We start from the raw sequence: 56,608 nt of genomic DNA, 5'->3' as shown, positions 1-56,608 counted from the left end.
GTGCCGTCGTCGGCGACCCACCCTCCGAGCGTTCCGGGCGCGGCGAGGTGCAGGACGAGCTGCCAGGCCTTGTCGGGCCCGCCGTTGGGACGGTTCGCCTGTTCCAGCAGTTCGGCCAGCTCGGGATGGGTCAGCCGGTGGGAGAGGGCCTGCGTGGTGAAGTCGGCCTGTCCGTCGCGGCCGATGTCCCGCAGGGTGGAGACGACACCGGACCGTTCGGCACGCAGATCGACGGCGTCCTCGCCGCCCGGGTGGTGGAACGCGCCGATCAGGTGGACGGGACGTCCGGCCTGTTCCCTGATCTTCCCCGGGGAGAGCCGCGCGGCCGTGCGGTCGCCGGCCGTCGTCGGTTCGATGACCAGCGTCAGCCCCCGGTCGACGAGGGAGCCCTTGTCGTCCGCGGCCAGGCACAGCGGGTAGCGGGCGATCTCCCACTCGGGCTCGTCGGCGCGCAGGACCAGCCGGGCCACTCCGGAACCGTTCGAGGGCGCCTCGGCGAGGACGTTCCACAGCTTCTCGCCGAGGACCGTCCCGCGCAGCCAGTTGCCGCGCCGGGTGACGGTCTTGCGGGCTGTCGGACGGTCGGCGTGGTCGTCACGGACGAAGCCGTACGGGTCGTACAGGAAGCGGTGGTCGCTCACGCTCGCCTTGAGGTCGACGGCGTGGGTGAAGGCGTCGCCGTGGCCGCCGGGCGGCCGGCACCGCCAGGTCCAACGCGGCACCCCGCATTCGTCGACGACGAAGTGCTCCACGGTTATTAAGACGCAATCGTCCCCCGTCACGGCTCGGTCCCCCCTGCCGCCTGCAATCGGAAATCGGGCGCTGGCCCGTGGGCAGAAGAGTAGGGCCGGCGGAAGGGCCCACCCACCTTTTGAACAGAACGCGCGGGAACCGTCCGCCAAACGGTCAATCAGCGCTATGAGTTCGCACCCAGATTTCCAAGTCCTGTCGTCGGGCCGCCGCTCGGCCGGCGGCCAGAAGCATCCCCGGATTGCCCGCCGCGATCTCGAAGGCTTCATGGGCGAGTTCGTCGTCCGCGTCGAGGAGGGCGACCAGACGGGGCGTCGCGACGGTCAGCAGCGGTTGCAGTCGCGCCGGCGTCAGCGGGCCCAGCGGCACGCGTGTCAGGGCCGGTGCGCAGCCGGGGAGTTCGGTGCGGGAGGTGAGGAGGAGTCTCGGTGTGTCCGCCGCCGCGGCGAGGGCGTCGAGCAGCTCGCGCCAGCGGGGGTCACGGCGCAGCATACGGTCGACGCGGTCGATCACGAGGAGGAGGTCGGACCGGCCGGAGAGGCCGGCGACGACCGCCTCGACCGGTGCGGGCCAGTCACGTTCACGCGCGGCGGCCAGTGCGTTCTCGCAGGCGGGCAGGCGGTAGGCCAGGTGTGTGAGGAAGGCGTCGACGGAGCGGGCGTCCGGGGTCGGGGTCGGGGCCGGGGCCGGGGCCGGGTCGTCGATCGGTGGGGCCCAGTCGGGGCGTGGGTGCCACAGGACGGGAGAGATCTCCTGCTGATGCCGATGGGCGAGGACGGCCGCGCAGGACGTCGTGCCGATCAGCTCCTCCCCGTGGAGCACGGCCCCGGGGACCGCGCTGCCCGGTGCCGTCGCGGCGCGTACGGCACGCATCGCCTCCTCGCGGTCGACGAACGGCCGGGGCGGATCCGGAAGCGGACCGCCCATGGCCGCCAGGGGCAGGGCGACCGGCTCGAATGGTGAACTCCCTTGACCGATCCTCAGATACGGGGCGGTGGTTCCGAAGAGCACCGGTGTGCAGGCCGACAGCAGCGGCATCTGCCGTTCGGCCAGGCCGGGGTCGCGGGTCGCGGTGCGCAGCGCGTGCCGCAGCGCCTCGGGCAGCGGCCATCCTTTCCCCAACAGCCCTTGATACAGCGCGGCGTCGAAGCAGGCGGCGAAGTCGTTCCCCACCGGGAACCTCATCGCCACCACCGCGCAGCCGAGTTGGTCAGCCAGCGTTGCGGCGAGGGACGTCAGCGGGCGGTCGGCATGCGCCGAGGGGTCTTCCCCGCCCGACCAACAGGCCGTCAGGCAAAGCAGCTTGAGCCTTCCGCGGGCGGCGGCCAGCAGCCGCCCGATCTCCGCCGCGCCGACGAACGACGCGGAGGCCGCGGCGCTCCCCCGCTCCGGTTCGCCCGCGGTCCGTTCAGGCGGCTCGTCCCGCTCCAGCAGAAGACCGCCCGGCAGGCCGTGGCACACGATGTGGATCACGTCCCAGTCGCCGCCCTCCCCCATCGCCTCGTTCAGCGCCGTCGGCCCGGCGCCGAACTGGACGGTGCTGAGGTGGGCGGGGACCTCCCTGTCGGCGGTGCCGGCCAGGACGGCCGCGCGCAGCGCCTCGCGGTGGGTGCTCAGGTTCAGGGGCAGCGTCCCCCGGGCGAGGCTGAACAGCGCCAGAACGCGCACCTGTTCACCGGTGGTCGCCCGTGCGGTGACCGGCGGGGCCGGGTGCAGGGACGGGCGGACGCCCCGGACGAGGGTGGTGCGGTGCAGGGCGAGCGGCTTGTCCCGCACCTGGCCGGGGCCATCGCCCCGAACCATGGCGAGTTCCCAGGGCAGTGCCTCGAACTCGGCCAGCTCGGGCGGCAGTCGCATGGCCACCGCGCCCGTGTCCGCCAACGCCTCGGTGAGCGGGCCGAGACCCATCTCGCCCAGCCACGCGCCGACCCGGCGCAGCTCGTCCTCGACGAGATCCACCGCGCCCGGGTGCCGCTCACGCAACCGCCGGATGCGAAGCGGCAGTTCGTAGAGGTCCGCCATGGTCCGCCGGTCGCCCGGACTCCGGTCCAGTCGTACGGTCTTCGTGAGTACGCGCGCCTCGCCGGGCCGCTCCAGCGTCCAGGTCCACGCCACGGGCCGGCCACGCTGTTCGTCATACCAGAACTGGCCGTGGCGTACCGACAACACCGCCAATTGGTCCACCGTATTGGCTCCTTGCCATAGCGTCGAGACATCCACCACTCCACTCCACACGAATACGGGATTCTCGAGGGTTCCGTGCGATCGGGGGCTGTGATGAGCAAACACCGGCAATACGTGCGCGAATTGCGCAAGGCTTTCGGTTTCCAGCCGACCTGGTTCCCCGACAGCGAGGTGCGACTGGGGGACGTCGGAGTCTTCAGACGCGGCCAGTTCGAGCGGAAGGCGTCCCTGGAGGAGTGGGGGATCTCGTGGAGGTCGCGCGTGCGCCCCGGCGCCAGCCCGCTCTACGAGCACCGGTCCGAGGGCGCCGTCGACGTCTCCTCGGCCGTCTCGGCGGCGGGCGGCGCGCCGGCCGTCACCGCGGGCGGGGGCATCGACGTCCGGTTCACCAAGGCGGACGCGGTGCTCTTCCGCGCCGCCGACTGCTGGTCGGAGGAGATCGAGGACATCGGCGCGGTCGAGGCGGAGATGAAGGCGCGCCACCGGGACAAGAAGTGGCCGCGCCGGCACGCCGTGGTCACCGAGGTGGTGCACGCCGGGTGGACGACGGTGCTGATCTCCGACTCCCGCACCGACAGCGCCCGGCTGCGGGCCACGGCGGACGCGTCCGCGCTCGGCTGGGACGCCCTGACGGCCAAGGCCCGGCTGGAATGGGCCGGCGGGTCCGGAGTCAGCACCCGGTTCCTGTCGCGGGGCGAGCTGACGCCGCTGTACCGGGCGCGAGGCGTGCTGCGACGCCCCTTCGCCGGCCCGGTCATCCGCTTCATGGACGAGCCGGGACCGGCGGACGCGGCGCAGCCGGGCGAGGCCTACGTGGACGACGTGGACAGCGAGAGCTTCCACCTCGATGAGGAGGACGAGACCTGAGCGCGAGCCGGAGCGGGCTCGCGAAGAGGTTGAGCGGGCGCGCGAAAGCGGTCGGTCAAGCCGTCGGCCCGTCCGGCGGACCGGGGTTCGGCCCGGCTCAAGGTTCGGCCCGGCTCAAGGATCGGCCCGGCTCAAGGATCGGCCCGGCTCAAGGATCGGCCCGGCTCAGGGTTCCGCCCGGTTCAGCTCCTCGTCGAGGGCGAGGGCGGCCCCGATCAGCGCCAGATGCGTGAACGCCTGCGGGAAATTGCCGAGTTGTTCGCCCGTGGGTCCGATCTCCTCGGCGAAGAGGCCGACATGGTTGGCGTAGGTGAGCATCTTGTCGAACGCGTAGCGGGCCATGTCCACGCGCCCGGAGCGGGCGAGCGCGTGCACGTAGAGGAAACTGCACAGGGAGAAGGTGCCCTCGCTGCCGCGCAGTCCGTCGGGCGAGGCGGCCGGGTCGTAGCGGTAGACGAGGCTGTCGGAGACCAGCTCCGCCTCCATGGCGTCCAGGGTGGAAAGCCAGCGCGGATCGCTCGGGGTGACGAAGCCGACCGCCGGCATGAGCAGCAGCGAGGCGTCCAGGACCTCGCTGCCGTAGTGCTGGACGAACGCGCCGCGCTCGGCGTTCCAGCCGCGGTCCATCACCTGGTGGAGGACGGCGTCGCGGGCCGCGGTCCAGCCGGCGAGGTCGGCGGGGCGGGCGAAGTCGCGGGCGAGGCGGATGCCGTGTTGGAACGCCGTCCAGCACATCAGCCGGCTGTAGGTGAAGTCCTGCCGGCCGCCCCGGGTCTCCCAGATGCCCTCGTCGGGGCGGTCCCAGTGCCGGGTCAGCCAGTCCAGCAGCCCTGACAGGGCCAGCCAACCGTCGTAGCCGGCCATGTGGGCGAGGTCCTGGCTGCTGGTGAGGGCGTGGACGGCCTCGCCGTAGATGTCGAGCTGGAGTTGGCCGGCGGCGTCGTTGCCGATGCGGACGGGCGCCGAGCCCCGGTAGCCCTCCAGGTGGGCGAGGGTCTCCTCGGCGAGGTGGGGGTCGCCGTCGACCCGGTACATGATCTGGAGGGGTTCGCCGGTGACGGTGCGCCCCGCTTGGAGGCGTTCGCCCAGCCAGCGGCGGAAGGCGTGCGCCTCGTCGGTGAAGCCGAGGCCCAGCAGGGCCTGCATGGACAGGGAGGCGTCCCGCACCCAGGTGTAGCGGTAGTCCCAGTTGCGTTCGCCGCCGAGTTGTTCCGGAAGTCCGGTGGTCGCCGCGGCGACGGGCGCGCCGGTGGGAGCGTAGGTGAGGAGCTTGAGCGTGATGGCGGAGCGGTGGACCATGTCCTGCCAGCGGCCTCGATAGCGGCTGCGGCGGATCCAGCGGTACCAGTGGGCGCGGGTCGAGTCGAAGTCGTCCCGCAGGCTGTCGGCCGTCGGCGCGGGAGGCGGTTCCGCTCCGGCCGCGCAGACGGTCAGGACCACGGCCGCGCGCTCGTCGTGACCCAGCTCGACGGTCGCCGTGACGTCCGTGCCGTGTGTGCCGTCGCGTTGCAGGGTGAACGGCCCGGCGGCCTGGAGGAACGCCTCGGTGCCGGGGCCGCGGAAGTGCGCGGTGTCCGGGCGCAGGTCGAGGCGGTGGTCGGCGCGGGCGTAGTCGAACCGGGGACGGCAGCTGAGCGTGAAGCGGACCCGGCCGCGGGTCACGCGCATGATGCGGACGAGCCGGTGCCGGTCCGTGGCGGTCTCCGGCCGGTCCAGCGGCATGAAGTCGACGACCTCGCCGACCCCGCCGGGGGTGAGGAAGCGGGTGACGAGGACGGCGGTGTCGGCCAGGTACAGCTGGCGGGTGGTGACGTCGTCCCCGTCGACGGTGAGGGCGAAGTGGCCGCCGCGGTCGTGGTCCAGCAGCGCGGCGAAGAGGCTGGGCGAGTCGAACCGCGGGGCGCAGAACCAGTCGACCACGCCGTCGGAGGAGACCAGGGCCGCCGTCTGGAGGTCGCCGACCAGCCCGTGGTCCCCGATGGGGGGATAGCGTCGTCGCATCATGATCCCTTCGGGCCGGGCCGGAGGGCACGGGCGGGCCCGCCGGGCGCGCACCGACCTGCTCCGACCCTCCGGCCGCCCCGCACGGTCCACCACAGGGGTTACGCCGAGCGCGTGACGCGCGCCCGTGTGCCAGCGGGCCGCCGGTCGTCAGACGTCAGGGGGCAGGGGGCAGACGTCAGACGTCAGACGTCAGGGGGCAGGGAGCAGACGTCAGTCGTCGGGGATGCCGGCGCCGCTGAGGGCCGGGACCGTCCGCTCCGGGCGGGCGAGGGAGCGGGCCGCCAGGCGGAACTGGCCGAGTTTGTCGACGATGGTCTGGCCGACGGGGGTGTGGCCCCAGACGCTGATGCCCTGGTGGGTGCTGGGCTCCCAGGTGGCCTCGTCGACGACGAGGGGGTTCCAGCCGACCTCCCACTCGAAGCCGGACGGGGTGCGCGCGTAATAGGAGAGCTCCCTGTCGTTGGTGTGCTGGCCGACGGAGAGAGCCATGTCGAAGCCGAGTTCGTGCACGCGCTGGTAGCTGCGGGCCAGGTCGTCGAGGCCGGCGGCCTGGATGTTGAGGTGCTGGACGCGGGTGCGGACCGGGTCGACGGGCAGGCCGCGGACGGCGGCGATGGCGATGGAGTGGTGGCGTTCGTTGACGCGCAGGAAGCGGATCTTGAGCTTGACGCCGCTGATGGTCTCGTCGATGCAGTCGGTGAGCCGGGCGTCGAACACGGTGTCGAAGTAGCCGCGCGTCAGGGTCGGCTTGGCGGAGGTGATGGCGATGTGGCCCATGCCGGAGTCGCCGGTGACCCAGCCGGACGCGAGCATCCGCAGCGGCTCCGGGGAGGTGACGGGCGTGGTGTAGATCTCCTGGACGATGCCCTTGGGGCCGGGGAAGCGCAGCAGGCGTTCGACGCCGCGCGCCTCGGCCTCTTCGGCGGTGCCCTCGGCGACGGGCACGCCGTGGGCGCGGACCCGGGCCTCGATCCGCTCGAACGTGGCGTGGTCGTCGAGATGCCAGCCGGTGGCGACGACGTCCTCGGCGGGCCCGCGCCGCAGCAGGAAACGGCACTCCTGGTCGTCGAGGCGGAACCGCGTCAGGTCCGGGTCGAGGTCGTCGTGGTGCATGCCGATCGCCTCGGCCCCGAACCGCCGCCAGTCGGCGAAGCGCCGCGTCTCGATGACTATGTAGCCGAGGTGGACGGCGCCGAAGACGGACGGGGCGTCAGGGCCCCGGTAGATGTTCATCGGCGGCCCGCCAGGAAGTCGGCGCACAGGCGGTTGAACAGCTCGGCGCGTTCGAACTGCACCCAGTGGCCGGTGTTGGCGACCTGGTAGAGGTCGCAGTCGGGCATGCGCTCGGCGAGCATCCGGCCGCCCTCGGGCCGGTTGACCTTGTCGGCCGCGCCCCACAGCACGAGCGTCGGCACCGGCAGCCGGGACAGTCGGGCGTCGCGGGTGAAGTCCATCTTCCACAGCGTGCGCAGCGCGTTCCTGCCGGACGGGCGGCGCAGCGGCGGGGCCGCGACGACCTCCGGGTCGATGCTCGCCTCGTAGCGCGCGTCGATCACCGAGTCCGGGACGTCGGCGGCGTTGAAGACGAGGTGGGTACGGATGAACTTCTCCAGCTTGGCGCGCGAAGGGCCGTCCCCGGAGTAGTAGTCGAGCAGGCTGGTGAGGCCGCGGGTGGGCAGGGAGCGGGTGGTGCCGACGCCGCCGGGGCCCATCAGCACCATCCGGTCGACTCGGTCGGGGGTGTCGAGCGCCAGCCGCAGGGCGCAGGCGCCGCCGTAGGAGTTGCCGACCAAGTGGGCTCTGTGCAGGCCGAGTTCGTCGAGCAGTCGGCGGACGGCGTCGGCGAGGAAGCCGAAGGGGTCGGCGCCGTCGACGCCCTTGGTGCTGCGGCCGTAGCCGGGCAGGTCGGGGACGATGACCCGGTGGTCCTTCGCCAAAGCGCCGATGTTACGGGCGTAGTTGGAGACTCCGGAAGCGCCGGGGCCGCCGCCGTGGAGCAGCAGCACGGGTGGGCCGTCGCCCGTCTCCGCGACGAAGATCTTCGTGCCGGCGACGTCGAGCAGGGACTCCCGCATCGGCGGCGGTGCGGCGTGCGTGGTCATGGCGTTCCTTCGCTGACGGTCGGGGCGGTGGAGAGGGCGGTGGTCGCGGGCGTGGTGGTGGACGTGGGCGTGGTGGTGGACGTGGACGTGCCGGTGGGCTTGGGCGCGAACTCGGCCGGTGGCGGCGGGAGTTGCGCGCCGCGGGGTGCGGCGGCGTAGACGTAGGCGTCGGGGCGCAGGGCGAGCGTGGTCGCGCGGTGTTCGGCCAGCCAGGCGAGCAGCACGCCGTCGCGGTCGACGACCGCGCCCTTCGCCGGGGCCGAGCCCGCCGGCAGGACGCTCAGCGAGGGGACGCCGGTGCGGTCCCAGGCGGCTTGCGGGGTCGGCGGTCCGCCGTGCAGGAGGAGCCAGCGCCCGCCGAGGACGTCGTCCAGGCGGACCCGGTCGCCGTCGGGTCCGGTGACCCAGGGCTGGGGGACCTGACGCCCGGAGGCCTTGGCGCGCGGGCGGGCCTGGAGGCCGTCGGCGTAGTGGGCGACGGGGATCCACTGGGAGTCCTGCAACCAGCCGCCGAAGCGCGGGGCGCGGTGCAGGACCGGCAGGACGGAGTCGCGGACGCGGGTGACCGCGCGCCGCCGTTCGGTGATGATCCGCCCGACGAACACCGCGCGCCGGGTCACCTCTTTGACGTGCGGTTTCCGCTCCGCCTCATAGCTGTCCAGCACCGATTCGGGCAGTTCGCCGCGCAGCACCGCGTCCAGCTTCCAGCACAGGTTGGCCGCGTCCCGCACCCCGGCGGCCATGCCCTGGCCGATCCAGGGCGGCATGGCGTGCGCGGCGTCCCCGGCGAGGAAGACCCGCCCGACACGGAAGCGGGCGGCGAAACGGACGTGGTGGCTGTAGACGGTGGCGCGCAGGATCCTGATCTGGTGCCGGCCGATCCCGTACCCGGCCACCATCGCGTGGATCGCCTCGTCGGTGGTCAGCCGGCTCTCGTCGTCCCCGGCCAGGACCGGGAACTCCCACCGGTGGTGCCCGAGCGGGGTCGGGCAGTCCACGGCGGGCCGCGCGGGGTCGCAGCGGAAGCGCAGCCGGTCGTGGTCGGGCCACGGCTGGAGCATCTCCGTGTCGACGACCACCCAGCGGTCCACGTACGTCCGGCCCTCGTAGCCCACGTTGAGCTGGGCGCGGGTGAGGCTGGAGCCGCCGTCGGCCGCGATGACGTAGCTCGCGCGCAGGCGTCGCACCGAGTCGTCGTCGGCGCCCACGACCGTCAGCTCCACGCCGTGCTCGTCCTGGCGCAGGCGCAGGCACTCGTGGCGCAGCAGCACCTCCACGTTCGGGTAGCGGTCGACGCCCTCGCGCAGGACCTGCTCCAGCGCGGGCTGGTAGATGAACATCTGCGGGGGATGGCCGTGGCCGCGCGAGGTGGGGTGTGCGCTGAGGAAGGTGCGGCCCCGGGCGTCGACGAAGTCCAGCGGCCGTTCGGCGAGCATGTCCCGCTTCAGCCGGTCGGCCAGGCCGACGCGCTGCCAGATCCGTACGACCTCCTCGTCCGTGGAGATCGCCCGCGCCCGGGAGAACACCTCGCCGTCGCGCTCCAGCACGACGACCTTGAGGCCCGCCGCGCCCAGCAGGTTCGCCGCGGTCACGCCCGTGGGCCCGTACCCGATGACCGCCACGTCGTACGCGTCGCCCCCACCGCTCCCTCCACCCCTCCCTCCTGGGCTCTCCTCGGCACTGACGTCGGCACTGATCGCACTCACCAGGCCACCTCGCTGTCGTTCCATCGACTCTTGTTGTAGTGATTACTACAATTGGAATGTTCGCTACGCTAAACTGGGCGCCGTAGACGGTCAAGAGCCGGCGCGTGAGCCGGCCCGGCAGGAAGGGCACTCCCGATGAGCCAGGAGCGGACGACGCGCCGGAAGCGTGCGAACGGGGTGGAGTCACGGCAGCGCATCCTCGACGCCACCGTGGAGATCGCCGGTGAGCGGGGGTACGAGGGCACCTCGATCGCGGCGGTGAGCGCCAAGTGCGGGCTGCCCGCCAGCTCGATCTACTGGCACTTCAAGGACAAGGACGACCTGATCGCCGCGGTCATCGAGCGCAGCTTCGAGACCTGGCTCGCGGCCGTCGAACTGCCCGGCGAGGAGTCCGGGACGACGCTGGAGCGGGCCGCGGCGATGGCGGCGAACGTGGCGAAGTCCCTCGTCGACGCGCCCGACTTCCTGCGCCTCGGCCTGATGCTCGCCCTGGAGCGCCGGCCCGCCGAACCGCGCGGGCGGACCGTCTTCCTCCAGGTCCGTGAGATCGCCCGAGGGCGGATCGCCGAGGTGCTCACCGAGCTGATCCCCGGCCTGGACGAGGCCGCCGTGGACACGCTCACCACCTACGCCGTGGCCGGCGCCGACGGCCTCTTCGTCCAGCGGGAGATCCACGGCGACGCCGTCGACCTGGTGGCGATGTTCGAGCTGCACGCGCGCCTGGTCCATGGGGCGGCGGTCGGCATGGCGGCGGCGGGGAGCGAGGGGTGAGGGCGTCGGCGGGCGGACTCGGTTCGCCCGGCCACTCCGTGACCACCGCCCCGCGCCGGATCGACGTCCACCAGCACCTCGTCCCGCCCCTCTACCGCGACGCCCTCGCCCGCGCCGGCATCGTCGACGCGGGCGGGCGCGCGCTGCCCGACTGGAGTCCCGCAGCGGCGCTGGAGCTGATGGACCTGCTGGAGATCGGCACGGCGATCCTCTCCGTCTCGACCCCCGGCACCGGCTTCCTCACCGACCCCGCTCAGGCCGCCGACCTGGCCCGCCGGCTCAACGACCACTGCGCCGCCCTCGCCGCCGAACACCCCGACCGCTTCGGCTGGTTCGCCACGCTGCCGCTGCCCGACGTCGACGCGGCGGCCGAGGAGGCCGAGCGGGCGCTCGTCGAACTGGGGGCCGACGGGGTCACCCTGCTGGCCAACAACCGAGGGGCGTACCTCGGCACGGAGGGACAGGAGGCGCTGTGGCGGGTCCTCGACGAGCACGGCGCGGTCGCGCTCGTCCACCCGGCGGAGCTGCCCGGACCCGCCGTGGACGGCGTCCCGCCCTTCGCCGCCGACTTCCTCCTCGACACCACGCGCGCCGCCTACCTCCTCGTACGCAACGGCGTCGTGCGCGCGCATCCCGGCATCCGGTTCGTCCTCAGTCACGGCGGGGGCTTCCTGCCGTACGCCTCCCATCGCATGGCCGTCGCCATCGCCGCCGACACCGGACGCAGCCCGCTCGACGTCCTGGACGACTTCCGCGGCTTCTACTTCGACACCGCGCTGTCCTCCAGCCCGGCCGCGCTGCCCACGCTGCTCGCCTTCGCCCGCCCCGGGCACGTCCTGTTCGGCAGCGACTGGCCGTTCGCGCCCGCCGCGGCCGGCCAGTACTTCGCCAACGGCCTCGCCGAGGGCGTGGACGCCGCCACCCTCGCGGCCGTCGACCGCGCCAACGCCGAGGCGCTCTTCCCCCGCCTCGCCGGGCGCGCCCCCGCACCGGCTCCGCCCCGTCCGCTCCCGGCCCGCCTGCGCCGGTCCGCGCAACGGGCGGGCGCCCGGCTGTTCTTCAAGCTCGTCCAGCCCGGCGCCGAATAAGCGCGGGCCGCCTTCCTAGCTCCCCGTGCGCAGCACCCGCGAGAGTCCCAGCGCCGCCGTCCTCACGGCGGGGGCGAGTTGGGCGGGGCTGAAGCGGGTGCGGGGGACGGCCACTGAGAGGGCCGCCACCGTGGTGCCGCCGGCGAAGACGGGAGCCGCGATGCAGCTCACGCCCTCGGCTGCCTCCTGCTCCTCGTACGCGAGGCCCGACACCTGGATCTTCTCCAGGGCCAGCCGCAGCCGCGCGGGGTCGGTGATCGAGTACGGGGTGAGGCTCGGCAGCGGGCGGGACAGCACCTCCTCGGTCAGCTCGGGGCCGGAGAAGGCGAGCAGGGCCTTGCCGACGCCCGTGCAGGTCAGCGGGAGGCTGCCGCCGATGCGGGAGGGCAGCCGCAGGGCCTCGTGGCCGTGGATGCGCTCCAGGTACACCACGTCCATGCCCTCGCGCACCCCGAGATGGACGGTCTCCCGGGTGGCCTCGAACAGATCCTGGAGGAAGGGCAGGGCCGTCTCCCGCAGATCCAGCCGGTGCGGCACCAGCGATCCCAGTTCGAACAGCTTGGCCCCGAGCCGGTAGTGCGGCCCCGAGCGCTCCAGCCAGCCCAGCCGGACGAGGTCCGCGGCCAGCCGGTGCACGGTGGGCTTCGGCAGACCGGCACGCTCGGAAAGTTCCGACAGACGGTACGAGCCGCCGCTCGGGCGGAAGACATCCAGGATGATCGCGGCCTTTTCCAGCATGTTGCCGCTCGCGTTGTTCCGTGACACGGAACGAAGTTTGTCGCCTCGCGGAGGTGATGTCTATATCGATGCCGACCCCATCGAAGCCGGCCCGCCGCTTCCCGCTTCCGGCCATTCGCCTCTCGTTCCTGGAGGTATCCCATGTCGACCTTGTTCGACGGCGTCGTCCGTCCGGACGCCGCTCCACCGGCCGTGGCCGAGGCCGCCGACCGGCTGGCCCAGGCCGCCCGCACCGGGGCCGCCTGCCCGCCCGTACGTGATCTGTTCGAGGGCGGCGGCGACCTGGAGACCGCCTACGCCGTGCAGCGGCTCAACGTGCGGCGCGGCATCGAGGCCGGCCGTCGGATCGTCGGCCGCAAGATCGGGCTGACCTCGGTGGCCGTGCAGCGGCAACTCGGCGTGGAACGGCCCGACTTCGGCACGCTGTTCGCGGACATGGCGGTGCCGGACGGCGGCGAGGCACCCGTCGGACGGCTGCTCCAGCCCAAGGTGGAGGCCGAGGTCGCGCTCGTGCTGGGCCGCGACCTGCCGCACCGCGAGTGCACCGTCGTGGACGTGCTGCGCGCGGTCGACTTCGCGCTGCCCGCGCTGGAGATCGTCGACAGCCGGGTGGCGGGCTGGGACATCTCGCTCGTCGACACGGTCGCCGACAACGCCTCCTGTGGCCTGTACGTCCTGGGCGCCACCCCCGTGCCGCTGACCGCGGTGGACCTGCGCTCCGTGACGATGACCATGACCAGGGGCGGCGAGACCGTCTCCGAGGGGACCGGCGCGGACTGCCTCGGCGGCCCGCTCAACGCCGCGGTCTGGCTGGCCTCCGCGCTCGCCGAGCGGGGCGACCCGCTGCGCGCGGGCGACCTCGTGCTCACCGGCGCCCTGGGCCCGATGGCCCCCGCCGCCCCGGGCGACGCGTTCGAGGCGCGGATCTCCGGACTGGGATCCGTACGGGCCCGGTTCGCCGCGGAAGCCGAAGGAGACGCCCGGTGAGCGACAGGACGCGCGTCGCCGTCATCGGCTCGGGCAACATCGGCACCGACCTCATGATCAAGATCCTGCGGCTGTCGGAGCGGCTGGAGATCGCCGCGCTGGCGGGGATCGACCCGGACTCCGACGGCCTGGCCCGCGCCCGCCGCCTCGGGGTCGCCACCACCCACGAGGGCGTCGAGGGCCTGGTCCGGCTGGACGAGTTCGCCGACGTCGACATCGTCTTCGACGCCACCTCGGCGGGCGCGCACCGCCACCACGACGACGTGCTGCGCCCGCTCGGCCGCACCCTCGTCGACCTCACCCCGGCCGCGATCGGCCCCTACGTCGTCCCCCCGGTGAACGGCGACGCGCACCTGGACGCCCCGAACGTCAACATGGTCACCTGCGGCGGCCAGGCCACGATCCCGGTCGTCGCCGCGGTCGGCGCGGTCACGCCCGTCCACTACGGCGAGATCGTCGCCTCCCTCGCCTCCCGCTCCGCCGGACCCGGCACCCGCGCCAACATCGACGAGTTCACCGAGACCACCTCCTCCGCCATCGAGAGGGTGGGCGGGGCCGGGAAGGGCAAGGCGATCATCGTCCTCAACCCGGCCGAACCCCCGCTGATCATGCGGGACACCGTGCACTGCCTGGTCTCCGACTGCGCCACCGAGGCCGTCACCGCGTCGATCGAGGAGATGGTCGCCCGCGTCCAGGCGTACGTGCCCGGCTACCGGCTCAAGCAGAAGGTGCAGTTCGAACGGGTGACCGCCGACGACCCGCTGCGCGCCCTCGTCCCCGGCGCGGGCGAGGCCCCGAACTCGGGCGCGGGCCCGAACTCGGGCGAGGCCCTGAAAGTGTCCGTCTTCCTGGAGGTCGAGGGCGCCGCCCACTACCTGCCGGCCTACGCCGGGAACCTCGACATCATGACCTCGGCCGCGCTGCGCACCGCGGAGCGCATGGCCGCCCACCGTGCCACGGAGGTGGCCCCGCGATGACCCGTCTGTACGTCCAGGACGTGACCCTTCGGGACGGCATGCACGCCGTCCGGCACCGCTACACCGTCGACCAGGCCCGGAACATCGCCGCGGCGCTCGACGCGGCGGGCGTGGCCGCCCTCGAGATCGCCCACGGCGACGGGCTGGCCGGCTCCAGCGTCACCTACGGCGTGGGCGCCCACACCGACTGGGAGTGGATCGAAGCCGTCGCCGACGTCGCCGTCCACGCGGTGCCCACGACGCTGCTGCTGCCCGGCATCGGCACCCTGCACGACCTGCGGCAGGCCCGGCGGCTCGGCATCCGCTCGGTGCGGGTGGCCACCCACTGCACCGAGGCCGACATCGCCGCCCAGCACATCACCGCCGCCCGTGAGCTGGGCATGGACGTCGCCGGGTTCCTGATGATGTCCCACATGGCCGAACCGGCCGAACTGGCCCGCCAGGCCAAGCTGATGGAGTCCTACGGCGCGCACTGCGTGTACGTCACCGACTCCGGCGGCCGGCTCACCATGGACGGGGTGCGCGACCGCTTCCGCGCCTACCGCGACGTCCTCGACCCGGGCACCGAGCTCGGCGTCCACGCCCACCACAACCTGGCCCTCGGCGTGGCCAACACCGTCGTCGCCGTGGAGAGCGGCGCGGTCCGGGTCGACGCCTCGCTCGCCGGGCAGGGCGCGGGGGCGGGCAACTGTCCGCTGGAGGCGTTCGTCGCGGTGGCCGATCTCATGGGCTGGGACCACGGCTGCGACCTGTTCCCCCTCATGGACGCCGCCGACGACCTCGTACGACCGCTCCAGGACCGGGAAGTCCGGGTGGACCGCGAGACGTTGACCCTCGGCTACGCGGGCGTCTACTCCAGCTTCCTCCGCCACGCCGAGTCCGCCGCCGCCCGCCACGGCCTCGACACCCGCGCCGTCCTGCTCGAAGCCGGCCGGCGCCGGATGGTGGGCGGCCAGGAGGACATGCTCACCGACATCGCTCTCGACCTCGCCGCCCACCCGGGAACCGCCACCTGATTTCGCCGTCACGTCACGCGGTGATCACAATGGGTCCGGGACCTTCTTGAGAGTCTCGCGTGGGAAAGGGACAGGGCATGAGCAACTTCGGGTCGATCTACCAACACGGGTTCGCGCGGATCGCCGCGTGCACCGGGCACGCGGCCATCGCCGAGCCGGAGGCCAATGCCGAGGCCGTGCTGCGGCAGGCGCGCCGCTGCGCGGAGGACGGGGTCGCCGTCGCCCTCTTCCCCGAGCTGGGCCTGTGCGGCTACTCGATCGAGGACCTGCTCCTCCAGGACGCGCTGCTCGACGAGGTGGAGGAGGCGCTGCGGACCGTGGTGGCAGGGTCGGCGGACCTGCTGCCGGTGCTCGTCGTCGGCGCGCCGCTGCGCCACCGCCACCGGATCTACAACTGCGCGGTGATCGTGCACCGCGGCCGGATCCTCGGCGTCGCGCCCAAGTCGTATCTGCCGAACTACCGCGAGTTCTACGAGAAGCGGCAGATCGCCGCCGGCGACGACGAGCGCGGCGGGACGATCCGGGTCGGCGGGGCGACCGTGCCGTTCGGGACGGATCTCCTCTTCGACGCGGAGGACGTCCCCGGTCTGGTGCTGCACGCGGAGATCTGCGAGGACATGTGGGTGCCGGTGCCGCCCAGCGCGGAGGCGGCGCTGGCCGGGGCGACCGTCCTGCTCAACCTGTCGGGCAGCCCGATCACCGTCGGCCGGGCCGAGGACCGCAAGCTGCTGTGCCGCTCGGCGTCCTCCCGCTGCATCGCCGCCTACGTCTACGCGGCGGCCGGTCTGGGCGAGTCGACCACCGACCTGTCCTGGGACGGCCAGACCATGATCTACGAGAACGGCGTGCTGCTCGCCGAGACGGACCGCTTCCCGCAGGACGACCGGTACGCGGTGGCCGACGTCGACCTGGACCTGCTGCGGCAGGAACGGCACCGGACGGGCACGTTCGACGACAACCGCCGGGTGCACGCCGCGCGCACCGGAGGCTTCCGGCAGGTGGCGTTCCGTCTGGACCCGCCCGCGTCCGACCTGGGGCTGCGGCGGCGGATCGAGCGGTTCCCGTTCGTGCCGGCCGACCCCGACCGTCTCGCCCAGGACTGCTACGAGGCCTACAACATCCAGGTCGCGGGGCTTCAGCAGCGGCTGGCGTCGATCGGCGGGCCGAAGGTCGTCATCGGCGTGTCGGGCGGCCTGGACTCCACGCACGCCCTGATCGTCGCCGCCCGCGCCATGGACCGCGCCGGACGCCCCCGCAGCGACATCCTGGCCTTCACGCTGCCCGGTTTCGCCACCGGCGAGCACACCAAGGGCAACGCCCACAAGCTGATGAACGCGCTCGGGGTCACCGCGGCGGAGCTGGACATCACGCCCACGGCCCGCCTGATGCTCAAGGAGATGGGCCACCCCTTCTCCTCGGGTGAGCCGGTGTACGACGTGACCTTCGAGAACGTACAGGCCGGTCTGCGCACCGACTACCTGTTCCGGCTGGCCAACCAGCGCGGCGGGATCGTGCTCGGCACGGGCGACCTGTCCGAGCTGGCGCTCGGCTGGTGCACCTACGGCGTCGGCGACCAGATGAGCCACTACAACGTGAACTCCGGCGTACCGAAGACGCTGATCCAGCACCTGATCCGCTGGGTGATCAGCAGCGGGCAGTTCGACGAGGACACCAACGACACGCTGGCCGCGATCCTCGACACCGAGATCAGCCCGGAGCTGGTGCCCGGCGAGGAACTCCAGTCCACCGAGTCGAAGATCGGCCCGTACGCGCTGCACGACTTCACCCTGTTCCACGTCCTGCGCTTCGGCTTCCGCCCGTCGAAGATCGGCTTCCTGGCGTGGCACGCGTGGCGGGAGAAGGACGCCGGCGCGTGGCCTCCCGGGTTCCCCGAGAGCGAGCGGACGGCGTACGAACTGCCGGAGATCTGGCACTGGCTCGAGTACTTCTGCCGCCGCTTCTTCGGGTTCGCCCAGTTCAAGCGCTCCGCGATGCCGAACGGACCGAAGGTCGCGGCCGGCGGCTCCCTCTCGCCGCGCGGCGACTGGCGGGCCCCGTCCGACACCACGGCGCAGACCTGGCTGAAGGACCTGGCCCGCTGGGACGTGCCGCGCGCCGACCGGTAGCCGTCGGGACGGCACTGAGCGGTAGCCGTCGGGACGGCACTGAGCGGTAGCCCGGCGGGGCCGCGCTGAGCAGTGGCCGGCGGGGGGCGGGGTCACCTCATGGAGGGCGGGCCGCCCCTCGCCTGCCCCCGCTCCCCGCCCGCCTCGCCCTCCCCCTGCCGGCCGACCGAGATCCGTCCGCCCGATCTGGTCTCCGGTTTGAGGTCCACCTGTACCTGATGGGTCGTCTGACGGTCGACCGTGCCGCCGAGTTCGGCCGTCACCACGCCGATGCGCACGCCGCCGCGGCCCGTTCCGGAGTGGTGCACCTGCACGGTGAACGTGAGGCTCACGTTCTCCACGGTGAAGCCGAGGGCCCGGTCCTGGGCCTCGTCCCGGGCCCGCTCCAGTTCACCCCGGATCTGGCCGATCACCTCGGACAGTCCCACGAAGCCCGGGCTGTTCGTCAACATGCCTCCTCAGTCAGCCTGTTGATCCCTCGTCGCCCCAGTATGCGTCAGGACCAAGCACTCGTATAGTTGTGGTATGGCGACCGACGGGGGAGTCGATGATGGTTCGTCACTGGAGACGCCCTGCTGGGCGGTTCGGGTCCGGCGCGCGGACGGGAGGATCGCGGGCGCGGGGATCCTGCTGAGCCCCGACCGGGTGCTCACCTGCGCCCATGTCGTGCAGGACAGGGAGGAGCGGTTCACCGCGGAGTTCGTCGGCGCGGCGCCAGGTCTCGCGGTGCCCGCGGTGGCGGCCTGGGTCGATGAGGACGCGTATGTGCCCGACTCCCGGGACGCCGACGGCGATCCCAGCGGTGACGTGGCGCTGCTGAGGCTCCAACACCCGCGGCCCGTCGGGGAGTCGACGCTGCTGTACCGGCTCTCCGCGCCCCACCGCGCGGTGCAGATGTACGGTTTCCCGTTCGACCACAACGGCGGCATCTGGTTCCGGGCCACCATCGTCGGCGGCTGCGGACGTGACGGCCAGGTGCAGTTGAGCCCGACGAGCCCCGGGGAGTTCGCCAGTCCGGGGTGCAGCGGCTCCGGCGTGATGGACACGCTGACCGGCAAGGTCGTCGGGATGGTCCTCAGCGGCGTCCAGGACCGGCACGGGAACCTGTTCTCCTTCATGAGCCCCGCCGAGACGATCGTCCGGCATCTGCCGCAGGTCGACCGGTGGACGCGGGGGCGCACGGCCGTCGACGACCGGCTCAGGACAACGCGCGAGGACGCGGCGGAGGCCCTGCTCGACGAGCCGTTCGCCCGGCGTCTCGCCGACTGGCTCCAGGACGACGGGAAGCAGGTGAAGATCAGCGTCGTCCCGGCCGGTGACGCGGTGCGGGCGGCCACCCTGCGCCGCGCCATCACCCTGGCCGACCGGGAGTTACGCACCTCGGCCTCCGTCGACCGGGCCTCCCTCGACTCGCCCGGGACGGTGCCGTCGGCCGGCGGCCACGATCTCGCCGTGGACGCGGCGGGGCTCACCGCCGCCGAGATCGGGGAGCGGATCGTCGAGCGCATGGGGCTGTGGCAGCACCCGGCCGAGCCGTTGGCCGAGCGGATCAGGGCCGCGAAGGTCACCCTCACCCTGGTCGTCGTCGGCGTCGACGAGGCCGCCGACCCGCCCGCGCTGCTCGGCCTGTTGAGGGTTCTGCGCGCCCAGGGCAACCGGCTGCTGTTGGTCTTCCGCGCCTCGAACGCCGTCAGCCGACAGGCCCGGTACGAGTTGGTCGTCGAGCCGGAACGCCGCGCACTCCTCGTCGACCGGCTCCGGCGCGTCACCGGACCGATGGCGCGGGACCTGCACCGGGGCAGGGCGGCCGTACTGCTCCAGGGCGCTCCGTCGCCCGACCAGGGACTGGTCCAGGCCCACCACGTGCTGGCCGATCTCGAACCGGCGAAGACCGACACAGCCGACACCGCCGACACCGCCGGCACCGCCCACACCGCCGCCCCCGAAGCGCATCCCGAACCGGTCCTCGCCCGGTACGAGCGGCTCGCCGAACGGGTGGACTCCGCGATGACCACGGCCATCGAGACGCTCGGCCGACTCCGCGTCAAGCGCCGCGAGTTGGACGGCACGATGCGCGCCTACCAGGTCCTGCACGCCGAATCCGTACGAGGCACAGAGGAGGATCTGACCTTGGACGCCCTCCGTCTCCGCGCGCACGAGCTGCTCCGGACCAGGCCGTGCGACGTCCGGGCCGCCGAGGCCGCCGTGGAGGCCTACACCCGCCGCGTCAACCGCCTGATCGGGCCCCCGGGCGGACAACGGCAGGGCGGAGGCTCCGCGTCATGACGTTCTCCTCGACGCCGTGCCCGAGATCCGGCTGCGCGGGCGGCGGACGCATCACGGTGACCGGCTTCTGCGACACCTGCGGCCGCCGTCCCCCCGGCGCCGCCCGGCCGGCCCGGCCGGTGCCGGCGCGGCCCGTCGGCGGGTCCGGCGAAAGCCCGCGCCGTCCCGCCGGGCCGGCGGGAGTCACCCTCGACAACGACGGCCTGCTGCTCCTCCCGGACGTCCCCTCCCCCGCGCCCGCCGAGGCCGCGACGACCACCGCGAGCCCGCCATCCGGGGGCCGGCGCTGCGGCGTCGACGACTGCCCCGGCACGATCGGGGTGGCGTACCCGGGCGGTCCCGCCCTCGCCCACGGCTACTGCCCCCGGTGCGGGCGGGAGTACTCCTTCGAGCCGAGGCTGAGCCCCGGCGACCGGGTCGGCGGCCATTACCGGGTGCTCGGCTATCTCGCGGCGGGCGGCCTCGGCTGGGTCTACCTGGCGGAAGACACCCGGGTGCCGGACCTGCACGTCGTCCTCAAGGGGCTGATCAACACCGGTGACGCCGTCGCCCGGCGGTCGGCCGTCGAGGAGCGCCGCTCGCTGACCACGCTCCACCACCGGGACATCGTGCGCATCGTCACGCATGTGGAGCACCAGGGGCCCGGCGAGTCGGAGCCCACCGGATACATCGTGATGGAGTACGTCGGCGGCCGTTCCCTCGACTGGCTCCGGCGCGCTCCCGACGAGGACCTGGCCCGTCTCTTCGGCGACGGCTTCGGCATCGGGCATGTCATCACCTACGGGTGCAAGATCCTCGGCGCCCTGGAGTACCTGCACGGGCAGGGGCTGCTGTACTGCGACATGAAGCCCGACAACGTCATCCACTACGGGCGGGACATCAAGGTCATCGACCTCGGGGCCATCCGCCGCACCGACGACCGCTCCTCCACCCTCGTCTACACGACGGGCTACGCGCCGAAGAAGCAGGAACGCGACCGGCGCGGATTCCACGTCGACACCGACCTGTTCACCGTCGGCAAGACCCTGCACACCCTCGCCGCCCGCGCCGAGCCGGCCACCGGACTCGCCGCCCGCTCCTTCGAGGCGCTGGTCCAGCGCGCCACCCACGAGGAGCCGGCGGCCCGGTTCACCTCGGCGGCGGAGATGTCCCGCCAGCTCTGGGAGGTGCTGCGCGAGCACCTCGCGCTCAGCGGGCACGAGCCGTACCCGGAGCGCTCCACCCGGTTCGAGCCGACGGCGGCGGTGTTCGGCGCGGCGCTCGGCACCGTGCCGGCGCTGGACCACTGGACCCGGCGCACGGGCGTACAACCGCCGCAACGGCCCGGCACGGCAGTTGAACCCGCCCGTGCACCGGCCGAGTCGCCCTTCGGCGTGCCGGAGCTTCCCGTCGGGGCGCCCGATCCCGCGGACACCGCGCGAGCCCTGCCGACACCGGCCCCCGACCCGCACGACGCCGCCGCCGTGCTGCTCGGCGGCCTCGTGTCCGGCGACCCCGAGCGCATCGCGGAGCGGGCCGCGCGGGACCCGGTGCTCGGCACGGTGGAGACCTCGTTGTGGCTGTGCCGTGCCTACCTCGACGCCGGGGATGTCGAGCGGGCCGGGTCGTGGCTCGCGCGGGCCGGTGAGCGCACCGGCGCGTACGACTGGCGGATCTACTGGCACCAGGGCCTGGTGTGGCTGACGGACGGTCAGGTGCGCAGGGCGGAGGACGAGTTCGCCGCCGCCTACGCCGCGCTGCCCGGTGAGTCGGCGCCGAAGCTGGCCCTCGGCTACTGCGCGGAGTACCTGGCCGCCGCCGAGCACCAGACCGAGGCGTACTACGAGGCCGTCTGGCGGCGGGACCGGACGCAGGGCAGCGCGGCCTTCGGGCTCGCGCGGCTCCATCTGCGCCGGGGCGACCGGGGGCGGGCCGTCGCCGTGCTCGACGAGGTGCCCACGACGTCACGGCACTACGACGCGGCGCGCATCGCGGCGGTCCGGGTGCTCACCGGCCGGCTGGCCGGTCGCGGTCCCACGGTGGGCCAGTTGGCCGACGCGGACCGGAGGCTGGCGGGGCTGGGGCGGTCGGCGCACCATCTCGTCGGCAGCGGGGCGTGGGACCGGCTGGTCACCGAGGTCCGCGAGCACGCGTTCGTCAGCCGTCCGCCCGAGGGGTGGGGGCCGCGGTTCCCGGCCGGTGAGCGGTTCGGCCGTACGGACACGCCGGGGGCGTTGAGCGCGCTGCTGTCCCGTTCGCTGAAACGGCTCGCCGACCAGGCGGGCAGCGCCTCCGAGCGCGGTGACCTGCTCGACCGCGCCTACGCGGTCCTCCCCCGGGCGGCCGGCCTGCGGGAGCTGGTGCGGGGGTGGCGGCGGGCGGCATGAACGTGCGGGACCCGCGGGCGGCACGCCGGCGGGACGGAACGGGCCGACGACCCGCGGGCACGGGCCCGCAGACGAGGGCGAGGAGCACGGACACCGTGGAAGCGAACAACGCACCGGCGAGGGAAAGCGGTTCGGCCGGGAACGCCTCGGTCGGCCTGGACATCAGCCAGTGGAAGTACCTGCCCGCCGAACAGCGCGAAGCGCAGATGCAAGCCATCCTGACCGTCGAGGCGAGCGGCACGGGGAACGGCGGCGGCCCGACGCTCGCGCAGGTCCTGGTCCTGGACTGCTCCGGTTCGATGGCCTACCCGCAGGAGAAGCTGCGGGCGGCCCACCAGGCGGCCGTGGCGGCGCTGCGGGTGCTGCCGGACGGCACCCCCTTCGCGGTGGTCCAGGGCACGCAGTCGGCGGCCATGGTCCATCCGACGACGAGGACCATGGCCCGGGCCGACCGCCGAAATCGCTCGCAGGCGGAGCACGCCGTGCACCAGCTCATGGCGGGAGGCGGCACCTGCATCGGCAGCTGGCTGGACCTGTCCCGCCGGTTGCTGGCGGAGGCGGACGCCCCGATCGGGCACGTCCTGCTGCTCACGGACGGCAAGAACCAGCACGACGAGGTGATGCCGCTGAAGGACGTGCTGGAGGCCTGCGCGGGCCGCTTCGTGTGCGACGCCTGGGGCATCGGCGACGGCTGGGACGCCCGTGAGCTGCTGCGGATCACCGGCCGTCTGCACGGCCAGGCCTCGGCGGTGCGGGAGGAGGCGGATCTTCCGCGGGAGTACGAGCAGTTGGTGCGCGGGCTGCTTGCGAAGAGCGTCCCCGAGGTGGTCATCTCGGTGACGCCGATGCCGGGGGCCGAGGTGCGCTCCCTCAAGCAGGTCTACCCGACCGAGGTGGAACTCACCGCCGTCGAGACGGGCCACGACGGGGCGGGCCACGACGGGACGCGGCGGTTCGTCACCCGGGCGTGGGGCGACGAGGCCCGCCGCTACCAGCTGTGTCTGTCCGCCGATCCCGCCGGGCGGCCCCACGGGGAGGATCTCCAGCTCGCGGTCGTGTCCCTCGACGTGCCGGACGGCGAGGGTGTGGAGCTGACGCCGCCGCTGCCCTGCCTGGTGCACTGGACCGACGACCCGGCGCTGTCCGAGCGGAGCGACGTCCACGTCGTGCACTTCGAGCGGCACCGCAAAGTCGCCGAGGCCGTCCGCGACGCCGCCGACACCTATGAGGCGGGGATGCGGGATCTCGCGGAAGAGCATCTGGGCAGGGCCGTGCGGATCGCCCACGCCATCGGCCCCGGCGGGCCGCTCGACTGGCTGGCACGGCTGGTGGAGATCCTCGACGCCGAGGAGGGGCGGGTCAGGCTCCTCCCCGGGCTGGCGACCGTGGACTTCGAGCACGCGCTCCTCGGCAGCGCCCGCAGCGTGTACACCCCCGTGTCGGAGAACGCCGGCGGCACGGCAGCCCCCGACGCCGGGCCCGAGTTCCTGCCCGGCGGCTCGCCGGTCGCGGCCACGGTGCCCTGCCCGGAGTGCGAGCTGCCGGCGGACGCGGCAGCGTATTTCTGCTCGCGGTGCCGGCACCCGCTCAAGGAGCAGCCGTGAGCACGACCAGGCGGGACCTTGTCCGCAGGCTGTGGCTGCTGCTGTCCCTCGGGGCGGTCACCACCCTCGTCCTGTTCGGCGCGTATCGGGGCGTCCACGACGACACGGTGCCGCTGGCGTCGTCGAGCACGCCCGGGATCCTGGCCGTGGACACCGCGAAGAACGCGGTGCGGCGGGCGCACGCGGCCGTCGACGGGAGCGGGCCGGCGGGTGACACGACCGGTGAGTTCCACACCCAGATCTCGGTCGCCCACCAGAGCATCGCCGCCGCGGCCTCGGAGAACGTCACAGGACCGGCGGACCGGCACACGCTCCAGACGGTGACCGGGCTGATCACCGTCTACTCGGCGTGGGTGGAGCGGGCCGGCCGGGAGACGGACCCGTCGCTGCGCGAGGCCTATCTGCACTACGCGCGGCAGGGCCGGGACGACATCGTCGAGCGCCTCGACGAGCTGCGGGGCCAGCAGCTGGCGGTCGCCCGGGAGCAGGCGTCGTTCCCCTGGCCGCTGCGGCTGGGCTGGGGCGCCGTCCTCGTGCTGGGTCTCGGGCTGTGTGCGGCGCTGGTGGAGGCGCAGTGGTTCGCGCGGCGTCGTTTCCGCGGCGCCGTGCACCCTCCGCTGCTCGCCGCGACCGTCCTGTGCGCGGGCGGGACGGCGGTCCTCGGCTGGTTCACCGTGCGGGCGCACGCGGCGATGGGCGATTCCGTCGCAGAGCTGCGCGCGACCCGGACCGCGGACGAGATCCCGCAGGCCGGCGCGGACGTGCGGCGGTATCTGGCCGACGCAGGCTTCTGGGCGTCGCTGTCCACTTGGGTGCTCGTCGGAGGGGTGGCGTTGATGGCGTTGACGGTGGCGGGGCTGTGGCCGCGCATCGCGGAGTACCGGTTCAGGGCTCCGCGGTGAGGCGCCCGCGAGGCCGGACGCCGGTCGTCGTCTGCGTGTGCCTGGTGCTGCTCGCGGCGGGGACGGTCGCGGGGGTGCGCTGGGCGCGGGGCTGGACGGGGACGGTCACCGTGCTGGCGAACTGGAGCGGCGAGGAGCGCGAGCAGTTCGAGCGGGCCGTGCGGCCGTTCGAGGAGGAGCACCGCATCGACGTCGTCTACCAGGGCAGTTCCGCCCTGAGTCAGGTGCTGGCCGCCGATCTGGCGGCGGGCACGCAGCCCGACGTGGCCGTGGTGCCGGGGCCGGGCGAACTGGTGGCCTACGCGGCCGAGGGGCGGCTCGCGCCGCTCGACGGGCTGTTCGAGGCGGGCGCCTACGACCGGGTCTGGATGCCGAAGGTGGCCGGTGAGGACGGCCGGGAACGCACGTACTGGCTGCCGGTCAAGACCGGCCTGAAGAGCATGGTGTGGCACTCGGGGGACGTGCCGCGGAACGAGGTGGCCTCCCTCGCCCGCGATCCCGGCCGCTGGTGCCTGGCGATGGCGTCGGGGGCGACCTCCGGCTGGCCGGGCACCGACTGGGTGGAGGACATCCTGCTCCAGCAGTCCGGTCCGGAGGTCTACGCGCAGTGGGCGACCGGCGGTCTGCCGTGGACGGACCCCCGGGTGCGGAAGGCGTGGCAGACCTGGGGCGCCATGGTGGGCGCGGGCGACCGGGACCGCGTGGACCGCGTGCTGAAGGGCGACTTCGGCCAGGACTGTCCCCGGCGGAACCTGGAGCACCAGGGCTCGTTCCGGGACGCCCGCTGGAAGGGCGTCGGCGGCGACTTCGTCCACTCCGCCGAGGTGATCCCCGGCGCCCGCCCGGACGCCGGCCACTGGGAGGTCTCGGGCGACCTCGCGACGATGCTGAACGCGACCGACGAGGCCGAACAGCTGATCCGGTTCCTGGCCGACCCGGGCACCCGGCTGCCGGACTACACGGCGCACCGCAAGGCCGCCGAGCCGGAGGGCGGGGAGGATCCGGTGAAGCGGAGGATCGGCTCGGTGCTGCGCGGCGCGCAGCAGCGGCTGTGCTGGGACGCCTCGGACGCCATGCCGCCGGTCCTGCGCGACGCCTTCCACCAGGCGGTGCTGCGGTTCCTCGTCGCTCCGGGCGGGCTGGACGGCCAACTGCGGGCGTTGCAGGCGCTGAACGACGGCCGCCGTCCGGCGCTGGAGGTGTGCGGCACGGGCTGAGCGGGGGTGCGGCACGGGCCGAGCGGCCGGTCACCGTCACACCTCATTCACATATATGCACATGCGCGGTGGCCGAGCCGCCCAGGAATGTTCGCGCTCGAAGGGCTGCTCTCGATCGTCGTCGGTTTCATCGCCGGTTCCTTCCTCGTCTCCCGTATCGCCGGTGTTCTTCGCGATGGCCCTCACCGGGTACGCGATCACCTTCTGGCTGCCGAGTCGGCGGGAAGTGCGCGGCCACCCTGTTCTGGCCGATGGCGCAGTCGGGGCTGGACCTGAAGATCGCCGCGCCGGGGCTCGCGGTCGTCAACTCCATAGAGAACCTGGGCGGTTTCGTCTCCCTGATCGCGGTGTTCGGCGCAATGCTGATCCGCGGGAACGGCGGCGGGGCGGGGGCCGGTTCCGGTGCCGGCTCCGGCACCGGTGAACGCGCCGCTCTGAAGGGCCGGTTGGCGACGGGCGAGGCACGCTAGCGACCGCGCGGCAGCATGCGGTGCGGTCCAGCCGTCGGCCGAAGACGGCTGGACCGCGCGGGACTTCACAGCTGCGGGGCGTCCCCGAAGTCCGGGATCTCCAGCCGGACCCCGCCGCCCAGGGCGGACTCGTGCGCGACGATGCCGGGCAGGGTGTAGCGGGCCGCCACCCACGCGTTCACGGACGGCAGCGTCCGGGTGGCGACCGCGGTCACGAAGTCGTCCACCAGGAAGTGGTGGCTTCCCTCGTGTCCGTTGTGGAGGTGGTCGAACTCCCGCGGCAGCCGCGACCGGTCGTGCACGGGGGCCGAGCCGGAGGTGAAGGCGGCCCTGAGGTCGGGGGCGATGTGCTGGAGCGAGGGGTCGTCGGGGGCCATCGTGGGCTTGGGTTCGAGGAGTTCGCTGATGTCGGTCACCCCGCTCTTGTCCTGCCACAGGGCCACCGTGGCGAGCTGCTCCATGCTGGCGTCCGTGCCGAAGAACCTGAAGCGCGACTCGCGGATGTGCGAGGGGTAGCCGACCCGCCGGAACTCGTTCGTGCGGAACGATCCGCCGCCCGCCACCTCGAACAGCGCGGTGGCGTTGGAGAAGTCGTTGCCGAACCGGCTGACCGACTTGTCGAAGACGCCGTCGCCGCGCTCGTCGACGACCCCGATCGCGGAGACGCTCACGGCGTGCGTCTGCCAGGCGCCCAGCACCCCGCCGACCGAGTGGGTCGGGTAGAGCAGCGGCGGGTAGCTCGCGGTGGCCTTCCAGTCGTCGCCGCCGCTGTACTGGTAGGCCTCGTAGAAGCCCAGGTCCATGTCGTGGACGTAGTCGCCCTCGGCGTAGAAGAGGCGGCCGAAGGCGCCCTGGGCGATCCGGTCGCGCGCGTGCACGGTCGCCGGATTGTACTGGCTGGTCTCGCCCATCATGTACGTCAGTCCGGTCGCCTTGACCGTGTCGATGATCGCCGCGATCTCCTCGGTGGAGATCGCCATGGGGACGGCGGAGTACACGTGTTTGCCCGCGTCGAGGCCCTGGAGCACCAGCGGGCCGTGGGTCCAGCGCTGGGTGAAGATCGCGACGGCGTCGACGGCCTCCGACTCCAGCATCGCCTCGTACGAGGGGAACGTGCCCGTCAGGCCTTCGGCGGCGGCGAGTCGCTCGGCCCGCTCCGGGAGCAGGTCGGTGACGTAGACGTCGCCTACGCCGGGGTGGGCCAGGAACAGCCTGGCGAACTGGCCGGAGAACTGGCCGGCGCCGACGATGCCGAGGGAGAACGTCATGGGTGGCGTGCCCTTCACTGGTCGAGGATGCGGTTGATCTGTCGGGTGGTCTCGTCGAGGTCGCCGACCGGCGCCCCGTTGCCGTAGATGTCCTGCATGGCGGGCCGCATCAGCGCGTACACGTCCGCCGCGTAGTCGGTGATCGGATAGGTGAAGGTGGTGGACTCCCGCCGGTCGGCGACCGGCCGGGTGAACGCCGAGACGTCGACGCCCTTCTTCGCGTACGCGGCGACGGCGGCCCGGGTGCCGGCGGGCGTGGCCGGGAAGACGATGCCGTAGCCGCCCACCGTCTTCTGGCACGCGTCGGAGGCCAGGTACCGCACCCACTTCTTCGCGCCCTGCTTGTTGCGGGCGTTCTTGGTGACGGAGTCGGCGAGCCCGTTCATCATGGTGGCGCGTTTGCCGGTGGGGCCGGTGGGCGTGCGGGCGGCGCCCACGTCGAGGCCCTTGAAGCCGTGGTACGTCGAGATCATCCACGCGCCGTCGAAGGCGACGGCCGCCTTGCCCGCGGCGATCTGCGCGTTGGCGGGGTTGGCGCCGGCGCTGTAGTCGGCGAGGGGGGCCAGGTAGCCCTTCTTCGCCAGGCCGAAGTACCAGGAGACGACGGACTGGAAGGTCTTGTCGTCGTACCGGTACTCGGTTCCCCAGCGCTTCTTGTCGGTGTAGTCCCAGCCGGCGGAGCCGGTGAACGGACTCCACTGGGTCTGGCCGTCGCCGTCGCCCCCTCCCGCGGTGGCGAGGCCGTACACCTTGACGCGCTCGCGGTCGAAGCCGGGTTCGTCGCCCCGCCTGCCGTTGACGTCGACGGTGAGGCGGGCGATCGCCTTCTCGAAGCTGCCGCCGTCCTTCGGGTTCCAGGAGAGGCCGTCGAGCTGCGCGGGGGTGAGTCCCGCGGCCTTCGCCAGCTTCTCGTTGTAGAAGAGCGCGACGGTGTCCCAGTCCTTGGGGGCGCCGTAGCGGTGACCGTCCTGGCCGATCCAGTTGGCGGCGAGGCCGGGCTGGTAGGCCTTGTCGTCGATGCCGAGGTCGTCGAGCGGTTCGAGCACCTCCAGGTCGGCGAACTGGCCGAACTTCTGGACGTGGTCGGTGAACACGTCGGGCTGGGTGCCCGCGATGAAGCTCGCGGTGAGCTTGGTCCAGTAGTCCTCCCAGCCCATCTGTGTGATGTTCACCCTGAGTCCCGGGTTGGCCTTCTCGAAGCCCTCGGCGCAGGCCTGGTAGGCGGGGAGCTGGTTGGCGTCCCACAGCCAGTAGGTGACCGTGCGGGCGTCGGATCCTGCGGCGCCCTTCGCGCATCCGGTCGCCAGGGACAGTGCCAGCGCTCCGGTCAGTGCGACGACCGTACGCATTCGAATTCGCATTCCTGTCCCCTCACTTGATCCCGGTGAAGCTGATGGAGCTGACGATGCGGCGCGCGAAGAGCGCGAAGAGCACGAGCATCGGGAGCGCGGCGATGAGGGTGGCGGCCATCAGGCCGGACCAGTCGTAGCCGGTCTGCGGGGTCTGCGCCCGGAAGACGGCCAGGGCCACGGTCAGCACGCGCGAGCTGTCGCTGTAGGAGACCATCAGCGGCCAGAAGTAGTCGTTCCAGGAGGTGATGTAGGTCAGCACGCCCAGGGTGAGGACGGGCGTGGAGGCCATCGGCAGCATCACCCGGAAGAAGACGCGGATCTTCCCGGCGCCGTCGAGCAGGGCCGCCTCCTCGACCTCCCGGGGCACGTTCATGAAGAACTGCCGCAGGAAGAACACCGCGAACGGCGTCATGAACATCGTGGGCAGGGCGACGCCCAACAGGGTGTCGATGAGGCCGAGTTGTTTGATGAGGACGAAGTTCGGCAGCAGGGTGAAGATCGCGGGCACCATCAGCCCGGCCAGGAACAGCCCGAAGACCTTGTCCCGTCCGCGCCAGCGCAGCCGGGCGAAGGCGTACGCGGCCATGGCGGAGAAGAGGATCTGGCAGAACGTGATCAGGGTCGACACGACGACCGAGTTGATCAGGTAGCGCCAGAACCTGAGCCCGCCGCCGGAGCCGCCCTGGGCGATCGCCTCCTCGGACGACTGGAGCCCGAGGGCCCGTTCGAACCCACCGGTCGTCGGGTCGACGGGCAGCGGGTCGCCGGGGTGCGCGGCGAGCGCCGTGTTGCCGGACAGCGCGGTGCGCAGGATCCAGTAGAACGGCAGCAGGGTGATGAGGACGATCGCGGTCATCACCGTCCAGGCCACGATCCGCCCGAGGGAGGGCCTGCGCCTCACGCGGCGTACGTCCGTGGTCGTCGGGGTCACGGCGGCCATGTCGGTCACTCCCCTGTCAGCCGAGGTCGGTCTGGCCGGCCCGGGTGAGCCGGTACTGGATGAGGGTGATCGCGCTGAGCACCACGAGCAGGGCCACGGACATCGCGGAGGCGTAGCCGAACTGGAAACGGCCGAACGCGGCCCCGTAGATGTAGAACTGGAGCACGTTCGTGGCGTTGGCGGGTCCGCCCGCGGTGGTCACCGCGACGGTGTCGAACACCTGGAACGAGCCGATCACCGTCATGATGAGGACGACCGCGAGGACGGGCCTGAGCAGTGGCATGGTGATCCGCCAGAACATCCGCCACTCGCTCGCGCCGTCCACCTTGGCGGCCTCGTAGACGTCGTTCGGGATGGCCTGGAGGCCCGCGAAGAGCAGCAGCGCGGTGTAGCCGACGTGCCGCCACACGTTGATGAGCGCGATCGTGGGGACGGCCCAGGTCTCGTCCGCAAGGAACGGGATGCGGTCGGCGCCGACGGCGGAGACGATCTCGTTGCCGATGCCGAGCTGGGTGTCGAGGATCCACAGCCAGACGATGCCGGCGACCACGTTGGACATCAGGTACGGCGTCAGCACGACGCCGCGCAGCACGGCGGACTGGGTGAGGCGTTGCAGCAGTACGGCGACGGCGAGCGCCGCGACCGTCTGCACGCCGATGTTGATGAGCACGTACTCGACGGTGACCGTCAACGAGTCCCAGAAGATGGGATCTTGGACCATGCGGGTGTAGTTGTCGAGGCCCACCCACTCCGCCGGGGTCAGCAGGTTGAAGCGGGTGAAGCTGAGATAGACCCCGCGCAGGGTCGGCCAGAGCAGGAACACCAGGAAGCCCAGCATCGCGGGGGCGACGAAGACGGCGGCCAGGGCTCCGTCCCCACGGGCGCGCGCCCTGCCCTTCCGGGGCTTGGTCGTCGGCGCGGCGGTCGACGGCGGGGCCGCCGGGTCGCTGCCCAGGGGCAGGCCGGGTGGTGGGCTGCTGGAGGCGACGGTCATCGAGGGCTCCCTCATCGGCGGCTCGTCCTCCCGACTTACTTTTGACGCAAAAGAATCCTCGCGTCAATAGCCGTGCGGACATCTCCCGGAAGCGGCATCGCACCTCTACAGTGGACCTTGTTATTTCCATGATGAAACAAACAGCGTCTGTGGGAGTCTGACCGCCATGACCGCACTCGCCGCCAGTTGGCTGCCGCTCAGTCCCGGGGAACGCGCCGTGGCGATCGAGGTCCTCGTGCACGGACCGCTCTCACGCACCGAACTGGCCCGCCGGCTCGGCCTGTCCGCGGGCAGCCTGACCCGGCTGACCAAACCGCTGATCGAGTCGGGCCTGCTGGTGGGGACCGGCGAGGACGCCACACCGACGGAAGTACGCCAGGGCCGCCCCTCGCAGCCGCTGGACATCGTCGCCGACTCCCGCCTCTTCCTCGGCTTCAAGATCACCGCCGATATGGTGTACGGAGTCGTCACCACGCTTCGGAGCGACGTCGTCACCCGCTACGACCGGCCGCTCACCACCCATGACCCGGAGCGGGTCGCCGACCGGCTCGCGGAGATGACGGCCGAACTCACCCGCACCCACCCGAGGATCGCGGGCGTCGGCATCGGCGTCGGCGGCCTCGTCCGGGACCGCGCCACGGTCGGCGAGTCACCCTTCCTCGACTGGCAGGACGTACCGCTCGCCGCCCTCGTCGAGGAGCGCACCGCGCTGCCCGTGGTCGTCGACAACGACGTCGCCGCGCTCGTCGAGGCGGAGACCTGGTTCGGCGCCGGCCGCGGACTCGACCGGTTCGTCGTCCTCACCATCGGCGCGGGCATCGGCTACGGCCTCGTCCTCGGCGGCAGGCGGGTGCCGTGCGTCGAGGAGGACCGCGGCTTCGGCCGGCACTGGATCGTCGACCCGAACGGGCCGCTCACCCCCGAAGGGCAACGCGGCAGCGCCGTCTCGCTGTTGACCATCCCCAGTATCCGCTACCAGATCCGGGCGGCCTCCGGACGTGACCTCACCTACGAGGAGATCCTCGCCGGCGCCGCCGCGGGCGAGCCCATGCCGGCCCGTATCGTGAACGAGGCGGCCCGCGCGCTGGGCACCCTGGTCGCCCAGATCTCCAACTTCGTCATGCCGCAAAAAATCCTGCTCGCTGGCGAGGGAGTCGGCCTGATGGAGGTGGCCGGGACGACCGTGCGGGAAACCGTCCGCGCCCACCGCGACCCGCTGGCCGCGCCCGTCCGCCTGGAGACAAAGGTGTCAGACTTTCACGACTGGGCGCGCGGTGCCGCGGTGCTGGCGATCCAGGTGCTGGTCCTGGGAAGCTCTGACTCGTAGGCAGCGGCGCGCCAGCGCCGTCGGGGGGAGGGGCAGCGCGGATGGGGACGTTCACAGACCTGGAACCGGGCGATCCGCGTGTCGTCGGACGGTACCGGATCGTGGCCCGTCTCGGCGCCGGCGGCATGGGCCAGGTCTATCTGGGGCGTTCGCCGGGCGGTCGCCCGGTGGCCGTCAAGGTGGTGCGCCCGGAACTCGCCGGCGACCCGGACTTCCGGCGGCGCTTCGCCCGCGAGACGGCCGCCGCCCGCCGCGTCAACGGCGCGTTCACCGCGGGGGTCGTCGACGCCGACCCGGAGGGCTCGCCGCCCTGGCTGGCCACGCTCTTCGTGCCCGGAATGTCGCTGGGCGAGGCGCTGGCGGCGCACGGGCCGTGGCCGCAGCAGCCGACGCTCGCCCTGGGGGCCGGGCTGGCGGAGGCGCTCGAGGCGATCCACGCGGCGGGCGTGATCCACCGGGACCTCAAGCCGTCCAATGTCCTGCTCGCGGTCGACGGACCGCGGGTGATCGACTTCGGGATCTCCCGCGCGGTCGAGGTGAGCAGCATGCTCACCCAACTCACCCATGCCGGCACGGTCGTCGGCACCCCCGGCTTCATGTCCCCCGAGCAGCTCACGGGCGAGCCGGTGGGCACGCCGAGCGACGTGTTCTCCGTCGGCTCGGTCCTCGTCTACGTCGCCACCGGCGCGGGGCCCTTCGGCACCGGCCCGGCGAACGCGCTCAACTTCCGCACGGTGTACGAGACTCCGGACCTCGACCGTGTCCCGTCCGTGCTCCGCGACATCGTGGCCGACTGCCTGGAGAAGGAACCCGAGCGCCGCCCGGAGGTGCCCGCGCTGCTGGGGCGGCTGGCCGAGGCGGGCGACGCCGGCATCGGCACGGCGGGCTCGCCGACCGAGCTGGAGTGGATGCCGCCGGTCGTGGCCCGCGAGGTCCGCGAACAGACGTCGGCGTCGCTGCCGAGCACGCCACCGGTGCCGGTGCCGTCTCCGTCTCCGGCTCCGGTGCGGGAGTCTGAGCTGGAGCAAGCGCCGGTGTCGGTGCGGGGGGCTGAGACGGAGCAAGCGCCGGCTCCGGTGCGGGAGTCTGAGCTGGAGCAAGCGCCGGTGTCGGTGCGGGAGGCTGAGACGGAGCAAGCGCCGGTGCGGGGGCCGGAGCCGGAGCGAGTGCGGGAGCCTGAGCCGGGGCAAGCGCCGGTGCCGGTCTCACAGCAAGTGCCGGTGCCGGTGCCGCGCCAAGAGCCGGAAGCAGAGCCTCGGCCGGAGGCCGCGACTCCTTCCGAGCCGCGCAGCGAGTCGCCCCTGCCGGAACCAGCCGTCGCCGCCCCTGCGGGAACCTCGGGCGCGGAGGAGAAGGGGGACTCTCCGAACCGGAGTCCAAGCCCGGACCCGAGTCCAAGCAGCTCCAGTCCCAGCCCGAACCCGGTCCCGAACTCGAACCCGGTCCCGAGCCCGCCGAGCCCCAGCCCAAGCCCGCTCCCCCCTCCCCCGCCTCCCTCCTCACCCCCGCCCGTCCCCCCGCCGCCCGTCCACAGCGCGCCGACGCAGCCCTGGTGGCCGCCGCCCGCAGCCCCGCTCCCCTCGCAGCCGCAGTCGCAGCCACAGCCCGCATCGCCCCACGCGGGCTGGCCCGCCCCGGTCCTCCCAGGGCCGCCCAGGCCCGCGGGGCTGCCGATCGGCGCTCCGGCACCACCCCCACCGCCGTCCCCCACCCGTCGGGCCCTCCTTCTGGGCCTCACCGCGGCGGCGGTCGGGCTCGGCGGAGCCTTCGCCGGCTGGAAGCTGCTCGAACACGACGGCGACCCCTCCGCCACATCACCCACGAGCACCCCCACCCCTTCCGCGACGGACGACTCCCCGTCCCCCAGCGCCGAGCCGACGGCCCGAAAGCTCTGGGTGTTCGACACGGGCGACCCCGTGCGCTCGTCGCCGACGGTGGTGGACGGTGTGGTCTACGTGGGCAGCGACTGCGGCTGTCTCTACGCCCTGGACGCCGAGTCGGGCGACCAGAAGTGGTCGTACCACATCGGCGTCCCCGTGCACTCCTCGTCCGCTGTGGCGAACGGCATGGTGTACGTAGGCAGCGACGACGGCAAGCTGCACGCGGTCAACTCCGCAACCGGCAAGGCGACTTGGACCTACGAGACCGGCAGCCCCGTACGCTCCTCCCCCGCCGTCGCCGACGGCGCCGTCTACATCGGCAGCGACGACGGCAACCTGCACGCGGTCGACTCCGCGACCGGCAGGAGGAAATGGGTCTACGACACCGGCGACCCCGTACGCTCGTCGCCCGCCGTCGCGAACGGCCTCGTGTACGTCGGCAGCGACTGCGGCTGCCTCTACGCCCTGGACGCCGCGACCGGCAAGCAGGCGTGGTCGTTCCACATCGGGGGCGAGTCGGCGCCGGGCTCCCCCGCCGTACACGAGGGCGCCGTCTACATGGGCGCCGACAGCGGCCGTCTGTACGCCCTGGACGCCACGACCGGCGACCGCGCCTGGGAGTTCGCCACGGGCGGCCCGGTGGCGACCCGGCCGCTGGTCCTGAACGGCGTCGTCCATGTCAGCGGCGGCGACGACGCGGTGCACGTCCTGGCCTCGGACAGCGGCGAGGAGAAGTGGTCGTCCACCCTCGGCGACAGCACCGAGTCGTCACCCGTCGCCGCCGGGGGCGTGCTCTACGCCGGGAGCGACGACGCCCGCCTGTACGCGCTGGACGTCGACACCGGCGAGGTGCTCTGGTCGTTCCCGACCGGCGATCCGGTGAAGTCGACCCCGGCCGTGGCGGACGGCGTCGTCTACTTCGGCAGCGACGACGGTTACGTCTACGCGGTGCGCGCCTGACCCGCCGGCGTCCCCGCGCCGGCCGGCGGCGGCACGGGCGTGGTCAGCCGGCGAGCCCGGCGAGGGCGGTCGCGTACTGCTCGTCGGTGACCGGCTCCAGCCAGGTGGTGCCGTCCCCGTCGCCAGGCCGGGCGCGCCCCGAACGACACCGAACTGACCGGACTCATCGGCGAACTGGTCACCCGCAGCGAGGAGTTCCGCACGGCGTGGGCCCGGCACAACGTGCGCCTGCACCACACCGGCCGCAAGTCCTTCCGCCACCCCGCGATCGGCGTCCTCTCCCTCGACTTCGACGCCATGGAACTCCCCGCCCAGCCGGGCCTGACCCTCACCGCCTACAGCGCCCCGCCCCACACCCGGACGCCGACGCCCTTCGGCTCCTCGCGGCCTGGGGCGCGACGGAGGACGAGGACAGTGCGCGCGGGTCCACCCCGTAGCCTCGGCCCCTGCCCCGGCCCGCCCCGCCCCGCGCGTGTCGTCGCCGGTCCGCGGCTCAGTCGAGCGGCTCGTAGTCGAACCAGTCGAAGTGGACGGATCCCGCTGCGGCGAACATGCCGATGACCCGGCCGGTGAAGCCGCCGGCGACCTCCGTGGAGAGGTACCGGCCGTCCAGCAGGGCGAGTTCGAGGAACGTGCCGTCCGGTTCCTCGACGCCGATCCTGACGGTGTCGGGGCCGGTGCGCGCGTCCTGGAGCGTCCGCGTGGCGGTCACGTCGATGCGCAGCACCACGGGTCCGGCAGGGATCGGCCGGGACGCCACGACGGTGTTCAGCGGGCCGACGCGCGCCCGGACCAACACCTCGCCGGGCGTGGCCTCGATGTCGTAGTGGTGGTGCTCGTCGAGACGGACGGCGAGGCCGCCGCGTCCTTCGGTCACGTCGGCCAGGGCGCGCACCCGGCATGACAGGTGCTGCTGCCGGCGGCCGACGAACGTCACGTCGGTGTCGTCGAGCGAGCCGCCGCGGGCCCGCAGGGTCAGCGAGCCTGGGCGTTCCTTGGTCGTGCAGGCCTCCGCCGGGCGGTGGCGCAACGACACCCAGTGCGGGGCGAGTTCGCTGAGGTCGAAGTCGTCCCTGGCATCCGGAGCGGCGGCGGGGGGATGCAGCGGCCAGGCGGGCGCGGGCAGGACGGACGGGACTTCGCCGACGACCGGCCAGCCGTCGACCCAGTCGACCGGCGCGAGGAACGTCTCCCGGCCCAGGACGTGCCAGCCGGGTGTGCCGCCACCGGGCCGCACGCCGAGCAGCACCATCCACCAGGAGCCGTCGGGCGCCTGGGCGAGGTCCGCGTGGCCGGTGTTCTGGACGGGGTGGTCGGTGCCCCGGTGGGTGAGGACGGGGTTGTGGGGGCACGGCTCGAAGGGGCCCGTGGGCGTGCGGCCGCGGGCCACGGAGACGCCGTGGCAGCGCTCGGTGCCGCCCTCGGCGATGAGCAGGTACCAGTAGTCGCCGATCCGGTAGAGGTGCGGGGCTTCGGGGGCCTTCGCGCCGGGGGTGCCGGACCAGATCCGGCGCTGGGGTCCCGTCGTCTCGCCGGTGTGAGGGTCGAGGCTCACCTGTCCGACCCCGGCCGTGGTGCACCAGCAGACGCCGTCGTCGTCCCAGGCGAGGTCGGGGTCGATGCCGTGCACGCCGGGCAGCGGAATGGGGTCGGACCAGGGGCCGGCCGGGTCGGTGGCCGTGAACAGGAGGTTGCCGTCGCCGCTGACGTTGGTGACGATCAGCCAGAAGCGGCCGTCGTGGTGGCGCAGGGTGGGCGCGTAGATCCCGCCGGAGGAGGGCGAGTCGAGCGGCAGGCGCAGCTGGCTCGGGCGGTCGAGGGCGTTGCCGATCTGGGTCCAGTGCACCAGGTCCCGGCTGTGGAAGAGGGGCACGCCGGGGAAGTACTCGAAGCTGGAGCACGCGAGGTAGTAGTCGTCGCCCGCGCGGCAGACGGAGGGGTCGGGGTGGAAGCCGGGGATCACGGGGTTGCTGACGGTGCGGCCTGTCGCGGGCACGGTGGACACCCTCATGGGTCCTTTCACTGGTTCGACTGCCCCTTGCCGGATCGAGGGGCGAAAGTTTCTCACTCAGCGATGGATAGTTTCCGTGCAGCGAGGCTAGTCAGGGGCCGGGCCCGGGGTCAATGCCCCTTGTCCCGGGGTCAATGGTCCTTGTCCCGGAGTCAATGCCCCTTGGGCGGCGGGGCCGTGCTGGACCGGACCGTGAGCTTGGTGGCGATCTCCAGCCCGACCTGGGGCGCCTCCTCCCCGCGGCCGAGCGTGAGCGCCAACTCGGTCGCGGCCACGGCCATTTCGGTGAGGGGCTGGTGGACAGTGGTCAGGGGCGGGTCCACCCAGGCCACCACCGGCAGATCGTCGAAGCCGACGACGCTGAGGTCGTCGGGGATGCGCAGGCCGGCCTCGCGGGCCGCCCGGTAGACGCCGAGCGCCTGGAGGTCGTTGGTGGTGAACACGGCCGTCGGCCGGTCGGGCAGGGCCAGCAGGGCGCGCGCCGCCTCGCAGCCGTCCTCGACGGTGAGCGGGGCGTGCACGACGAGTTCAGGACCGACCGGCAGACCGGCGGCCTGCATCGCGGAACGGTGGCCGTCGAGTCGGGCGCAGCAGTACAGCTGGTCCTGGGGGCCGCCGATCATGGCGATGCGGCGGTGTCCGAGTTCGGTGAGGTGCCGGGTGGCGGTCCGGCCGCCGGACCAGTTGGTCGCGCCCACGAACGGGACGTCGTCCGGCAGTTCGGCCGCCGGGTCGAAGACGACGAACGGGATGCCCTTGGCCTTGAGTTGCTCGCGTTCGGCCTCGGAGAGCTGGGCCACGGACAGGACGCAGTTGGGACGCCGGGAGACGGTGTCGTCCCAGGCGGGCGGGTCCGTGTCGTGCAGGCCGAACTCGGACACCATGACGCCCACGCGGTGCCGGCGGGCCACCTGCTCGACGCCCCGGATGATCTCGACCGCCCACATGTGCTTGAGCTCGCGGAACACCAGCTCCACGACGTTGTTCCGGTGGGCGCCGGTGGGCCTGCGGTAGCCGTACCGCTCGACCAGGGCCTCGACCCGGGCGCGGGTGTCGGCGGAGACTCCCGACTTGCCGTTGATCACCTTGGACACGGTCGGGACCGAGACCCCGGCCGACTCGGCGATGTACGCGATGGTGACCGGCCGGGACGAGTCGCCCCGCCCGCCGTCCCGGTCCACCGGCCGGTCGGCCGAGCCGTCCGCGCTCTCTGCGTCGCCCGCGTTGTCCGCCAAGGTCGTCTTCCCCATCGTCGTCGTCCGGTTGTGCCCGGCCATCTTGGCATCTCCGGCCGACGGAACTGTGGCCTCGCTCACAGCTTCATGTTAATTTCTCCGCCGCGCACAGCGAAAGTTTCTCTCATCGTTCGCTTCCCCCCACTCCCGAAAGGTGCACGTGATGACGAGAACATGGGCGAGCTTCCCTTCGCGACGACGCCGCTCGTCGCGCCCCCCACGCAGACTGACGGCGCTCCTCCTGGCGATCGTCCTGCTCCCGCTGGCCCCCGCCGCCGCGCGGGCCGCCGACGATCCGCCCGTTCCCCCGCCCAGCGCCCCGGCCGCCCGCAGCGCGGTGGCGGCCATGCAGCCCGGCTGGAACATGGGCAACACCTACGACGCCATCCCCGACGAGACCTCCTGGGGCAACCCGCCGGTCACCCGCGAACTGCTGAGGAAGGTCAAGTCCCAGGGCTTCAAGAGCATCCGCCTGCCCGTCACCTGGGGCATCCACCAGGGCCCCGCCCCCGGCTACACGATCGACCCGGCGTGGACGGCGAAGGTGCGGCAGGTCGTCGACTGGGCGCTCGCCGAGGACCTGTACGTGCTGCTCAACATGCACCACGACTCGTGGATGTGGGTCAACACCCTCCCCACCGACCACGACGCCGTCCTCGCCCGTTACACCGCCACCTGGACCCAGATAGCGGCCGAATTCCGCGACCGGTCGGCCCGGTTGGTGTTCGAGAGCATCAACGAGCCGACCTTCACCGGCACTTCCGGCGACGAGGAGAACTACCGGCTGCTGGCCGAACTCAACCGGGTGTTCCACCGGATCGTCCGCGACTCCGGCGGCGCGAACACGAACCGGCTGCTCGTGCTGCCCACCCTGTACACCAACGCCGACCAGGGCCGACTGGACGCGCTGGCAACGGAGTTGACCGCCCTGCGCGATCCGATGGTGGCCACGACGATCCACTTCTACGGCTGGTGGCCGTTCAGCGTGAACATCGCCGGCTACACCCGCTTCGACGCCACCTCGGAAAGGGACCTGACCGAGACGTTCGACCGTGCCCACAACACGTTCACCGCACGCGGCATCCCGGTCCTCATCGGCGAGTACGCGCTGCTGGCCTACGACCACAACCGCCCCGGCATCATCGAACGCGGCGAACAGCGCAAGTACTTCGAGTTCCTCGGCGACCACGCCCGCCGCCGCCAGCTCACCACCATGCTGTGGGACGCAGGCCAGTTCCTGAACCGCACCACCCTCCAGTGGCGCGACCCGGAGCTCTTCGCCCAGATCAAGTCGAGCTGGACCACCCGCTCCGGAACCGCCTCCAGCGACCTGCTGTTCCTCCCCAAGTCGGGTGCCGTACCGAGTCGGACGCTCACCCTCAACCCGAACGGCACCGACTTCCAGGGCCTGCGGCACGGCACCCGCAACCTGGTGCGCGGCAGGGACTACACCGTCACCGGCAACCAGCTCACCCTGACCGCCGCCGCGCTCACCGAACTGGCCGGTGACCGGGCGTACGGCGTCAACTCGACGATCGAAGCGAGGTTCTCGCGAGGCGTCCCATGGCGGATCGACGTCATCACCGCTGACACGCCGGTGCTCTCGAACACCACGGGGAACACGAACGCCTTCGCCATCCCCACGCAGTTCCGGGGAGACATGCTGGCGACCATGGAGGCCAGGTACGACGACGGGAGCAACGCCGGCCCGGCGAGCTGGACCCCCTTCCAGGAGTGGGACGTCGCCTTCTCGGCCTACACGAGCGACGCCATCAAGCTGACTCCCAAGTTCTTCGACGCGGTCAGGGACGGCTCGCGGATCACGCTCACTTTCCATTTCTGGAGCGGCTCCACGGTGACGTACCACGTCACCAGGTCGGGAACGACGGTGACCGGGACGCCGGCCTGACCCGGGACGGTCAGCCGTGCGGCGCGCTCAGCGGAACGCCGCCTGCCCGGTGATCGCCTGGCCGACGACCAGGGTGTGCATCTCGCTGGTGCCTTCGTAAGTCAGCACCGATTCAAGGTTGTTGGCGTGGCGCAGCGGCGAGTACTCCAGGGAGATCCCGTTGGCCCCGAGGATCGTGCGGCACTCCCGCGCGATGGCGATCGCCTCTCGGACGTTGTTGAGCTTGCCGACGCTGATCTGCTCGGGGCGGATGCGGTGCCGGTCCTTCAACCGGCCCAGGTGCAGCGCGAGCAGGGCCGCGTTGCCCAGCGAGACGGCCATGTCGGCGAGCTTCTTCTGCGTGAGCTGGAAGGCGCTGATCGGCCGACCGAACTGCACCCGGGAGTCGGCGTAGTCGACGGCGGCCTGGATCGAGTCCCGGGCCGCCCCGACCGCGCCGAAGAGGATGCCGAAGCGGGCCTCGTTCAGGCAGGACAGCGGTCCGCGCAGGCCCTCCGCGAGCGGCAGCCGGGCCGAGTCGGGCAGCCGGACGTCGTCGAAGGACAGCTCGGAGGTGATGGAGGCGCGCAGGGACATCTTGTGCTTGATGTCCTGGGTGGTGAAGCCGGGTGTGCCGCGCGGCACGAGGAAGCCGCGGACGCCGTCCTCGGTCTGCGCCCAGACGGTGGCGACGTCGGCGATGCCGCCGTTGGTGATCCACATCTTGGAGCCGTTCAGGATCCAGTCGCCGCCGTCGCGCACGGCCCGGGTGCGCATCCCGGCCGGGTTGCTGCCGAAGTCGGGCTCGGTGAGCCCGAAGCAGCCGATCGCCTCGCCCAAGGCCAGCCGGGGCAGCCACTCCCGCTTCTGCTCCTCTGAACCCCACTTCCAGATGGAGAACATCGACAGCGAGCCCTGCACGGAGACGAAGCTGCGGAACCCCGAGTCGGCCGCCTCCAGTTCCAGACAGGCGAGTCCATAGCTGACGGCGTTCGTCCCGGCACAGCCGTACCCGTCGAGATGCATGCCGAGCACGCCCAACTTGCCCAGCTCGGGCGCGAGTTCGCGGGCGAAGTGGGCGTTCTCGAACCACTCGCCGAGGTGTGGGCGCACCCGGTCGGCGAGGAACTTGGCGACGGTGGCCTGGATTTCGCGTTCCTCCTCGGTGAGGACGGAGGCGATGTCGAGCAGTTCGAGGGGATCCTTCAGCGGCTTGCCGGGCATGTGTGGCTCCTGAGGTCATGGACGGCGCTCCGAGGAGGTCGCCCGGTAGGTGAGTTCGACGAGGGGATGCCCCTGGCCGGGGGAGGCGTCGGCCCGTACGACACGGACCCTCGCCCCGACCGCGACCACGGCCGGCGCGTTCGCGGTGACCTGGCAGACCACGGTGAAACCCTCGTCCATCGCGACGAGCCAGGTGCTCTGCGGGACCTGCCCGACCCGGCGCACGAGACCGCCCGCGCCCGCGCTGCGCTCCCGCTGGAAGGCCGTGGATCCGCAGGCGCGGCAGAACGAACGGCGGTAGGCCGGGGTGCCGCACCACAGGCAGCGCTGGAAGACCAGTTCTTCCCGGGATGCGATGGGTTCAGATTCGTCCGTCCGAAGCATCACGGCCTCCTGCACTCGTTCGCGGGCCCGCTTCCCGCCGGCGCCTCCCTCACCCTGGCGCTGTCGGCGATCGCCGGTCAACGACGAGCTGACGCATCTTTGTGCGCGGACCGCGTTCCGTTCACCGAGGTCAGAAGCCGTACCGCCGCGCTAGCCTCTGCCTCGGTCGGCAGTGACCCTCGGTCGCGGCGAGTCGGTCACCGTGCCATTTGGAACACCGTCGCGGCGAGGACGGTGCCGAGGACTGTGCCGGCGATGACCTGGTTGCGGGTGTGGTCGCGCAGTGCGATCCGGGACCAGCCGACGAGGACGACCAGGAGGAACCCGAGGGCCGTCCAGGGGCCGTAGGTCTGTATGAGGATCGCGCAGGCGCCCGCGGAGACGGCCTGGTGGACGGAGATCTTCCAGGCGAAGGTGATCAGCACGAGGATGGTCAGCGAGACCAGCATCGTCACGATGAGGGCGATCATCGTGCGCGGGGCGTCGGCGAGGGCCATGAGGACGATGCCGGCGGCCACGGAGAGCAGGGCGAGGCTCATCACCACGAGCCGCGGGGTCCTCGCGCCGACGTGCCGGTCCCCCACATACCCCTTGCGCATCCCGTACTTGATGAAGGCGAGCGGGACGAGCGCCGCGAAGAACGCGCCGACCACGCCCCAGCCCACACCGGTCCAGCCCGCCGTGTGCCAGCCGACGAGGAGGGTGACGGCGATGATCCAGTTCTTGGGCTCCAGCCAGTCGGTGATGCGGCGCGCCGTTCTGGACTCGGCGGGGAGCACGTCGGTCGTCATGAAGGAGGAAATCCCTTTCCGGGCTGCGTGCCGGCAGGGAGGCGAACTCGCCTTGCCGGCGGGCGAGTTCCGCCACAACGGGTGAGCCCCGCTCGTGAAACGCTGACTGACACATCCTCACATACGGGTGATCACGAGCCCGGCGGCGAGGAACGGGAAAGCCCAAGGGGGGTACAAAACTCTCCCTGCCACGAGTGGTGCCGATGGTGCGAGACTTCCCGGCGGACGTCCCCTGTACGACTGATCCGTCTGTGATGCGAAGGCGTACGTATGTCTGCTGACCTGCCTGAATCCGCTCCCCCACCTCCTACCGGATCGAGTGGGGCCTCCCACGCGCCGAGCCGGCGCGCCTTCATCGCCACCGGTACCGCCGTCGGCGGCGTCGCCGTGGCGGGCGGCGTGATCGGCGGGCCCCTCCTCGCCGCCGCCGAAGAAGCGTCCGCCGCCGAAGAGGCGTCCGCCGCCGGGATCTCACCGTCCAGCCGGGTCTCCCTGACGGTCAACGGCCGGCGCCGGACCGTGACGGTCGACAACCGCACCTCCCTGCTGGACCTGCTCCGCGAGCACTTCGGCCTGACCGGCTCCAAGAAGGGTTGCGACGCCGGGGCTTGCGGGGCCTGCACGGTGCTGGTCGACGGGCGGCGGGTCAACGCCTGCCTCACGCTCGCCGTTCGGCTGGAGGGCGCCGACGTCACCACCGTCGAGGGACTGGCCGACGGGGAGCGGCTGCACCCGTTGCAGCAGGCGTTCATCGACCAGGACGCCTTCCAGTGCGGCTACTGCACCCCGGGCCAGATCGTCTCGGGCGTGGGCTGCATCCAGGAGGGTCACACCGGTTCGCCGGAGGAGATCCGGGAGTGGATGAGCGGCAACATCTGCCGCTGCGGCTGCTACGTCAAGATCGTGCGCGCGGTCGAGCAGACCGCGGGCCGGAAGTGAGGTCCGGTCCCCATGCATCCCTTCTCCTACACCCGTGCCTCCGACACCCGTGAGGCGCTCGACGCCGGTCGCCGCGGCGGGCGTTACATCGCCGGCGGCACGACGCTGGTCGACCTGATGCGGGAGACCGTCGAACGTCCCGAGGCGCTCGTCGACATCTCCGGTCTGCCGCTGGACGAGGTCACCGTCACCGAGGGCGGCGGCCTGCGCGTCGGCGCCCTGGTGACCATGTCCGAGGCCGCCGCCCACCCCCAGGTGCGCACGCTGTTCCCCGTCGTGTCGCAGGCGCTGGAGCTGAGCGCTTCGGCCCAGTTGCGGAACATGGCGACCATCGGCGGCAACATCATGCAGCGCACCCGCTGTACGTACTTCCGCGATGTGACGGCCGACTGCAACAAGCGTGAGCCCGGCTCGGGTTGCGCCGCGCTGCACGGCCACAACCGCGCGCACGCGATCCTCGGCACTTCCGAAGCCTGTGTGGCCACCCACCCCTCCGACGTGGCCGTGGCCTTCGCCGCACTGGAGGCGAGCGTGCGGCTGCTGGGCCCGGACGGTGAACGCCGGGTCTCCTTCGCCGACTTCCTGCTGCGGCCGGGCAGCACCCCTCAACGTGAACAGGGCCTGAGAAAGGGCGAGTTGATCACCGCGGTCGACATCCCCGCACAGCCGCGTCCGCTCAGGTCGGGCTATCTGAAGGTGCGCGACCGGCAGTCCTACGAGTTCGCCCTCACCTCGGCGGCCGTCGCCCTGCACATCCGCGGCGGGGTGATCCGGGAGGCGAAGGTCGCCGCCGGCGGCGTGGGCACCGTGCCGTGGAAGCTGCCCGCCGTCGAACGGCGGCTCGTCGGCGAGCGCCCCTCCGCGGCCCTGTGGCCGGCCGCCGCCGAGCACGCCTCGGAAGGAGCCCGGCCGCTGCGGCACAACCGTTTCAAGATCGAGTTGCTGAAGCGGACCGTCGAACGCCAGCTGCGCGTCGTAGGAGGTACGCAGTGAGCTCCCAGCCCGTGAGCCCCCAGCCGCAGGCAGCCGTGGGCGCGCCGCTGTCCCGGGTCGACGGCCGGCTCAAGGTCACCGGCCAGGCCCTCTACGCCGCCGAGCACGACGTCGACGGCGTCGTGCACGCCGTCATCGTCGACGCGAGCATCGGACGCGGCCGGATCACCTCCATCGACACCGGGGCCGCCGAAGCCCACCCGGGTGTGCTGAAGGTCGTCCACCACGGCAACGCGCCCCGGCTGCCGTACCGCGACAACCCCGGCTCCAACAATCCGCCCGGCCGCCGGCTGCGGGTCTTCCAGGACGACCGGGTCCTCTTCCACGGCCAGCCGGTCGCCGTCGTGATCGCCACCACCCTGGAGGCGGCCCAGCACGGCGCGAGCCTGGTCGAGGTCGGCTACGCCGCCGAGCGGCCCTCGACCGACCTGCGCGAGGCCGAACCCGACGAGCCGACCGCCTACGCGCGCGGCGACGCCGACGCGGCCCTGCGCGACGCGCCCGTACGGCTGGACCTGACCTACCGCACGGCCCGCAACCACCACAACCCGATGGAGCCGCACGCCACGATCGCCCGCTGGGACGGCGGCCGGCTCACCGTGTGGGACAAGACCCAGTGGGTGGTGGGCACGCAGACCGAACTCTCGGCGGTGTTCGGCGTCGAGTCGAACGCGGTGCGCGTCATCTCCCCGTTCGTGGGCGGCGGTTTCGGCACGGCGCTGCGCTGCTGGCCGCATGTGGTCGTCGCCGCGCTGGCCGCCCGGGAGACGGGCCGTCCGGTCAAGCTGGTCCTGAGCCGCGCGCAGATGTACCTGGGCACCGGTTTCCGGCCGTCCTACCGGTACCGGCTGCGCCTCGGCAGCGACCGGCGCGGCCGTCTGAACGCCGCGGTCCACGAGATCGACGCCGAGACGTCGTCGTACGAGAAGTTCAGCGAGGCGATCCTGTCGGCCGGGCAGATGCTCTACAGCATGCCCCACGTCCGCCAGGCCTACCGGCTGGTGCCGCTGGACCTGCCCACGCCGCTGTACATGCGCGGGCCGGGCTTCCAGACGGCGTCGTTCGTCATCGAGTCGGCCATGGACGAACTCGCCCACCGGCTCGGCGTCGACCCGGTCGAGCTGCGCCGGCGCAACGAGCCGCACGAGGACGAGTCGAACGGGCTGCCGTTCTCCACGCGCCGGCTGCGCGAGTGCTACGCCGTGGGGGCCCGGGAGTTCGGCTGGCACCGCCGCTCGCCCCGGCCGCGCTCGCGGCGGGACGGGGACTGGCTGATCGGGCTGGGCATGGCCGCCGGCGTGTACGACACCGCCCGCTTCCCGGCACAGGCGCGTGCCCGTCTGGACGCCGACGGGACCGCGCTGGTCGACGCCGCAGCCACCGACATGGGCCCGGGCACCTACACCTCCCAGACGCAGGTCGCCGCCGACGCGCTCGGCCTGGCCATGCGCGCGGTCACGTTCCGGCTCGGCGACTCCCTGTACCCGCCGACCCCGCCGCACGGCGGCTCGATGACGATGGCCAGCGTCGGTTCCGCCACGCTGGACGCCTGCGACCGGGTCCGCCGTCAGGCGGTCGAACTGGCCGTCGGGGACCGCGAGTCACCGCTGTACGGAGTGCCCGCCGGCGATGTCGTCGTCCGGGCCGGCCGGCTGCACGTGAAGGGCGATCCGGCGCGCGGCGAGACGTACCGGCGGCTGCTGACCCGCAACGACCTCACCCATCTGGAGGCGGACGGCTCCTTCGCGCCGCCGTCCGGGCCCGAGCGGCACTCCTTCTACGGCTACAACGCGACCTTCGCCGAGGTAGCCGTCGACGCGACGCTGGGGCTCGTCCGGGTGCGGCGCGTCCTCGGCGTGTACGACGCGGGCCGCATCATCAGCCCCAAGCTCGCCGACAGCCAGGCCATCGGCGGCATGGTGGGCGGCATCGGCACAGCCCTGCTGGAGCACACGGTCACCGACCACCGCGACGGCCGGATCGTGAACGCGAACCTCGCCGACTACCTCGTCCCCGTCAACGCCGACGTCCCCGACCTCAAGGCGATCTACCTCGACGGGGAGGACCGCGAGGCCGACCCGCTCGGCGTGAAGGGTCTCGGCGAGCTGGTGATGATCGGCGTGGCCCCGGCGATCGCCAACGCGGTCTTCAACGCCACGGGCCGCCGGATCCGCGAACTGCCGATCACCGCCGAGGCGTTGCTCTGACCGGCCCGTCGTCCCGCCCTCGCACCACGTGCCGCCCCCGCACCACGGAGAAAGGCCCATGTTCAACATCGCGGAGACACTGCACCGATGGTGCCGCGACGCCCGACCCTTCGCCCTCGCCACCGTCGTCGGCGTCCAGGGCAGCGCACCCCTTCCGGCCGGCACGTCGGTCGCGGTGGACGAGCACGGCGACGCGGTCGGCAGCGTATCCGGCGGCTGCGTCGAGGGCGCGGTCCACGAGCTGTGCCGGGAGGTGCTCCGGAGCGACGGCGGCCCTGTGCGCGCCCGGTTCGGCTATTCCGACGACGACGCCTTCGCCGTCGGGCTGACCTGTGGCGGTGAACTCGACGTCCTGGTCCGGCGTGTCGATCCCGCGGAGCTGCCGCACCTCGCCGCGGCCCTCGCCGACGTCGTCCGGGGCCGGCCCGTCGCGGTGGCGGAGGTCGTCGACGGCCCCGACGGCCTCCTCGGCTCGACGCTCAGCGTCCTCGGCGACGGCACAGCCGCCCACGGGACACTGACCGGCGGACCGGTCGGCAGCCTCCTTGCGGAAGAGGCACGAGCCCTCCTGAGGGCGGGACGCACCGCACGCGTCACGGTCGGCGGGAACGGCGCCGGCTGCCCGGAGCCGGTGACCGCCCTCGTCCATGTCCACTCGTCCCGCCCGCGCCTGTTGGTGTTCGGAGCCGTCGACTTCGCCGCCGCCCTCAGCCGGGCCGGCTGCTTCCTGGGCTACCGGGTCACCGTCTGCGACGCCCGCCCCGTCTTCGCCACCACCGCGCGTTTCCCGCACGCGGACGAGGTCGTGGCCGACTGGCCCCACCGCTACCTGGAACGGACGGAGGTGGACGGCCGTACCGCTGTCTGCGTCCTCACCCACGACGCCAAGTTCGACATCCCGCTGCTGCGCGTCGCACTGGACCTGCCCGTCGGTTACGTCGGCGCGATGGGATCCCGCCGCACCCACGACGAACGCCTCCGACTCCTGCGTGAACTCGGCCTCACACCGCACCAGTTGGCCCGGTTGCACTCCCCCATCGGCCTCGACCTCGGAGCGCGCACACCCGAGGAGACGGCCGTCTCCATCACCGCGGAGATCATCGCCCGCAGCCACCGGGGGACGGGCCTGCCCCTGTCCGAGCTGGCCGGCCCGATCCACCGCGCGTCGCCGCATCCGGTCGCGGGCTCCGTCAGTTGAGCGGCCGTGACTACGTCAGTCGAGCGGCCGTGACGGCGACAGGCTCTGCTCGGCGGCCCAGGAGGCGAGGATGCGGAGCCGCTCGTGGGTGGCGGAGCCTGGTCCGGCCGTCCAGACGGTCAGGTGCTGGTCGGGGTCCGTGCTGGCGGTCAAGGTGTCCCAGTCCAGGACGAGTTCGCCGACGACCGGGTGGTTGAGGGTCTTGGTGCCCACGGTGCGGGCGGCGACCCGGTGGTCGCCCCACCATTTCGCGAACTGCTCGTCCCGCATGGACAGTTCACCGACCAGTTCGATCAGGCTGGGGTCCTCCGGATATTTCGCGGCCTCCATGCGCAGTTGGGCGACGGCGATCCGGGCGGAGCTCTCCCAGTCGGCGTAGAGGGTGCGCATGGCCGGGTCGGTGAAGATGATCCGCGGATAGTTGCGATGCTTTTCCGGAACGTGGGAGAAATCGGTGACCAGGGCGGCGGCCAGGGCGTTCCAGGCGAGGACGTCCCCGCGCCGGCCCTGTACGACGGCCGGGGTGGCGGTGAGGTCGTCCAGGACCCGCTGAAGCTGGGGCTGCACCTTCTGCCGGCCGCGGCGGCGGACGCGGGTGGTGGCCTTGCCCGCGAGCTGGAAGAGGTAGCCGCGCTCGTCGTCATCCAGGTGGAGTACCCGGGCGAGGACGTCCAGGACGGGCGCGGACGCCTGCATACGGCCCTGCTCCAGGCGCGTGTAGTAGTCGGTGCTGATGCTGGCGAGCTGGGCGACCTCCTCGCGGCGCAGCCCGTCGACCCTGCGGGGCCGGCCGCTGTCGGGCAGGCCGACGGTGCGCGGGCTCAGCTCCGAGCGGCGCTTCTTGAGGAACTCTCCCAGCTCGTTGAGGGGTGCGTTGCCGGTCATGCTTCCCACCTTGGCATCGATTCCCCTTGAGGAAGGGGGGAGAATTCCTTCCCAGGATGTTTCTGTCCTAGGAAGAATCCTTCCGCTTTTCGCCCGTTCCCCCGCGTGTGAGGGTCGACGTACCCGGCCGCCTCTCCCGACCCGGCCGCGGCTCACCCCCTCGCAGGGAAGGAAAGCACCACCATGCACGGAGCAGTCATCCACGCCCCCGGCGACGTGCGTTTCGAGAGCGTCGACACCCCGAGGATCGTCCAGCCGACCGACGCCGTCATCCGCACGGTCGCCACTTGCGTGTGCGGCTCGGACCTGTGGCCCTACCGCGGCCTGGAACCCATCGGCGACCCGCACCCGATGGGACACGAATACGTCGGCATCGTCGAGGAGGTCGGCGGCGAGGTCACCAACGTCAGGCCGGGCCAGTTCGTGGTCGGCTCCTTCGCCACCTCGGACAACACCTGCGCCAACTGTCGCAACGGCTGGCAGTCCAACTGTCTGAACCGCGAGTTCATGAGCACCTGCCAGGCCGAGTACGTCCGCATCCCCAACGCCCACGGCACCCTCGTCGCCACCGACGAGCACCCGGACGGCGAGGCGGTGCCCAGCCTGCTCGCCGTCTCCGACGTGATGGGCACCGGCTGGTACGCCGCCCTCGCCGCCGAGGTGAAGCCCGGCTCCACCGCCGTCGTCGTCGGCGACGGCGCGGTCGGCCTGTGCGGCGTCATCGCCGCCAAGGAACTCGGGGCCGAGCGGATCATCGCCATGAGCCGCCACGAGTCGCGTCAGAAGCTCGCCGTCGAGTTCGGCGCGACCGACATCGTCTCCGAGCGCGGCGACGAGGGCATCGCCCGCGTCAAGGATCTCACCGACGGCATCGGCGCGGACTCCGTGCTGGAGTGCGTCGGGACCGCCGAGTCCATGCAGCAGGCGCTGCACTCCACCCGGCCCGGCGGCAACGTCGGCTTCGTCGGCGTCCCGCACGAGGTGGCCGTCGACGGCGTGGAGCTGTTCTTCTCCCACGTCGGCCTGCGCGGCGGCCCCGCCCCGGTCCGCCGCTACCTCCCCGACCTGATCGACCGGGTCCTGTCCGGCCGCATCAACCCGGGCAAGGTCTTCGACCTCACCCTCCCCCTGGACCAGGTCGCCGAGGGCTACAAGGCGATGGACGAGCGCCGCGCCATCAAGACCCTCCTCAAGCCCTGACCGTCGAGTGTGCGGGGCGGGGGGAGCCGCGTGGGTTCAGGGCGGGGGGGGCGGCCGCGGGGGTTCGGGCCGGGGGGTTCGGGCCGGGGGGGGCCGGGCCGGGGGGCCAGCCTCACCGGAGGCCTCGCCGGAGAGCTCACCGACGGCGGCTCCCGCGACACCGGCCTGATCGTCCTCGGCCGGGTGGCCGACGGCGACGCCGGACGTCTGGCCGGCGCCGAGAAGATCACCATCGAAGCCGCACCCTGACAGGACCGAGGGAAGAGAACGACGTGAACCCGACATACGACTTCACCGGCCAGGTCGCCTTCGTCACCGGAGCCGGTTCCGGCATGGGCCTGGCGACCGCCCGCGCCTTCGCCGAGGCGGGAGCCGCCGTCGCCCTCACCGACGTCGACGAAGCGGCCCTGAACGCGGCGGTCGAGGAGCTCACCGGCTCCGGCCACCGCGCGCTCGCCCTCGTCTGCGACGTGGCCGACGAGGACCAGGTCGCCGCCGCGGTCGACCGCACCGTGGAGACCTTCGGACGCCTCGACATGGCCTACAACAACGCCGGCATCCAGATCCCGCCCAGCGACGCCGCCGACGAACCCGCCGAGAGGTTCGACCGCGTCAACGCCATCAACCTGCGCGGCATGTGGGCCTGTATGAAGCACGAGCTGCGCCATATGCGGGAGCAGGGCAGCGGGGCCGTCGTCAACTGCTCCTCGCTCGGCGGTCTGGTCGGCCTGCCCGGCCGTGCCTCCTACCACGCCTCCAAGCACGGGGTGATCGGCCTGACCACCAGCGCCGCGCTCGAATACGCCCCGCGCGGCGTCCGGATCAACGCCGTGTGCCCCGGCACCATCGACACCCCCATGGTCAGCGACATGATCGCCAAGGGCGAGCTCGACCGCGCCGAGGCAGAGGCCGGCCAGCCCATCAACCGCCTCGGCACCGCGGAGGAGATCGCCCAGGCGGTGCTGTGGCTGTGCAGCCCCGGCGCCGGCTTCGTCGTCGGGGTCGCCCTCCCGGTGGACGGCGGCTACGTCGCCCGCTGACGCGTTCCATCGGGCAACATGGTCCGCCTCGCCGACTCCTGACGAAGGCAAGGAAGATGACCACGCGGACCGACCACCCCGAGCACGCCGACGACTCCGACGGCGACGGCCGGGACCACCCCGTCGACGACGAACTCGTGCAAGCCGCGGCCCACGTCGCCCGCACGCGCTGCCGGGGCGACAACCACACCATGGCCGCCGCGGCCCGTGCCCGGGACGGCCGGATCGTCACCGCGGTGAACGCCTACCACTTCACCGGCGGCCCCTGCGCCGAACTGGTCCTCATCGGCGCGGCAGCGGCCCAGGGCGTGTACGAGTTGGACACGATCGTCGCCGTGGGCGACCGCGAGCGCGGCGTCGTCCCTCCGTGCGGCCGCTGCCGTCAGGTCCTGCTCGACTACTTCCCCGGCCTCGGCGTCATCGTCGGCCGACGCGACCGCCTGCGCACCGTCCCCGTCTCCGAACTGCTGCCCGAGAGCTACGTCTGGGCCGATCACCAACTCGACGCCGAGCAGGCATAGGCCCGTCACCCGTTGTCACCCGCGCCCGTCATCGCCATCCCCTGCAACACGGCCCACGCGTTCGTCCCGCGCATCGCCGGCGACGTCCGACTGCCATCGTCCACATGATCGGCGAGGTCGCGCGCACCTCACCACCCTCCGTCCGCAGGTGCGCATCGGCGGGCTGCTCGCCACCACGGGGACCTCACAGCCGGAACAGCGCCGCCCCGTTGTCGTGGCACACGGCTCGCAGCCACTCCTCACCCAGGCCCAGCCGCTCCAGGGCGTGGAGCTGATGCGCGTACGGGTAGGGGATGTTGGGGAAGTCGGAGCCGAGCAGGATGCGGTCGCCCAGCTCGGCCAGCCGGGGAAGAGCCCGGCGAGGGAACGGCATCAGCGCCTCGCTGAAGTCGGTGAACGCCATCGTCGTGTCCAGCCGCACCTGCGCGTGACGTTCGGCGAGACCGAGGAAGTCCTCGTACTCGGACATCCCCATGTGCGCGACGATCAGCCGCAGTTGCGGATGGCGCGCCAGCACCCGCCCGATCGGCTCGGGACCGGTGTGCTTGCCGGGCGCGGGCCCGGAGCCGCAGTGGATCACCACGGGGACCCGCGCCTCGGCCAGCAACCCCCATGCGGGGTCGAGGAGTTCGTCGGCCGGGTCGTAAGCGCCCACCTGCACATGCGCCTTGAACACCCGCGCGCCGGCTTCGACGGCCTCCCGGACGTACGTCTCGACCCCCGGCTCGGGGTAAAGGGTGGCGGTGTGCAGGCAGTCGGGGGTGCGGCGGGCGAAGTCGGCCGCCCAGCCGTTCAGCCACCGGGCCATGCCCGGCTTGTGCGGGTAGAGCATCGCGGTGAAGGCCCGCACCCCGAACTCCCGCAGCAGGGCGGTCCGTTGCGCCTCCTCCTGCCGGTAGGCGATGGGCCACTCCAGCCCGCCGGTCAGCGATCCGAGCGCGTCGAAGTAGTCCCAGACCTTGTGCAGGACGCGCTCGGGCATGAAGTGCGTGTGGACGTCGACGAGCCCGGGGAGCCCGAGCCGCCCCCAGAAACGGCGGATCTCCTCGACCTCGGGGCCGGCTGACGCCATGCGGTGATCGTCCATGACGCCCACCATGGGTCAGGTGACGGGACGGGTCCACCCCTTCGCGCCGGGGATCCCTGAGGCATGCGTCACCCTCGTTCTCGCAGGTGAAATATGCCCTGCGCATGTGTATCCAAGGTGCCGAATGTCCAATATGTCTCTTCGTCAGTGTCAGCAGCATGAAAGGAGACATTCATGGCCGACAGCAAGACCGACAAGGCCAGGAAGGCCGCCGGGTCACTCGGACTCGTCAGCCCGAGGGACGCGCGGCCCGCCGCGCAGGCGCCCCCGGCCGACGAGCAATGGCAGCTGCCGGGCGGCCAGGCCCGGGTGTACTACGGGCAGGGCCAGAAAGGCGTGGTCCGGCCGGTCATCCTGGCCGACGGCTTCAACCTCGGACCGAGCGACTTCGACTGGCTGTGGGACGGGCTGGAGAACGGCCGCTACCCGTTCATCAGCGAGCTGCGGCGCCGGGGACGCACGCTGATCCTCGTCGGGTTCGACGAGCGCAGCGAGTCGATCCTCCGCAACGCCGAGACGGTGACCGCCGCCGTCCTGCGCACCATCGCCGAGCAGCTGGACAGCACCCGGCTCCTCGTCGGCGGGTTCAGCATGGGCGGCATGGTCACCCGCTACGCGCTGGCGAAGATGGAAATGCAGCGCATGGACCACCGGGTCGGCGCGTACCTGTCGTTCGACACCCCGCACCGGGGGGCGTGGCTGCCGATCGGGCTCCAGGCGTTCGCGCACTACCTCGCGCAGGTCGACGACACGTACCTCCGCCAGATCGGCAGCCCGGCCTCGCAGCAGATGCTCTGGCGGTATCTGGACAGCGTGGACGGCACGCCGAAGGAGAGCCCGCTGCGGAGGGAGTTCCTCGAGCAGCTCCGCCGGGTCGGCTCGTGGCCCCGTATCCCGCGCCTGCTCGGCGTGTCCAGCGGACGCGGCGACGGCGTGGGGAACGGCGTCCGGGCCGGCGACAAGACGCTCAGCTGTTCGGGGCCGCTCTTCGACGGCACGTACTTCCTCGCGCAGTCCCAGGGCGACCCGGCGGAGGTGGCCGTACTCAACGGCGTCCTCGGCGGGCCGCACCCGATCGTCACGCGTGGCTTCCCCGAGCTGGACGGGGCGCCGGGCGGGACGCTCGAGTCGTTCGGCATCGTCGGCGACACCCTCGCCTCCTTCGGCGAAGGCATCGACATGGTGCACCGGTCCGTGTGCTTCGTGCCGTCCATCAGCGCGGTCGCCGTCCGCGACCTGGGCCGGCAGGACGACCTGTACGTCGCCATCGACGAACTGCCCCCGGAGGAGTCCGAGCTCGACGACTTCATGCTCTCCGCCGGGAACGACCCCCACGCCATGATGACGCCCGAGATCGGAGAGTGGGTCCTCGACCGACTCCCCGACTGACCGGGCCGGCGGCCGGGGTTCCCCGGACGGGGCCCCGGCCGCCGCACGACCGACAACGTCCCTACGGCGCACGGCGGAACACGTCACGGCGCACTGCCGTCGAGCGCGTCCCGTCCTCGCCCCTTCGGGCAAGCTGAGCAGTGTGGCGACGGTGCCCGACGAGGGGAGCTTCGGTGGACGAGGGCGCGCACGGGCGGGGCGGAGCCCCGGTGCCGGGGGCTTCGCCGCACTGCGGCTGGACGAGCTGCTGGAAGGACTCCAGCAGCAGGTCCAGCAGGTGCGCGCGGCCCGGGACCGCATGCGCACCCTGCTGGACGGGGTGCTGATCGTCGGCTCCGACCGCGCTGCCTGCCCGCGGTCCAACCCGTCGACCACACGCTGGACACGGACGCCTTGGCCAGCAGCCGCGAGATGTGGTTCTTGACCGTCTTCTCGGCGAGGTAGAGCCGCCGGCCGATCTCGCGGTTGGTCAGCCCCTCCCCGACCAGGGCCAGGATCTCCCGCTCCCGCTCGGTCAGGCCCGGCAGGGCGTCCGGCTCGGGGTCCCGCTCCCGGCTCGGGCCCTCGCGCAGTCGGGCCATCAGCCTGGCGGTGGCGCTCGGGTCGAGCAGGGACTGCCCGGCCGCCACCGTGCGCACCGCCGACACCAGGTCCGAGCCCCGGATCTGCTTCAGCACGTATCCGGACGCCCCGGCCTGCGCTTTCGGGGGCCGAAGAGCCAGGGCCGATCGGCCCTACTCTGCCCGGTGCGGTGCCGAAGGGCCCGGTCATGGGGCCGGGTGGCCCATCGCCCGGTGCGGGGCGTCGAAGCACGCTGGACGTGGCAGGTTCGGACGTCCCGACTGGAGGCACATCATGAACGCTCCCACCACGGCCGGCGTACTCCAGGCGCTGCCGGCCGAGCACCGCCATCGGCTGATGGGCTTCGCCCGTGAAGTGTCGTTCCCGCAGGGAGAGCGCCTCTTCGAGGAGGGGGCCCGCGCCGACCGGTTCTGGATCATCCGTACCGGCAGCGTCGACCTCGACATGCGCGTGCCCGGCCGCCGTGCCGCCGTCATCGAGACCCTCCGGCACAACGAACTCATCGGCTGGCCCTGGCTGTTGGCACCGCACGCCTGGCATCTGGGGGCCGAGACGACCAGCCCCGTGCGCGCCTACGAGTTCGACGCCACCGCGATCCGCTCGATGTGCCGGGACGACCCCGCGTTCGGGGCGAGCGTCGCCGAGTGGGTGGGCGGCGTCCTCGCCCACCGTCTGCGCGCGACCCGCACCCGGCTGCTGGACCTGTACGCGCCGTACGGAAGCGGCAACCTCGCCTGACTGCGCGCCACCTGGCGCGGGACCCGCTCGCACCGGCGGTGCGCCCCGACACCGCGGTGGTCCGCGACGCCGGCCGAGGACTCTGAGATCCTTTCGCCGAGGAGGATCATGTCCCAGAGCTCGTTCGGTCGTACGGTGCGGTGGCGCCGTGCGGTGCCCGGACTCGGTGTGCTGCGCGCGTATCGCCGCTCGTGGCTGAAGGGCGACGTGCTGGCCGGGGTGACGGTGGCCGCGTACCTCGTGCCGCAGGTGATGGCGTACGCGGGGGTGGCCGGTCTGCCGCCGGTCGCCGGGCTGTGGGCGATCCTGCCCGCGCTCGCGCTGTACGCCCTGCTCGGCTCGTCCCGTCTGCTCTCCGTGGGCCCGGAGTCGACGACCGCGCTGATGACGGCGACGGTGGTCGCTCCGCTGGCCGCGGGAGATCCGGCCCGGTACGCGTCGTTGGCGGCCGCGCTCGCGATCGCGGTCGGCCTGTTGTGCGTCGTGGCGTGGGCGGCGCGGCTCGGCTTCGTCGCGGACCTGCTGTCGCGGCCGGTGCTGATCGGCTATCTGGCGGGCGTAGCCCTGATCATGATGATGGATCAGCTGCCGAAGCTCACCGGCGTCCCGACGACGGGTTCGGGCTTCTTCCCCCAACTGTGGTCCTTCGTCACGCACTTGACCGACATCCACCCGGCCACGCTGACGTTCTCCCTCGTCGCGCTGGGCGTTCTCTTCGCGGTCTCCCGCTTCTTCCGGGCCGTCCCGGGCCCTCTGCTCGTCCTGGTGTTCGGCACGGCGGCCGTGTCCCTGTTCGACCTGGACGGTCGCTACGGCATCGAGGTGATCGGCGAGGTCCCGTCGGGCCTGCCCTCCCTGGCCCTGCCGGACCTGGCCGAACTGCCGCACCTGGTGCTCCCCGCCCTGGGCGTCCTCCTGGTCGGCTACACGGACTTCATCCTCACCGCGCGGGCGTTCACCCGGCGCGACGACAGAGACGCCGACCCCGACGACCCGGGGCCGGGCCTCGACGCCGACCAGGAGTTCCTGGCGCTGGGCGCGGCGAACCTCGGCGCGGGCGTCCTGCACGGCTTCCCGGTCAGCAGCAGCGCCAGCCGTACCGCGCTGGCCTCCTCGGCGGGCGCGCGCAGTCAGGCGTACTCGCTGGTCGCGGGGGCGGTCGTCCTCTCGGTCCTGCTCTTCCTGAGCCCGCTGCTGTCGCGCACCCCCAAGGCGGTCCTCGGGGTGCTCGTCGTCTACGCGGCCGTCCGCATGATCGACCTGTCCGGCTTCCGACGGCTGGCGTCCTTCCGCCGCCGGGAACTCCTGCTGGCGCTCGGCTGCCTGGCCGGGGTGCTGGCCCTGGACATCCTGTACGGCGTGCTGGTCGCCGTGGGGCTGTCCGTGGCCGAACTGCTCACCCGGGTGGCCCGCC

At 72.4% G+C, this 56,608-nt stretch carries 47 protein-coding genes and 2 pseudogenes (2 of these 49 running past the window's edge); 29 read left to right on the top strand and 20 right to left on the bottom strand.

Annotated features, from left to right (window positions below; all coding sequences use genetic code 11):
* Positions 1-752, bottom strand: partial view of a hypothetical protein gene (locus ACFYX4_RS32385; RefSeq protein ID WP_389340744.1) — the start only. The gene continues 3,670 nt to the left of window position 1, outside the view; only the first 752 of its 4,422 coding nucleotides appear in the window; it begins with the start codon at positions 750-752; its stop codon lies off the left edge, out of view.
* Positions 753-906: 154 nt separating this feature from the next.
* Positions 907-2,934: a CHAT domain-containing protein gene (locus ACFYX4_RS32380; protein WP_389340742.1), complete on the bottom strand. Its 2,028-nt coding sequence runs from the start codon at positions 2,932-2,934 to the stop codon at positions 907-909.
* A gap of 123 nt (positions 2,935-3,057) precedes the next feature.
* On the opposite strand from ACFYX4_RS32380, the gene ACFYX4_RS32375 reads away from it, so the two are divergent.
* A complete protein-coding gene (locus ACFYX4_RS32375; protein WP_389340740.1) occupies positions 3,058-3,801 on the top strand; it encodes a hypothetical protein in 744 nt (247 codons plus the stop codon).
* A gap of 165 nt (positions 3,802-3,966) precedes the next feature.
* Here the strand turns inward: ACFYX4_RS32375 and ACFYX4_RS32370 are convergent, their stop codons facing one another.
* From ACFYX4_RS32370 to ACFYX4_RS32355, 4 genes are all read right to left on the bottom strand, one after another.
* Positions 3,967-5,802, bottom strand: coding sequence for a glycoside hydrolase family 15 protein (locus tag ACFYX4_RS32370; RefSeq protein WP_389340738.1), 1,836 nt, complete (start codon positions 5,800-5,802; stop codon positions 3,967-3,969).
* Positions 5,803-6,015: 213 nt separating this feature from the next.
* Positions 6,016-7,038: a VOC family protein gene (locus ACFYX4_RS32365; RefSeq protein WP_389340736.1), complete on the bottom strand. Its 1,023-nt coding sequence runs from the start codon at positions 7,036-7,038 to the stop codon at positions 6,016-6,018.
* Positions 7,035-7,907 (bottom strand): alpha/beta fold hydrolase, encoded by an 873-nt coding sequence (locus ACFYX4_RS32360; protein ID WP_389340733.1) that lies wholly within the window; start codon positions 7,905-7,907, stop codon positions 7,035-7,037. Before ACFYX4_RS32360 ends, ACFYX4_RS32365 begins: the two co-directional genes overlap by 4 nt.
* Complete coding sequence (locus tag ACFYX4_RS32355) at positions 7,904-9,529, bottom strand: bifunctional 3-(3-hydroxy-phenyl)propionate/3-hydroxycinnamic acid hydroxylase (RefSeq protein ID WP_389340898.1); 1,626 nt, start codon at positions 9,527-9,529, stop codon at positions 7,904-7,906. Before ACFYX4_RS32355 ends, ACFYX4_RS32360 begins: the two co-directional genes overlap by 4 nt.
* Positions 9,530-9,748: 219 nt before the next feature.
* Here ACFYX4_RS32355 and ACFYX4_RS32350 point away from each other — a divergent pair, with 219 nt between their 5' ends.
* Both ACFYX4_RS32350 and ACFYX4_RS32345 read left to right on the top strand, forming a co-directional pair.
* Positions 9,749-10,384, top strand: a complete 636-nt coding sequence (locus ACFYX4_RS32350; protein WP_389340731.1) for a TetR/AcrR family transcriptional regulator — start codon at positions 9,749-9,751, stop codon at positions 10,382-10,384.
* Positions 10,381-11,472 (top strand): amidohydrolase family protein, encoded by a 1,092-nt coding sequence (locus ACFYX4_RS32345; RefSeq protein WP_389340729.1) that lies wholly within the window; start codon positions 10,381-10,383, stop codon positions 11,470-11,472. The genes ACFYX4_RS32350 and ACFYX4_RS32345 overlap by 4 nt, the downstream gene beginning before the upstream one ends.
* A gap of 15 nt (positions 11,473-11,487) precedes the next feature.
* On the opposite strand, the gene ACFYX4_RS32340 is transcribed toward ACFYX4_RS32345, so the two are convergent.
* The gene (locus tag ACFYX4_RS32340) at positions 11,488-12,210 is read right to left on the bottom strand and encodes an IclR family transcriptional regulator (RefSeq protein ID WP_389340895.1); all 723 of its coding nucleotides are present in this window, start codon (positions 12,208-12,210) and stop codon (positions 11,488-11,490) included.
* A 141-nt stretch (positions 12,211-12,351) separates the two neighbouring features.
* Here ACFYX4_RS32340 and mhpD point away from each other — a divergent pair, with 141 nt between their 5' ends.
* From mhpD to ACFYX4_RS32320, 4 genes are all read left to right on the top strand, one after another.
* Positions 12,352-13,197, top strand: a complete 846-nt coding sequence (gene mhpD, locus ACFYX4_RS32335) for a 2-keto-4-pentenoate hydratase (protein WP_389340727.1) — start codon at positions 12,352-12,354, stop codon at positions 13,195-13,197.
* Positions 13,194-14,174, top strand: coding sequence for an acetaldehyde dehydrogenase (acetylating) (locus tag ACFYX4_RS32330; RefSeq protein WP_389340725.1), 981 nt, complete (start codon positions 13,194-13,196; stop codon positions 14,172-14,174). The genes mhpD and ACFYX4_RS32330 overlap by 4 nt, the downstream gene beginning before the upstream one ends.
* Positions 14,171-15,190 (top strand): 4-hydroxy-2-oxovalerate aldolase, encoded by a 1,020-nt coding sequence (gene dmpG, locus ACFYX4_RS32325; protein ID WP_389340723.1) that lies wholly within the window; start codon positions 14,171-14,173, stop codon positions 15,188-15,190. Before ACFYX4_RS32330 ends, dmpG begins: the two co-directional genes overlap by 4 nt.
* Before the next feature lie 77 nt (positions 15,191-15,267).
* Positions 15,268-17,316: an NAD(+) synthase gene (locus ACFYX4_RS32320; protein ID WP_389340721.1), complete on the top strand. Its 2,049-nt coding sequence runs from the start codon at positions 15,268-15,270 to the stop codon at positions 17,314-17,316.
* A 92-nt stretch (positions 17,317-17,408) separates the two neighbouring features.
* Here the strand turns inward: ACFYX4_RS32320 and ACFYX4_RS32315 are convergent, their stop codons facing one another.
* Entirely contained in the window at positions 17,409-17,768 is a 360-nt protein-coding gene (locus ACFYX4_RS32315; RefSeq protein ID WP_389340719.1) for a trypco2 family protein, read from the bottom strand.
* 73 nt (positions 17,769-17,841) lie between these two features.
* On the opposite strand from ACFYX4_RS32315, the gene ACFYX4_RS32310 reads away from it, so the two are divergent.
* The 6 genes from ACFYX4_RS32310 (at position 17,842) to ACFYX4_RS32285 (ending at position 26,161) form a co-directional block, all read left to right on the top strand.
* Entirely contained in the window at positions 17,842-19,602 is a 1,761-nt protein-coding gene (locus ACFYX4_RS32310) for a trypsin-like peptidase domain-containing protein (RefSeq protein ID WP_389340717.1), read from the top strand.
* Positions 19,599-21,968 carry a tetratricopeptide repeat protein gene (locus tag ACFYX4_RS32305; protein ID WP_389340715.1) on the top strand — a complete coding sequence of 790 codons (2,370 nt, stop codon included), beginning with the start codon at positions 19,599-19,601 and terminating at the stop codon, positions 21,966-21,968. Before ACFYX4_RS32310 ends, ACFYX4_RS32305 begins: the two co-directional genes overlap by 4 nt.
* Positions 21,969-22,063: 95 nt before the next feature.
* The gene (locus ACFYX4_RS32300) at positions 22,064-23,572 is read left to right on the top strand and encodes a VWA domain-containing protein (protein WP_389340713.1); all 1,509 of its coding nucleotides are present in this window, start codon (positions 22,064-22,066) and stop codon (positions 23,570-23,572) included.
* A complete protein-coding gene (locus ACFYX4_RS32295; protein WP_389340711.1) occupies positions 23,569-24,474 on the top strand; it encodes a hypothetical protein in 906 nt (301 codons plus the stop codon). The genes ACFYX4_RS32300 and ACFYX4_RS32295 overlap by 4 nt, the downstream gene beginning before the upstream one ends.
* Complete coding sequence (locus ACFYX4_RS32290; RefSeq protein WP_389340709.1) at positions 24,471-25,691, top strand: ABC transporter substrate-binding protein; 1,221 nt, start codon at positions 24,471-24,473, stop codon at positions 25,689-25,691. The genes ACFYX4_RS32295 and ACFYX4_RS32290 overlap by 4 nt, the downstream gene beginning before the upstream one ends.
* A 251-nt stretch (positions 25,692-25,942) precedes the next feature.
* On the top strand, positions 25,943-26,161 hold the full coding sequence (locus ACFYX4_RS32285) for a hypothetical protein (RefSeq protein WP_389340707.1): 219 nt from the start codon (positions 25,943-25,945) through the stop codon (positions 26,159-26,161).
* A gap of 65 nt (positions 26,162-26,226) precedes the next feature.
* Here the strand turns inward: ACFYX4_RS32285 and ACFYX4_RS32280 are convergent, their stop codons facing one another.
* Genes ACFYX4_RS32280 through ACFYX4_RS32265 form a run of 4 tightly spaced genes read right to left on the bottom strand, consistent with a single transcriptional unit; the run spans position 26,227 to position 30,715 of the window.
* Entirely contained in the window at positions 26,227-27,429 is a 1,203-nt protein-coding gene (locus ACFYX4_RS32280; RefSeq protein WP_389340705.1) for a Gfo/Idh/MocA family protein, read from the bottom strand.
* Between the two features lie 14 nt (positions 27,430-27,443).
* Positions 27,444-28,778, bottom strand: a complete 1,335-nt coding sequence (locus ACFYX4_RS32275) for an ABC transporter substrate-binding protein (RefSeq protein WP_389340703.1) — start codon at positions 28,776-28,778, stop codon at positions 27,444-27,446.
* Between the two features lie 22 nt (positions 28,779-28,800).
* Entirely contained in the window at positions 28,801-29,721 is a 921-nt protein-coding gene (locus ACFYX4_RS32270; protein ID WP_389340701.1) for a carbohydrate ABC transporter permease, read from the bottom strand.
* Positions 29,722-29,737: 16 nt separating this feature from the next.
* Complete coding sequence (locus ACFYX4_RS32265; RefSeq protein WP_389340699.1) at positions 29,738-30,715, bottom strand: carbohydrate ABC transporter permease; 978 nt, start codon at positions 30,713-30,715, stop codon at positions 29,738-29,740.
* A 166-nt stretch (positions 30,716-30,881) separates the two neighbouring features.
* Between ACFYX4_RS32265 and ACFYX4_RS32260 the strand changes: the two genes are divergently transcribed.
* The 3 genes and pseudogenes from ACFYX4_RS32260 to ACFYX4_RS32250 all read left to right on the top strand — a co-directional run.
* Complete coding sequence (locus ACFYX4_RS32260) at positions 30,882-32,042, top strand: ROK family protein (protein ID WP_389340697.1); 1,161 nt, start codon at positions 30,882-30,884, stop codon at positions 32,040-32,042.
* 41 nt (positions 32,043-32,083) lie between these two features.
* Complete coding sequence (locus tag ACFYX4_RS32255) at positions 32,084-34,882, top strand: PQQ-binding-like beta-propeller repeat protein (protein WP_389340695.1); 2,799 nt, start codon at positions 32,084-32,086, stop codon at positions 34,880-34,882.
* Positions 34,883-34,999: 117 nt separating this feature from the next.
* A pseudogene (locus ACFYX4_RS32250) lies at positions 35,000-35,319 on the top strand (transcriptional regulator); the annotation flags it as partial.
* A 56-nt stretch (positions 35,320-35,375) separates the two neighbouring features.
* Here ACFYX4_RS32250 and ACFYX4_RS32245 read toward each other — a convergent pair.
* Both ACFYX4_RS32245 and ACFYX4_RS32240 read right to left on the bottom strand, forming a co-directional pair.
* Positions 35,376-36,893 (bottom strand): glycoside hydrolase family 43 protein, encoded by a 1,518-nt coding sequence (locus ACFYX4_RS32245; RefSeq protein WP_389340693.1) that lies wholly within the window; start codon positions 36,891-36,893, stop codon positions 35,376-35,378.
* 152 nt (positions 36,894-37,045) lie between these two features.
* Positions 37,046-38,143 carry a LacI family DNA-binding transcriptional regulator gene (locus ACFYX4_RS32240; RefSeq protein ID WP_389340892.1) on the bottom strand — a complete coding sequence of 366 codons (1,098 nt, stop codon included), beginning with the start codon at positions 38,141-38,143 and terminating at the stop codon, positions 37,046-37,048.
* Between the two features lie 148 nt (positions 38,144-38,291).
* Between ACFYX4_RS32240 and ACFYX4_RS32235 the strand changes: the two genes are divergently transcribed.
* A complete protein-coding gene (locus ACFYX4_RS32235; protein ID WP_389340691.1) occupies positions 38,292-40,037 on the top strand; it encodes a cellulase family glycosylhydrolase in 1,746 nt (581 codons plus the stop codon).
* A gap of 27 nt (positions 40,038-40,064) precedes the next feature.
* Here ACFYX4_RS32235 and ACFYX4_RS32230 read toward each other — a convergent pair whose 3' ends face one another.
* The 3 genes from ACFYX4_RS32230 to ACFYX4_RS32220 form a co-directional block, all read right to left on the bottom strand.
* A complete protein-coding gene (locus ACFYX4_RS32230) occupies positions 40,065-41,240 on the bottom strand; it encodes an acyl-CoA dehydrogenase family protein (protein WP_389340689.1) in 1,176 nt (391 codons plus the stop codon).
* Between the two features lie 15 nt (positions 41,241-41,255).
* The gene (locus ACFYX4_RS32225; RefSeq protein WP_389340687.1) at positions 41,256-41,624 is read right to left on the bottom strand and encodes a zinc ribbon domain-containing protein; all 369 of its coding nucleotides are present in this window, start codon (positions 41,622-41,624) and stop codon (positions 41,256-41,258) included.
* Positions 41,625-41,821: 197 nt separating this feature from the next.
* A complete protein-coding gene (locus ACFYX4_RS32220) occupies positions 41,822-42,415 on the bottom strand; it encodes a phosphatase PAP2 family protein (protein WP_389340685.1) in 594 nt (197 codons plus the stop codon).
* Between the two features lie 270 nt (positions 42,416-42,685).
* On the opposite strand from ACFYX4_RS32220, the gene ACFYX4_RS32215 reads away from it, so the two are divergent.
* Genes ACFYX4_RS32215 through ACFYX4_RS32200 form a run of 4 tightly spaced genes read left to right on the top strand, consistent with a single transcriptional unit; the run spans position 42,686 to position 47,752 of the window.
* A complete protein-coding gene (locus tag ACFYX4_RS32215; RefSeq protein ID WP_389340683.1) occupies positions 42,686-43,354 on the top strand; it encodes a (2Fe-2S)-binding protein in 669 nt (222 codons plus the stop codon).
* 12 nt (positions 43,355-43,366) lie between these two features.
* Positions 43,367-44,347, top strand: coding sequence for an FAD binding domain-containing protein (locus ACFYX4_RS32210; protein ID WP_389340681.1), 981 nt, complete (start codon positions 43,367-43,369; stop codon positions 44,345-44,347).
* 11 nt (positions 44,348-44,358) lie between these two features.
* The gene (locus ACFYX4_RS32205; RefSeq protein WP_389340889.1) at positions 44,359-46,554 is read left to right on the top strand and encodes a xanthine dehydrogenase family protein molybdopterin-binding subunit; all 2,196 of its coding nucleotides are present in this window, start codon (positions 44,359-44,361) and stop codon (positions 46,552-46,554) included.
* A gap of 58 nt (positions 46,555-46,612) precedes the next feature.
* Entirely contained in the window at positions 46,613-47,752 is a 1,140-nt protein-coding gene (locus ACFYX4_RS32200; RefSeq protein ID WP_389340679.1) for an XdhC family protein, read from the top strand.
* A 15-nt stretch (positions 47,753-47,767) separates the two neighbouring features.
* Here ACFYX4_RS32200 and ACFYX4_RS32195 read toward each other — a convergent pair whose 3' ends face one another.
* Positions 47,768-48,637, bottom strand: a complete 870-nt coding sequence (locus tag ACFYX4_RS32195; protein ID WP_389340677.1) for a helix-turn-helix domain-containing protein — start codon at positions 48,635-48,637, stop codon at positions 47,768-47,770.
* Positions 48,638-48,820: 183 nt separating this feature from the next.
* Between ACFYX4_RS32195 and ACFYX4_RS32190 the strand changes: the two genes are divergently transcribed.
* From ACFYX4_RS32190 to ACFYX4_RS32175, 4 genes are read left to right on the top strand one after another with little or no spacing between them, the layout of a single operon-like run.
* Positions 48,821-49,837 carry a zinc-dependent alcohol dehydrogenase family protein gene (locus tag ACFYX4_RS32190; protein ID WP_389340675.1) on the top strand — a complete coding sequence of 339 codons (1,017 nt, stop codon included), beginning with the start codon at positions 48,821-48,823 and terminating at the stop codon, positions 49,835-49,837.
* 30 nt (positions 49,838-49,867) lie between these two features.
* Positions 49,868-50,086 (top strand): hypothetical protein, encoded by a 219-nt coding sequence (locus ACFYX4_RS32185; RefSeq protein ID WP_389340673.1) that lies wholly within the window; start codon positions 49,868-49,870, stop codon positions 50,084-50,086.
* 23 nt (positions 50,087-50,109) lie between these two features.
* On the top strand, positions 50,110-50,877 hold the full coding sequence (locus tag ACFYX4_RS32180) for an SDR family NAD(P)-dependent oxidoreductase (RefSeq protein WP_389340671.1): 768 nt from the start codon (positions 50,110-50,112) through the stop codon (positions 50,875-50,877).
* A 56-nt stretch (positions 50,878-50,933) separates the two neighbouring features.
* A complete protein-coding gene (locus ACFYX4_RS32175) occupies positions 50,934-51,398 on the top strand; it encodes a cytidine deaminase (protein WP_389340669.1) in 465 nt (154 codons plus the stop codon).
* A 184-nt stretch (positions 51,399-51,582) separates the two neighbouring features.
* Here ACFYX4_RS32175 and ACFYX4_RS32170 read toward each other — a convergent pair whose 3' ends face one another.
* On the bottom strand, positions 51,583-52,485 hold the full coding sequence (locus ACFYX4_RS32170; RefSeq protein ID WP_389340667.1) for an amidohydrolase family protein: 903 nt from the start codon (positions 52,483-52,485) through the stop codon (positions 51,583-51,585).
* A 174-nt stretch (positions 52,486-52,659) separates the two neighbouring features.
* Between ACFYX4_RS32170 and ACFYX4_RS32165 the strand changes: the two genes are divergently transcribed.
* Both ACFYX4_RS32165 and ACFYX4_RS32160 read left to right on the top strand, forming a co-directional pair.
* On the top strand, positions 52,660-53,874 hold the full coding sequence (locus ACFYX4_RS32165) for an esterase/lipase family protein (RefSeq protein ID WP_389340664.1): 1,215 nt from the start codon (positions 52,660-52,662) through the stop codon (positions 53,872-53,874).
* 142 nt (positions 53,875-54,016) lie between these two features.
* Entirely contained in the window at positions 54,017-54,298 is a 282-nt protein-coding gene (locus ACFYX4_RS32160; RefSeq protein ID WP_389340662.1) for a hypothetical protein, read from the top strand.
* Here ACFYX4_RS32160 and ACFYX4_RS32155 read toward each other — a convergent pair.
* Positions 54,204-54,569, bottom strand: a pseudogene (locus tag ACFYX4_RS32155) (LuxR C-terminal-related transcriptional regulator); the annotation flags it as partial. The gene ACFYX4_RS32160 and the pseudogene ACFYX4_RS32155 overlap by 95 nt on opposite strands.
* A gap of 160 nt (positions 54,570-54,729) precedes the next feature.
* On the opposite strand from ACFYX4_RS32155, the gene ACFYX4_RS32150 reads away from it, so the two are divergent.
* Both ACFYX4_RS32150 and ACFYX4_RS32145 read left to right on the top strand, forming a co-directional pair.
* Positions 54,730-55,194 carry a cyclic nucleotide-binding domain-containing protein gene (locus ACFYX4_RS32150; protein WP_389340660.1) on the top strand — a complete coding sequence of 155 codons (465 nt, stop codon included), beginning with the start codon at positions 54,730-54,732 and terminating at the stop codon, positions 55,192-55,194.
* A 108-nt stretch (positions 55,195-55,302) separates the two neighbouring features.
* A protein-coding gene (locus ACFYX4_RS32145; protein ID WP_389340658.1) for a SulP family inorganic anion transporter crosses the window boundary here: on the top strand, positions 55,303-56,608 show its 5' portion. 428 nt of this gene lie beyond the right edge of the window; 1,306 of the gene's 1,734 nt are visible here — the first part of the coding sequence; the start codon lies at positions 55,303-55,305; the stop codon falls past the right edge of the window.

Origin of the sequence: Streptomyces sp. NPDC002328, assembly GCF_042890065.1 — a bacterium.
Taxonomy (GTDB): Bacteria; Actinomycetota; Actinomycetes; order Streptomycetales; family Streptomycetaceae; genus Streptomyces.
This window is presented reverse-complemented; position numbering and strand designations above follow the sequence as displayed.

What these genes read in the sequence shown, in the direction of transcription:
- ACFYX4_RS32370 (WP_389340738.1), bottom strand. Translation starts at nt 5,802, where the DNA reads ATGCGACGACGCTATCCCCCCATCGGGGACCACGGGCTGGTCGGCGAC.
- ACFYX4_RS32365 (WP_389340736.1), bottom strand. Translation starts at nt 7,038, where the DNA reads ATGAACATCTACCGGGGCCCTGACGCCCCGTCCGTCTTCGGCGCCGTC.
- ACFYX4_RS32360 (WP_389340733.1), bottom strand. Translation starts at nt 7,907, where the DNA reads ATGACCACGCACGCCGCACCGCCGCCGATGCGGGAGTCCCTGCTCGAC.
- ACFYX4_RS32350 (WP_389340731.1), top strand. Translation starts at nt 9,749, where the DNA reads ATGAGCCAGGAGCGGACGACGCGCCGGAAGCGTGCGAACGGGGTGGAG.
- ACFYX4_RS32340 (WP_389340895.1), bottom strand. Translation starts at nt 12,210, where the DNA reads ATGCTGGAAAAGGCCGCGATCATCCTGGATGTCTTCCGCCCGAGCGGC.
- mhpD (WP_389340727.1), top strand. Translation starts at nt 12,352, where the DNA reads ATGTCGACCTTGTTCGACGGCGTCGTCCGTCCGGACGCCGCTCCACCG.
- dmpG (WP_389340723.1), top strand. Translation starts at nt 14,171, where the DNA reads ATGACCCGTCTGTACGTCCAGGACGTGACCCTTCGGGACGGCATGCAC.
- ACFYX4_RS32320 (WP_389340721.1), top strand. Translation starts at nt 15,268, where the DNA reads ATGAGCAACTTCGGGTCGATCTACCAACACGGGTTCGCGCGGATCGCC.
- ACFYX4_RS32315 (WP_389340719.1), bottom strand. Translation starts at nt 17,768, where the DNA reads ATGTTGACGAACAGCCCGGGCTTCGTGGGACTGTCCGAGGTGATCGGC.
- ACFYX4_RS32310 (WP_389340717.1), top strand. Translation starts at nt 17,842, where the DNA reads ATGGCGACCGACGGGGGAGTCGATGATGGTTCGTCACTGGAGACGCCC.
- ACFYX4_RS32305 (WP_389340715.1), top strand. Translation starts at nt 19,599, where the DNA reads ATGACGTTCTCCTCGACGCCGTGCCCGAGATCCGGCTGCGCGGGCGGC.
- ACFYX4_RS32285 (WP_389340707.1), top strand. Translation starts at nt 25,943, where the DNA reads ATGGCGCAGTCGGGGCTGGACCTGAAGATCGCCGCGCCGGGGCTCGCG.
- ACFYX4_RS32280 (WP_389340705.1), bottom strand. Translation starts at nt 27,429, where the DNA reads ATGACGTTCTCCCTCGGCATCGTCGGCGCCGGCCAGTTCTCCGGCCAG.
- ACFYX4_RS32275 (WP_389340703.1), bottom strand. Translation starts at nt 28,778, where the DNA reads ATGCGTACGGTCGTCGCACTGACCGGAGCGCTGGCACTGTCCCTGGCG.
- ACFYX4_RS32270 (WP_389340701.1), bottom strand. Translation starts at nt 29,721, where the DNA reads ATGGCCGCCGTGACCCCGACGACCACGGACGTACGCCGCGTGAGGCGC.
- ACFYX4_RS32265 (WP_389340699.1), bottom strand. Translation starts at nt 30,715, where the DNA reads ATGACCGTCGCCTCCAGCAGCCCACCACCCGGCCTGCCCCTGGGCAGC.
- ACFYX4_RS32260 (WP_389340697.1), top strand. Translation starts at nt 30,882, where the DNA reads ATGACCGCACTCGCCGCCAGTTGGCTGCCGCTCAGTCCCGGGGAACGC.
- ACFYX4_RS32255 (WP_389340695.1), top strand. Translation starts at nt 32,084, where the DNA reads ATGGGGACGTTCACAGACCTGGAACCGGGCGATCCGCGTGTCGTCGGA.
- ACFYX4_RS32245 (WP_389340693.1), bottom strand. Translation starts at nt 36,893, where the DNA reads ATGAGGGTGTCCACCGTGCCCGCGACAGGCCGCACCGTCAGCAACCCC.
- ACFYX4_RS32240 (WP_389340892.1), bottom strand. Translation starts at nt 38,143, where the DNA reads ATGGGGAAGACGACCTTGGCGGACAACGCGGGCGACGCAGAGAGCGCG.
- ACFYX4_RS32235 (WP_389340691.1), top strand. Translation starts at nt 38,292, where the DNA reads ATGACGAGAACATGGGCGAGCTTCCCTTCGCGACGACGCCGCTCGTCG.
- ACFYX4_RS32230 (WP_389340689.1), bottom strand. Translation starts at nt 41,240, where the DNA reads ATGCCCGGCAAGCCGCTGAAGGATCCCCTCGAACTGCTCGACATCGCC.
- ACFYX4_RS32225 (WP_389340687.1), bottom strand. Translation starts at nt 41,624, where the DNA reads ATGCTTCGGACGGACGAATCTGAACCCATCGCATCCCGGGAAGAACTG.
- ACFYX4_RS32220 (WP_389340685.1), bottom strand. Translation starts at nt 42,415, where the DNA reads ATGACGACCGACGTGCTCCCCGCCGAGTCCAGAACGGCGCGCCGCATC.
- ACFYX4_RS32215 (WP_389340683.1), top strand. Translation starts at nt 42,686, where the DNA reads ATGTCTGCTGACCTGCCTGAATCCGCTCCCCCACCTCCTACCGGATCG.
- ACFYX4_RS32210 (WP_389340681.1), top strand. Translation starts at nt 43,367, where the DNA reads ATGCATCCCTTCTCCTACACCCGTGCCTCCGACACCCGTGAGGCGCTC.
- ACFYX4_RS32200 (WP_389340679.1), top strand. Translation starts at nt 46,613, where the DNA reads ATGTTCAACATCGCGGAGACACTGCACCGATGGTGCCGCGACGCCCGA.
- ACFYX4_RS32195 (WP_389340677.1), bottom strand. Translation starts at nt 48,637, where the DNA reads ATGACCGGCAACGCACCCCTCAACGAGCTGGGAGAGTTCCTCAAGAAG.
- ACFYX4_RS32190 (WP_389340675.1), top strand. Translation starts at nt 48,821, where the DNA reads ATGCACGGAGCAGTCATCCACGCCCCCGGCGACGTGCGTTTCGAGAGC.
- ACFYX4_RS32175 (WP_389340669.1), top strand. Translation starts at nt 50,934, where the DNA reads ATGACCACGCGGACCGACCACCCCGAGCACGCCGACGACTCCGACGGC.
- ACFYX4_RS32170 (WP_389340667.1), bottom strand. Translation starts at nt 52,485, where the DNA reads ATGGACGATCACCGCATGGCGTCAGCCGGCCCCGAGGTCGAGGAGATC.
- ACFYX4_RS32165 (WP_389340664.1), top strand. Translation starts at nt 52,660, where the DNA reads ATGGCCGACAGCAAGACCGACAAGGCCAGGAAGGCCGCCGGGTCACTC.
- ACFYX4_RS32150 (WP_389340660.1), top strand. Translation starts at nt 54,730, where the DNA reads ATGAACGCTCCCACCACGGCCGGCGTACTCCAGGCGCTGCCGGCCGAG.